Below are 41877 nucleotides of genomic sequence, written 5' to 3'. Positions count from 1 at the left end.
GATCGCTATACACCGTCACGCCGGTCACCAGAATGATGATGAAGGCGTCATTGCGCGGGATACGGCGCAGCACGAGCAGGCTCTGCCAGGCAAAAGTGCCGATCACGACCATGAACATCACCCCGACCAGGGCGGCGAGCGGGATCTGCTCGATCAGGCCCGAACCGAACAGGATGAAGCCGAGCAGGAACAGCGCCGCGACAATGCCCGACAGGCGCAGGCGGCCACCGGATTTCACATTGATCATCGACTGGCCGATCATCGCACAACCGCCCATGCCACCAAAGAAGCCGGTGACGATATTGGCCGCGCCCTGGGCGACACATTCCTGGGACGCCCCGCCGCGCTTGCCGGTGATCTCGCCCACCAGGTTGAGCGTGAGCAGGCTTTCGATCAGGCCGATTGCCGCGAGAATGGCGGCATAGGGCAGAATGATTTCCAGCGTCTCGAAATTGAACGGGACAAGCGGCAGGTGGAAGGTCGGCAGGCCACCGGCGATCGAGGCCAGATCGCCGACGCGCGGCACGGGAATATTGAAGCCGACAACCAGGGCGGCCACGACGCCGATCGCCACCAGCGGCGCCGGTACGGATTTCGACACTTTCGGCCAGAAGTGGATGATCGCCATGGTCAGGGCCACCAGTGCGAGCGTTATCGCCAGCGGCAGGCCTGTCATCCAGACATGCTCGCCGCTCTCGTTGACGACCTTGAACTGGTCCAGCTGGGCGAGAAAGATCACGATCGCCAGACCGTTGACGAAGCCGAGCATCACCGGATGCGGCACCATACGAATGAATTTGCCCAGCCGCAGCACACCGGCAGTGACCTGGATAATCCCCATCAGCACCACGGTCGCGAACAGATATTCAATCCCGTGTGTCGCCACCAGATGGACCATCACGACGGCCAGGGCGCCCGTGGCACCGGAAATCATGCCCGGCCGGCCACCGAAGACTGCGGTGATCAGGCCGACGATGAAGGCGGCATAAAGGCCGGCCAGCGGCGGAACACCGGCGACGAAGGCGAAGGCCACCGCCTCGGGCACCAGCGCCAGCGCGACTGTCAGGCCGGCCAGAACCTCGATTCTGATTCGCGTCGGGCTCAGCTCCGGTCCGTCACCGCGATTGAGAACAGTTGCGGAGACGCGTTCCGCGAACACGGCGAGAGGGGATTTGTTCATCTGAAAGGTCCATTCAATTTCGGCGCACCAGCGGGCGCAGGCCAGACGCGGCTTCTATGCTGCAACGCAACAGAAGGCCAGCAGGAATTCCGCCTTACGTCGCGCGTCAAGGCTTTGCTAACCACGCTTCTCAACGGAATATTGTGTTCAATGGGCTAGCTTGGCCACTTCGAATAAGGGGTTCGGCCTTGGATTACTCAAGCTCACCACGTCAACCGCAGAGCGGCCCGGCCAACGACATGACCAATTTCATGCGTCCGGCCATGATCGACGCTGCGGCTCTCACGCGGGCCCAGATGCGCGCCCGGGCCCGGGCGCCGCAACACCGCGTCAATCGCAAGGCCCTCGGTCATCTGATGCAGACGATCGACATCCTCTGCATCGCCATTCTCAGCGCTGCAGGCGCCTTTGCCGTCTCCGGCGGTGCCGTCACCCAGGTCCCGACCGGCGAGCTATTGCCTCTGGCAGCCTATGCGACCCTGACGCCTGCCCTGTTGCTCCTGTTCAAACTCTACAAGATCGATCCGCGCGGGATCGTCGTCTATCGCGTGCTGACGGCCTTCATCGCCGTCGGCCTGAGCGGCGCCGCCGTGCTGGCCCTGGCCCATGTGACCGCGCCGCACACCACCGACCTGCTCGCCGGCTTCACGATCACAGCCACCGCGGCCATGACGCTGCTGCACATCATCTATGCCGGATTCATCGAGCATTGGGCCAAGGCCGGGCGGCTGGCGCGCAATGTCGTGCTCGTCGGTGCAACCGCAAATGCGCGCAAGCTGATCGCCGCCAACAAGGGCTCGGGCACCGTCAATGTCGTGGGCATTTTCGATGATCGCAAGGCACGCAGCCCCTCGCAACTGGCCGGCACCCCCTATCTTGGCGACACCGATGACCTGTTCAACTGGGGAACCCTGCCCGAGGTCGATCGCATCGTTCTGACCGTGACCCAGAAGGCCGAGGACCGGGTTCGCGTGCTGCTGACCAAGCTGCGCGCCCTGCCGCAGCCGGTCTGCCTGCTGCTCGATCTGGATCATTTCGATCCCGACACCACCAGTCTGGAAGACGTGGTCGGCGTCCAGGCCGCACGCATGAGCGGTGTCGAGGAACGCGTCGGTCATCTGATCGCCAAGCGGCTGCAGGACCTGGTGTTCGGCTCGATCATGTTCGTCGCCCTCTTGCCGGTCATGCTGGTCATCGGGCTCGCCGTCCGGCTGGGAAGCCCCGGCCCGGCCATCTTCCGCCAGCAGCGCGAAGGCTTCAACGGGCGCATGATCACCGTCTACAAATTCCGTTCGATGCGTCACGCGCCCGAGCGCGACACCCGGGCGGTGCGTCAGGTCGAGTTCGACGATCCGCGGGTCACGCGTCTGGGCGGCTTCCTGCGCCGCACCAGCCTCGATGAATTGCCGCAATTGTGGAATGTGCTCAGTGGCGAGATGTCGCTGGTCGGTCCGCGCCCGCACGCACCGGGCATGCGCACCGGTGGCACGGAAACCTCTAAACTGGTGGCCGAATACGCCCACCGTCACCGCGTCAAACCCGGCATTACCGGCTGGGCCCAGATCAATGGTTCGCGCGGGCCACTGCACTCACCGGAAGCCGCCCGCGAGCGCATCCGCTGGGATGTCGATTATATCGCGCGCGCCAACTTCTGGTTTGATTTCATGATTATGCTGCGCACCTTGCCAGCCCTGCTCGGCGACAAGATCAATATCCGCTAGCAAGCAGGGGCGTCAAAAGCCGGTACCGGATATGCGGCAGGACAATCACCGCCGCGCATCCTCGCCACCTCTTTTCGGGCAGCCGTCGCTCTAGCGACGCAGCAGCGATTGCGGCCGGACGCGGCTACGCCGCCACAAATCCTGCAGCGTCACGACAAGCGGGGCATCGCTGACGGGGGTGACAGCGTCGGGATCGGCGCCATAAACCGGGTTGAAGGTGTTTTCCCGGTCCTCATAGCCGCGCCAGCCACTATCCCAGCGGAACATCGCCCAGCCGGCACCGGCACGTTCAAGCGACTCGACCCGGCGGCGCATATAGCGCGCCGCATTGGGTGCCCAGCGGGCAACGCCAAACTCACCCATCATCCAGCGCTCGGCATCGGGCGGCATGAATTCCGCCTCGCCGCGCCCAAGCCCCACATTCGCGCCGCGCCCCTGATGCGTATAGGCGCGCGGACTATAGTCGTGCAGCGCCAGCACAAGGCCGGGGGCACTATTGAGGTCGAGCAGGCCGGCAAAACTGTGGTGCCCGTAACCATCCGGATTCACCAGGATCGGCGTTTCGGTGTCATGCTCGCGAATAACGGCAGCGAGGCGGCGCGCCAGGGCGGGCCAGTCAGCGGGCGTGCCCGCGACATGGTCAACCAGCAGAGCCGGATCCCACTGATCGAGATCACCGCCATCGGGACCGGGGGCGGCCTGGTTGGCGTTCGGTTCGACCATCAGCAGATAGCCGGCGATATTGGCGCGATCGCGAAAGCGGGTCGCCGTGCGGCGCCACATCATGTCCCAGCCGTCCTGGGCCTCGGTCGAGCGCCAGACGTCATCATTGATCATCGAGGCAGGAAACCAGGAACCGGCGCCGCCGCGATGGAAGGTGAATTCACTGCGCCCGGGCCCGGTGCGAAAACCGATCACGACATACAGACCGGCCAGCTCGCAACGCCGCACCATGTCGTTGAGATGATCCTCGACGCGTGGGTCAGGTTCGTAGGGCGCCCATTCGGCCACAGTGCCAGGATGGGACAGGACCACCAGATTGGCACCGCTCGCCGCCAGTGCGCGCAGGGACTCGTCGGTTACGGGCACCCCCACCGGACCGGGGCCGAGAAACTCCGGGCCATCGAGCTCGAGAAAGACACGCCGCTGCGCCAGCACGGCGCCGCGCAGATGCGGGCCGGTGGCATTGTTCCACAGCTCCAGCCGGCTGGTTTCGGCCCGCGCGCAGCCGGGCAGGCCCAGCGAGGCGAGGCCGGCGGCAGCGAGTACGGAACGGCGGTCGGGCCCGGTCATAGCGCGTAAAATCCGCTGAGACGGTCGATCTTGCGCATCAGCTTGCCCGGCCAGTGCCGCGCCGGTCCGATCGGCGCCGTTTCGGCAGCCCGTGTCAGCGCCTGGCCGGCATTGCGCGTCGTGCTCAGCAAGGAGGGATTGGCGATGCAGCCGCGCGCGAGGCCGACCTGATAGCTCGACAGATCGCGCTTGAACTGGAAATCGCCCGGTCCAAGCTCGAGCGCCAGATGCCCCTTGCTCGCTGCCATGCGGGCCGCCTCGGTGAGCAGCAGCACGCCCGCGCTCAAGCGGGCATAGTCGGCGTGATAGGCGGGGAACCAGTAGTGTGACAGCCGGTCACTCTCCATACCGATATGGACCGAGACAAGCCGGTCGCCGACATAGAGCGAGGACGAGCTGCCGGAGAAGAATTCACCCTTGCGGCTCAGCACCGCCTTGAGGAGCTTGCGCGTCCACTCGACGGAAAACACGTTGAAGACTTCGGTGGCGGCATATTGCTGGCTCTTCCACTCGACCATGCGCTCGAACACTTCCGGGCTGGGGTCCTCCATCACATAGCGATGGCCCTCCTCCAGCTCGCCAAGCTTGCGCCGGCGGCCGCGCAATGTCCGCATCGCCTTGGAATCGACCTGGCCCCGCCGCGTCTCCCAGGCCTCGTATCCTTCAGACAGATCCAGCATCCAGGACGCGACAATCTCGTCTGCATTCTCCCGGAAAGGCTGCTGGCTCGACAGGCCGGCATGGAAGGCAAACAGTGGCAGGCCTGCCTGGCGCAGCACGGCCTGCAGGTCAAAGGGTGTCCCCGGTTCGGCGATCACGCCCTGGACATCACCCATCGGGCCCGCCAGCGGCCGCGCATAGCCGAGCTTGCCGGTGTGCAGCGGCAGAAATCCGGTGATCTGTCCGCGCTGGCGTACAACCAGCACACGCGTGTCATCACGGGCCTCTTCGCAACATTCGGCGAATTCGCGTGCAAAGTACGGACTGGCCAGCGCCGCATCGGCGGCGACAAAGGCCCGCCAGGCCTCTTTTTCGGCCGCGTTCAGTTCACTGGGTCGTTTTGATCCAACATCCATAGGCTTGATTCCAGTTACATTTCCGGCCCGGATGGGCCGCCCCCGCCCTTTGCATAACGCACCAGCCCTTATCGCAGGGTGAACGTCTGCGCGCCTAACGACAATCCCCTTACACGCGGCACTCATCTTGCAGGCTTCCCCCTACAGGCGAGCGGAGCGTTTCATGCTTGGACGGCATCTTCTGGGATATCTTCCCGTACAACTGACACAAGCCATTGTCGGCTTCGGCGGCGTCGCGATTTTCACGCGCCTGCTCTCGGCCGATGATTACGGCCAGTACGCGCTGGCGCTGGCTGCATTGTCCTTGTTCCATATGGCAACCTTCACCTGGCTTGAAGCCGCCATTGCCCGTTTCCATGCACGGGCCGAAGCGCGCCGCCGGCTCGGCGACCACCTCGCGACGGCCTATGGCCTCTATCTTCTGATGGCACTCGCCGGCGCCGTTCTGATCGTCGCCGCGCTGACTTTCCTGCCCTTCGATGCGCGGCTGAAAACCGCCCTGGTCTTCGCAGCCATCTCGCTGCTGTTGCGTGCCCTGCTGCAGATCGGTCTCGTCACCCATCGCGCCGCCGGTGAAATCGGCCGCTATTCAGCCCTTGAGGCCGGATCGCTGATGCTCGGCTTCATCATCGGCGTCGGCATCATCTTTACCACCGATCTCGGCGCCGCCGGCATTTTCATGGGCATGGCGATCGCCGCCGCCGTCGCCCTGGTCGTTGACCTGCCACTGATGCTGCGCCGCGCCGCCAAGGGCCGCCGCCAGCTGGTGCGCGCCCAGGCCTATGCCAAATTCGGTGCGCCGGTCTCCGCCTCGCTGGTATTCGAGCAATTGCTCTCCGTCGGCGACCGCTTCCTGATCGCGGCCTTTCTCGGCCAGGGTGCCGTGGGCATGTATGCGGCCGGCTATGGCCTCGCCGACCGGCTGCTCGACATCATCTTCATCTGGTTCGGCGCCGCCGTCTGGCCGCTGACCATCAAGGCGCTCGAAAGCGAGGGTGCCGAAGCAGCCCGCGACGTCGCCGGCCGCGCCGCCGGCCTGATGGCGCTGATCGCCTTCCCGGCCGCAGCCGGCCTCGCGCTGGTCGCGGTGCCGCTGACAACCATCATCATCGGCGAAAATCTGCGCGAGCAGGCCGCCATCATCCTGCCCTGGATCGCCCTGTCGGGCCTGATGAAGGGGATGATGACCTATTATTTCCATGAAGCCTTCACGCTCAAGCGCCGGACCGCCAGCATGGCGGCAATCATGGCCGCGGCGGCCCTGCTCAATCTCGGCCTCAACCTGGTGTTCATCCCGATCTTCGGCATTGCCGGCGCCGCAGCCGCGACGGTGATCGCCTATTTCCTTTCCCTCCTCGTCTGCGCCTGGCTGGGCCGCAAATACTTCCCGCTTCCCCTGCCCTGGACCGACTGGCTGAAAGCCGCGGCGGCGACTGCTGTCATGGCCGTGGCGGTGATGCTCCTGCCAGCCATCGAGTCGGCATGGTTGATGCTTCTCGCCCAGGGGATGACAGGCGCCATTGTCTATATCGCCTGCGCCCTCGCCCTGAATGTGGCCGATTGCCGGAGCTGGCTGGCCGAGGCACGCGCAATGATGAAACCGGTGGAGGCCTGAACATGCGAAATCCCGCGACCCCGCAATTTGCCGAACTGGCCAATACAGCCTCGCAGCGCGCCGAGCGCATCACGCTGTCCATCCTCGTGCCCTTCTATCGCGACGATCCGACCGCCCTCGCCGCCGCCCTCAATCCGCTGATCGGCGTGCGCCGCGACATCGAGATCGTGCTGCTCGATGATGGTTGTCCCGATTTGACCCTTAACGACGCCGTCGCGCGCGCCGTTCGTGCCCTGAGCGCGCCGGCGCGACTGCTCAGTGCAGCAGAAAACATCGGCCGCTCGGCCGGGCGCAACCTGCTCGCCAGCCAGGCGCGTGGCCGCTGGCTGCTCTATCTCGACGCCGATATGGACCCGGGCCATGACGCCTTCCTCGCCAATTATCTCGACCGTCTGGAACTGGATGATTTCGATGCGGCCTTCGGCGGCTATGAGACCGATGAACCGGATGACCGCCGCTATCAGCTGCACGCGGTGCTCGCCCGGACCAGTGATCAGAAGGACGCCGCAGCGCGCAGCCTGATCGGGGCGACGGCGTTTTGCTCCAGCAATCTACTTGTCCGCGCCAGCGTCATGCGCGGCGTGCCCTTCGATACCGGTTTTACCGGCTGGGGCTTCGAGGATGTCGACTGGGCCGTTCGCGCCGCGCGCACGCATGAGCTGATCCATTTCGACAATCCCGCGCGCCATGCCGGACTGCAGACCACCGAATCCCTGTTGCAGAAATTCCGCGACGGCGCGGTCAATTACGCGCGCTTGCTCAAGAAACACCCGCATCTGGCCGGCCTGCCCGGAGCCCGGGCTGCGCGCACGCTCGGCGCCATCCCTGGCCAGGGTCTGCTACGCGGACTGTGGGCGACGCTGGCCAACAGCCAGGCGGCTCCCGTGCGGCTGCGTGCTGCCGCACTGAAACTCTGGCGCGCCAGCTGGGCTGCGGAGGCGATCTGATGAATGCTCCCTATAATCCCGGAGGCGGCCTGATCTCCAAGCTCGGACGGCGCTGGGCGCGCATCGCGGCGCGCGCTCCGCTCAGTGTCGATCTCGATCACGCCATCGTCAGCTTCACCTTCGATGATTTCCCGCAATCGGCAGCGACCACCGGCGCGGAGATCCTCGAGGCCCGCGACTGGCGCGGCACCTACTACGCCTCGGCCGGTTTTGCCGGCACCCGCAATCATCACGGCACCATGTTCGTCGCGGAAGATCTGCACCGGCTTGACGTCGCCGGGCATGAGATTGGCTGCCATACCCACACGCATCAGGACGGCTCGCAAATCAGTGCCGGTGAAATGCTGGCCGATATTGATCGCAATCTGAAGGCACTTCGCGACCTGGGTTTTGCAGGCGAGCTCGAGAGCTTTGCCTATCCCTATGGCGAAGTGACCCCCGCAGCGAAACGCCTGCTGGCGACCCGTTTCAGCTCGATGCGCGGTGTGCACGCCGCGATCAATCGCGGCAGCTGTGACCGCTCCCTGCTCAAGTCGGTGCCGATTGATGGCGGCGAGACCGGCATTGCCCGCGCCGTCGATGCCGCCCGGTCGCTAATCCAGCACCCAGGCTGGCTGATCTTCTACATGCATGACGTCCAGGACGAGCCAACCGAATGGGGCTGTACGCCGGCCCAGCTGGAGCGGGTTTGCGCCGCGGTCGAGCAAAGCGGTGCCCGCGTGATGACGGTGAGTGCCGCCATGAAGAAAATCGGAGAAAGCCAATGAATGTCTCGGTCATGATCCCGACCTTCCGCCGGCCCGAAGGCCTGCGTGTGGCGCTCCAGAGCGTGCTGGCCCAGTCGCTGCGTCCAGATGAAATCATCATTGTCGACAATTCGCCTGAAGCGTCCGCGCGCTGCATCGCCGCCAATGCCAGCGCAGTCGCGCGCTGTCCGGTCGTCTATGTGCATGAACCACGGCCCGGGGTCGCCAATGCCCGCAATGCGGGTTTTGCTGCCGCCAAGGGGCGCTATATCGCCTTCCTCGACGATGATGAGGTCGCCTGCGTCGACTGGCTGTCCGCCCTGATGGAAACCGCGCAGACGCTGGATGCCCAGTTGGTATTCGGCCCCCTGCGCGCCGAGGTCGATCAGGCCGACAGCCTGCGCGGCCAGCTGGCGACACGCCTGTATTCGCGGCCGGGCCCCGCCAGCGACACCATGCTGGACGAACCCTATGGCACCGGCAACTCCCTGCTCGACCGCGACAGCTTCGAGCTGCCGGACCAGCCCTTCGATACCGCGCTCAACCAGACCGGCGGCGAAGACGATGCCTTCTTCGACCTGCTGGCGCAGCAAGGGGTCCGCTATGGCTGGTCAGCCCGGGCCCGGGCTGTCGAAGTGGTCGGCGATGCCCGCAATGACTGGGCGCACCTGCTCTCGCGCAGCTTTGCCTTCGGCCAGGGCGCGACACAGAATTGCGCCCGCGGTGAGACCACCAACCATGCCGGTATCGCCTTCTGGATGGCCGTGGGCCTGGCCCAGATGCTGATCTTCGCCCCCCTGGCGGTGCTGGCCCTCCCCCTGCGGCGCGCGCTGGCGGTCAAGGCGCTCGACAAGGCCGTTCAGGGCGGCGGCAAACTGTTCTGGTTTGAGGGGATGGAGCCGAAACTCTACGGTGAGAGCAGCGAAGCCGCCTTGCCGGATCCCGACAGCGTCGCGGCCGGCTAGGCCTGGCTGCGCTTGTCGCGGCGCTCGGCCAGCTTGGCCGAAGTGGCCACGAACAGGACCCATCCAAGCGAATTCTGGTGCACGAGATTGCTCTCGCTGATGCTGACCAGCAGCACCATGGAAACAAAGGCCAGCGCCCAATAGGTCTCCGGTCCGCGGAAGATCCGGCCGACCGCTCGCAGGAAGGCGTGGAGATAGACCATCGCCGTCAGCACCACGCCGGGGAAACCGATCGCCAGTGCGATCTCGATCCAGCCATTGTGCGCCGTCGGCACATCCCAGTGGGTCGCCTGACGGACCCAGAAGACCGGCCCGTTTTCCGCTGTCCAGAACGCCATATAGCCATAGCCCGTCCAGGGCACGGTACGGATTTCCTCGATCAGCACGCCCCAGATATCGGTCCGCCCGGTCAGTGTCGCGTCGCGACCGAGCGCCTGCAGCGCCTCGACCGGGGCGATCAGCATGATCGTCGCAATGGTGATGCCGCCCGTCAGTCCGAGAAAGAACATCAGCGAAGCGAAACCGAAGCCGCGGCGGCACAATGCGATCCCGATCACGATCCCGGTTCCGAGCAGGCAGGACAGCAGGGCTGTCTTCGAGGTCGAGAGCAGGACGAGCGCGATACACATTGCCGCGCAGCCCATCCAGAACAACCAGTGCTTCGGGTCGACCCGGCTGGCGGCATAGCCGCTGACCGCGCCCCAGGCCATCACGGCGCCAAGCGTATTCTTCTCCCAGAACACACCCTTCCACGCCCCGACATGGACGGCGTGGTCAATCCCCATGGACGGCACGGCAATCGCCATCGCGGCACTGGCCAGACCCAGCAGGACGAAGGTGGAAGCAATGAGCAGGATCATCTCGCGCCAGCTCCAGCGAGAGGCCATCCACAGCCCGAAACAGGAACACATCGCCAGCGCGAAGGCCCGCCGGATCGTCGTGTCCGGTGCGACCGACCACGTGACCGAGACAGCCATCAGGCCGATCAGCATGAGCAGGGGCAGATTGCTGCCGAGCGTGCGCAGCGCCGCGCCGGGCCTTGCCAGCATCAGCAACACGGCCACGGCATAGACCGGCAGCCACATCAGGCGCAGCACGACCGAGGTCTCGTCGCTGCCCGAGGGCGCGAAGATCGGCCCGATCAGGGCCTGGGAAAACAGGAAGAGTGCCAGCACGGTGAAGCCGGCTTCGACAAAGCGCACAGAGCGCAGACCTGGCGCCTGCCGCAACACGCTCAGAAAGAGCGGCTCGCGGGCGGCGATCGGACTCATGCCGCGCTCTGGATTCGGTCCGTCCGGTTGAGGATCAGACCGGCCACCACTCCGCCGCGGGCCTCGATCGCCGCACGGCGGGCCTGCAGGCCGGCACCGTTGGGATCGCGGGCATCTGCGACCAGTATCACCCCGTCGAGATCGGCGGCCAGGCTGAGTGGGGCAACGGAATTGCTGGGCGCATCGATGATCGCCAGGTCGATCGCCTCGCGAACGGCCGACCAATATTCCGGGGCAGCACGCAGTCCGACGCTCTCGACGGCGCCAGGCTCGCTTTGCAACTCGCTGACGAAGAGATTGGGCACCACGGACTGGCGCGCCACGATCCGTGCGCGGCCACGACCGGTCTTGAGAGCCCAGAAGGGTTCGCGCCCCAGGGCCGCATCAAAGGCCGGACCCTGCACGCGCGCGGCACGCGATTGAGCATTGCCGGAAAAGTCGAGATCATAGAGCCAGACACCGCGCTGCGAGCGCAGCGCCGCCAGCCGGGCCAGTTCGCGGGCCACGGTCGAGGCGCCGGCGCCGGGACGCGATCCCATCACCATCAGGGCCCGCCCCTGCCCGCCGGGCCGGGCGATCGGTTCAAGCTGATCGATCAGCTGGGACAATTCGGCTGTCAAATTCATCATCGGGTTCGCACGCAGCGTGAGACGACTCACAGTGCGTGGAGAGTGCGGCCAACAGAGTTAACGCCGCGCTTACGCTGTGCGGTCGGCAACACGTGCGAGGATCGGAATGTCGGGCGGCAGATCATTGGCGGGCTGCCATGCGGCCGCTGCCGCGGCAGGCGCCGGTGCGGCCACAGGTGCACGCGGAGTTTCAGGTGCCGTTCTCGTGGCCGGAACGCCGCCGGCAGCAATGTAGACACGCCAGTAGCCGCGCATCAGCCCGGTGAAGAGTGCGATGCCGCCAGCCATCACGAAGGACGCGATCAGGCCCAGTTTCTTCATGGACCTGGCCTGGAGGGGCGGCATGGCCCGGTCGATCAGGCGCACAGCATCGGCACCACCAAGCGTCGAGGAGCGGCGCGCTGACGCGGTCGCTTCCTGTCCGGCGACGACAGCCGCCGCAGCCTCGGCCGCGATCACGTTCTGCTGCAGGCGGGTGAATTCCGGCTCCAGCTGACGCAGGCGCGCCGCCTCGTCACGATTGACGCGCAATTGTTGTTCCAGCGCTGCCAGCATCGAGGTTTCGGCGCGGGCATTGGCCTCACGGGTCGCCAGATCGGTCTCCAGCGCCTGCCGGACCGGGTTGGGGCCGGTGCGGCTCTGACCGCGGCCATCGGACGTGCCGCTGGCCAGGAAGGTTTCGATCGCCTCGATCTCACGGTCAAGCGCGACCACGGCCGGCGCTCCGGGCTGATACCGTGACAGGAGGCGCGCCCGTTCCGACTGGCGGTCGAGCAGAACGGCATCAATACCGTTCTCGACATAGAGTTCGATACTTTCGGGCACGCTGCGCAGGCGCTCGCGGATCGCGGCAGCACCGGCCAGCGCGGAATCGAGATTGGCGCTCGATGTGTTGACCCGGTCCGTCAGATTGCCAACGAGGGCGTCGGTGGTCTGTTGTTCGATTTCGAAATTCGACAGGTCATGGCGCAGCAGGAAGGCATCCCTTGCCGCCTGCGCAGCCTCGACGGCGGAATTGGCCTGGGCACGCCGCACGGAGAGGCCCTGCACCCCGGTCTCGATCAGGATTTCCTCACGATAGGCGAGATAGGAATCGATGATCGCGTTCAGCACCAGGGCGGCGCGCTCGGCCGACCCCGTGGTGTAGCTGGCGTTGATCGCAGTCGAATTCGGTTCACGCGACAGGGAGAAGGAATTTCCCATGGTCTTCAGCGCTGCGGTCTCGGCGTCGCCCGCGACAGCTTCGCCAAGCACCGCTTCCGGGCCGATATCGGCCAGGGCGCGGCGCAATACCGTGGCGGAGCTGAGCAACTGGCTTTCCGACTGCATGACCTGGGCGAGCGTGAAGGCATCGCCCGATCCGGCTGTCGCCGGGGTCGGGTTGTCGTCCTGCAGGATCATCAGGCTGGAGTGCGCTTCATAACTCGGCTTGAGCATGGTCAGCGACAGGGACACGCCGATCGCGAAAATCACGGCGAAGACCAGGGCGATGAAACCCTTCTCCGACCATGCCAGGGCTATGACATCGAACAGGTCGAGATCGCCCCTTGTACCGGAGCCAAGCCCGGTTACCCGGCCCTCCGGCGAGCCGGCGTTATCATGATCGCGAGTCATGACTCCATAAGGGGCTCGCTGCGCTTAATTTTTTCTTATCCAAACGGGTCTGAAATCAGCGGATCAACGAATCCGAGGGATTATTATGCGTGCAACCAGTCTGGGCCTGTGCCTTGCGGCTTCCATCGGGCTCGCTGCCTGCGCCAGTTCCGGCCCGGCGCCCGGCCCCGTGGCGGAAGAATGGGGCGGCCAGCATTTTCTTGCCTGGCAGGATACTGATCCGGAATACCGGTTCTTTCCCGGCGACAGCGTCGATGTGACGGTGCATTCGGCACCGGAATTGTCGACCACGGCGGAGATCGGGCCCGATGGGCGGATCAACCTGCCCCTGCTGGCCAATGTGATGGTCGCCAACAAGACCGATTACGAGATCGCCAACGCCATCGCCGACGCCTATGCGCGCAATGTGCTGGTCTCGCCCATCGTCGAGGTGCGCCGTGCGACGCTCGGGCCACAGAATATCATCGTCGGAGGTGAGGTGAACTCGCCGGGCCTGATCGCCCTGCCCAGCCCGATCGGGGCTCTCGAAGCGGTGATGCTGGCCGGTGGTTTCCGCGACACGGCCTCGCGCCAGGTCGCCATTCTGCGCCGGGCACCCGGTGGCGGACTGATGATCCGCACCGTCAATCTTCGTGACGCGCTGCGCGGCCGCGACGGGGCGGATGCGCTGCAGCTGCGCCGCAATGACATCGTCTTCGTGCCGCGCACTACCGTGGCCGAGATCAATGTCTTCATCGAGCAGTATGTGAATTCGATCCTGCCGCTCGACCAGGCCATGTCCTACGCCATCGCGAACGCGATCAATAACAACTGATCAGCCGGGACACGAAGCCGGAACTCAATCATCAAGGCATGCCGTCAATCTGTCGGGATGGTCAGCGGATGGTCTCATCCGCTGACCTTCAGACAGAATGGTGGCCTGCCTAGTGACGCGTCGAGAGCCATTCGCGAGCGGCACGTTGCGCGCTGGCAACTTCCATCGTCGACATCTGATCGGAGATTTCCTGGCGGTAGTACTTCGCCGGCTCGGAACCCATCAGGGCCGCGAGATTGAACCATTTGTGGGCTTCGACATAGTCGATTTCGCCACCCTGGCCGGTCGAGTACAGAATGCCCAGCTTGCACAGGTCTTCGCCTGTTGGATCGCTGGTAACGGCTTCATGCACTTGCGCAGTTTCAACGTCGGTAAACGCCATGATCATTCCCCTGTAACACCGGCGGATGCGGTCCTTATGAACCTGTCATCCGCGCCACCATCCTGTCCGAATGCCTTTCGAACGAGACCGATCCTGCGCAAAGAGAATTGCTTTAAGGTTAAGGGATTTCAGGAAAAATAGGCCATAAGCCTTTAAATCGGTTAGGTTTTCCTACCAAGGAATAAACGCGAGAGCCAAGCGTCCAGTGCTGCCATGCGACTCGCCCGCCTCACATCAGGGGCACTGGCCACCCTAAGCAGGGTCAAAAACACGACAATCGCCGCCGAAAGCAGGCCGGCCCAGGCCAGATTGACCGATCGGGCCGTTGGTTGCGGCGCGGATTCCCCGGAATCGAGCAGGTGATACACCCCCTCGCCCAGTGCCAGATGCAGGGCCAGGAGACGGTCACCGGCCGTGTTCGAGATGCGCACCAGATAGTCGGCTTGGTTAAGCTGACCGATCGAGGAGACGACGCGGATCGCGGTCATGACCGAGGATGCGCGCCGGATGCGGGCGAGATCATCAAGCAGACGCGACAGCGCCGCGGCCTCGGCTCCCGTCCGGCGTTCCAGCTGTCCCGCCAGCGCGCCCGCCGCCTGGGTCGGAGCCGAGAAGGCAAAGTCGGGCCGAAGGCCGGAGCGCTCAAGGGCCGACGAGACCTCAGCCGGCGTCAGTATGGCTGTCACCCAGTCCTGCAATTGCGCCTCAAGCTCCGGCTGCAGCCGGCCCGCCTCGCGTGCGGCCTGCAGCACCTGGGCACCATCATGGACCGCGCTCTCCGGCAGGTTGAGGTCGACGACACCGGCTTCAAGCGCGGCGAGTGCATAGCGCACCGGATCGAAGGCCTGCGGCGGGATGATGCCCGTCTCACACCCCTCGATCAGCGCATCAAGGGCGCAGGCTTGCATATAGAGCTGCCGGACGCCGCCATAGAGGCGCGTATCGCCGCCAGGCGCCGCCACAAGGCCTGGCACCATGGTCAGCTCGAACTGGCCGCTCTGACGGCCGCTGAAAAAGGCGTTGGCACTGTGTTCGGCGATCGACCAGTGAAATTGTGCCGCGGCCTGCCGCGTCATCACCGCCTCCGGGGCCAGCACCAGCTGCGGCGGATCGAGACGCCGGGCCGGCGCGCTCTCGATCAGTTCGCGATAGCCGCGCGCCAGCCGGTCCCGGCGCACCCAGGGCGGGCCGGCTGTCAGGCGGGCATCAAGCGCTGCGGCACCGTCCGGGCCGGCGAGATATTCCAGGGCAAGGCGCTCCCGTCCGATCAGCTCCGGGCCGATCGTGGCCCAGGCACGAAAGCGGTCGAGATCGGCCCGCCGCCGCGCATCGCCATCGAGCGCCTCATTCATGCGCGCAACCCAATAGGCGCGCGGGTCTTCCCCGGCTGGTACGGAGGCAGCCAGGCTGGACTGTATGCGCGCCTCCAGTCCGGGCTCGGTCCGGGTGATGGCGCGGATGCCGCCGCTCTCGATCACCACGTGGGCACCGAACCAGAGGGAGACCGCCAGCGAGGCGATCAGCCAGACCGGCCGGAAGCCCTTGAACAGGGCGCGCCAGATCAGCCAGGGCACGAGGCCGGCCGGCGAGGCTTCCCAGGGCGAGCAGGTTTCGGCCCGGCAGGCCTCGGTCGCAGCCAGACGCGCGGCTTCGGCCCGGGTCAGGCCCGAGCGTCGCGGTGTGTCGATATCCGGTGCGCCCGAATGCGCTGCGCCACTGGCGTCAGCCATGGACCTGCCCCCTTGCTGTCCCGCCCCAGAATTGGATTTCCGGCGCTCAGACGCAAGCCCTTACGCGTGCAAGGCGAGCTGGCGCAGCGCGCAAGCCTCAGACGCGGGCTTTCTGACCGAACAAGAGGTCGCGGGCCTTCTTGCCCTCCTCGCTGTCCTCATCGAGACCGCGGCGCATATCGGTCGCCAGCGCCCGGCCTGTCTTCACGGCCGGGCGGGCGCCTACGCGCTCGTGCCAGGCGGAGAGTTTCGGGAAGTCGGCGAGATTCTGTCCCTGCCCTTCCGGCAGGATCCAGGGCCAGATCGCCATATCGGCGATGGAGTATTCGCCGGCGATATAGTCGCGCCCGTCCGAGAGAGCGCGCTCGAGCACGCCGTAGAGACGGTTGACCTCATTGGTATAGCGCGTCTTGCCGTATTCCAGCTTGCTCTCATCGGGCTCGATCGCCTTGGCATAGGTGCGGAAATGATGCGCCTGTCCGGCCATCGGGCCAAGACCACCCATCTGCCAGAACAGCCATTGCTCGACCTCGACGCGGGCGCGTTCGTCGGTGGGGTAGAACTGACCCGACTTGCGACCGAGATATTGCAGGATGGCAGCGCTCTCGAAAACGGAGATCGGCTCGCCGCCCGGGCCATCGGGATCGATGATGGCGGGCATGCGGTTATTCGGGCTGATCTTGAGGAAGGCCGGTTCGAACTGTTCACCGGCCCCGATATTCACCGGCTTGAGCACATAGGGCAGGCCCATTTCCTCAAGCGCGATTGAGACTTTCCAGCCATTCGGGGTTGGCCAGTAATAGAGTTCGATCGGGGCGGACATGGAGCGTCTCCGGTTTGTGTGTCGCAGGCAATTCCTGTCCAGCGAAGATGGGGCGCCGCCTGCGGCATTCAAGCGCGGCTGTGATCACGGAGATGTCATCTACCTTGGGTGACTTGGCAGGCAGGCGCCAAAGCCTTATCCCCGTGCCACATCCAGATGAGGTCCAAGCCCCATGTCAGCCAGCGATACCCTTTCCCGCTTCACGCCCGTCTCCATGGCCCGCCAGGCCAGCGATCCGCAAGGCTTCGCCGCCGAGCTGGGGCGGAGCTTCCGCGAATTCGGCTTCGCCGCGATCTCCGATCACGGTCTCGACCCGACGCGGATTGATCGCGCCTACGCCAAGGCGGCGGAATTCTTCGCCCTGCCCGAGGCGGTGAAGCAGACCTATTTCGTCCCCGGTGGCGGCGGTGCGCGCGGCTATACGCCCTTCGGCAAGGAAATCGCCAAGGACGCCAAGCATGTCGACCTGAAGGAATTCTGGCATGTCGGCCGCGATCTGCCGCCGGGGCATAAATACCAGGCCGATATGGCACCCAATCTGGTTCCGGCGGAAATCGAGGGCTGGAAGGAGACCGTGCACGGTCTCTACGAGGATTTTGACGCGCTCGGCCGGCGCGTGCTGAGCGCCATCGCGCTTGATCTCGGGCTTGCGGCCGATTTCTTCGACGACACGGTCAAGGACGGCAATTCGGTGATGCGGCTGCTGCATTACCCACCCGTGGCCGGCGATCCGGGCGGCTCGATCCGGGCCGAGGCCCATGGCGATATCAATACCATCACCCTGCTGCTCGGTGCCGAGGAGCCCGGACTGCAGGTCAAAACTCGGTCCGGCGAATGGATCGATATGAACCCGCCCGCCGGCTGTCTTGTGGTGAATATGGGCGACATGCTGGCGCGCTCGACCAATGATCTTTTGCCCTCGACCCAGCACCGCGTCATCAATCCGGTCGGCGCGCGCACCGGGCATTCACGCTATTCCATGCCCTTCTTCCTGCACTACCGGCCCGACTACATGATCGAGACCCTGGCCGGCTGCGCCACGGCGGAGCATCCCGACAAATATCCCGAGCCGATCCGGGCGAATGATTTCCTCAATCAGCGCCTGCGCGAAATCGGCCTGCTCTAGCGATACCAAACACGGGTCCATCCGCGTCATGCCGCCTTCAGACCATTCGATTGTCAGCGAGATCAAGCATGTAGCGAGCGAGCTGCTGCATCCGGTCGTCGCACACCAGGACGAAAATCCGTGGCCGCGCCGGATGATTCACGCCTGCAATGCCGCCTATCTGATCTCGGACCGCAAGCTGGCCTCCGGTCAGCCCATGCTGCGGAAGGCCGGGCTGAAAAAGGGGACACGCCCCCTGGTCTTCGTCAGCGGCGTGCACGATGTGCATGCCGGCTTTGTCTGCCGCACCGATGATGGCGGGCTGCTGGTGACCTTTCGCGGCACGCTGCCGCCGGAGGACATGATCTTCTGGCGCTGGGCCGCCGACTGGCTGCACGATGCCCAGACGGTGCCGATGCCGTGGAGAGTGGGCGATCGCGACTATGGCCAGGTCGCGAGCGCCTTTGGCACAGCCGTCTCCAGCCTGGCGCAGGATCTGCTTGAAACCCTGGAGACCCTCGAAGCCGGCTCGGCGAGCGCGATCCGCATCACCGGCCATTCCAAGGGCGGTGCCATGGCGGCACTCGGCGCGACGCTGATCAAGGCGCACTACCCCGATCGCCGGATCGAGGTCTGCAGTTTCGCCGCGCCGATGACGGCCGACCAGGACTTCATTGATCACTATGAGCAGGACGGACTTCTCGCCCACACCTCACGCTTCCAGAACGCTCTCGATCCCGTACCCTACCTGCCCGGCGGACCGCAGATCCGCGAATGGCTGGAGGGCGACAAGCGGCTTGAGGAAGTGAAGAAGCTGATGCTGGTCGAGGATGCCCTCAAGGCCCTGCCCGCCTGGCCCTATCGCCAGTTCGGGCGCCTGCATTTCCTGCACGAGGAAGATGGCCGCATCCAGGATGATGACGATGCCGAACGCACCGCCTGGGACGTGATCATCGATGCCATCGTCAAGATGCGCTTTCGCGAGATGATCGACGCCCATAGCGGCGTCCAGCGCTATCTCACCGCGCTGAGCCCGGATGAGGACAAGGGCGCCGCCGGGTGAGCGGGCGCGTGTGCGCTCAGGCCAGCCCGCCCACACTCTCCTGCGCCAACCAGAGCGGCAGATTGTCGAGCACGGCGTTCCAGCCTTCGCGATAGCCAGTTTCCATGCCCGAACCATTGAGCGCGGCCATCTGCACGGTCACGACCAGCTTGCAGCCGGCCCCGTCACCGAGGAACTCCGCCGTCACCAGCGCCGCCGAGACCGGTTCGCCCTCGCAGGACAGGGTTTCGGAGTAGAGAATGCGCTGGTCAGCGACAATGTCGTGATAGGTCAGGTGCGCGCTGAACACCGCACCGTCCGGCTCGATATAACGCACCTGGTCGACGCCGCAGACGCGGAAATCATCGGCGTCATACGCCACCTCGACACCCGGCACCGGCGCGTTCCAGGCGGCGCGGGCCTTGGGGTCGGCCCAGGCGCGATAGACGGCCGCAACCGGGGCAGCGAGCGTGCGGGTCAGGGTGAATGTCTCGTGCAGTGCTGTGCTGTCGTTCATGGCGGTTCTCCCTTCAGCCGGCGAAGCGCCGGGCGGGTCTGTTGAAAAATGATCAGGCGTCAGAGCGGCCACCAGTCCGTATGTGGGCCGGACGCTGCCACCCTCAGGGCGTATCCCCGTCCTTGCGGGTCGTTTCGAGATAATCCTCCAGCCGGTCGAGCCGTCCTTCCCACTGCGCCCGCTGGCGGGCGATCCAGTCCTGGGCGCGCTGCAGCTGCAAGGGCTCGATCTGGCAGGTCCGTACCCGCCCCTGCTTGGTGGAGCGGATCAGCCCGCCATCCTCAAGCACACGCAAATGCTGCATCAGGGACGGCATTGCCATTTCAAAGGGTTTGGCCAGTTCGGAGACCGAGGCCGGCCCCTGGATCAGGCGGGCGATGACAGCCCGGCGGGTCGGGTCGGCCAGGGCGCGGAATGTGTTGTCGAGATCGTTTGAATAGTTAGGCATGTGGCTATGTAATTTGCCGCAAGCCCCGGCGTCAAGCAAAACTTATAGAAAAGCCTAAGTATTAGGAAGCACGCCGCCGACCGGATATGCCGGCAGGCCGCGCCTCGCTAGTCGGGCGAAGCGATGCGGGCCCCGGTCCGGCTGCGCGGCAATTCCTTCACATGGACATCGAGCTGCGGGAACGGGAATTCGATGCCGTGGGTGTGGAAGGCCTTCCACAGCGCGACATTGACGGCGCTGCGGACATTGGAGAGCCCGTTCTCCGGATCGGTGATCCAGAAGCGCAGATCGAAATCGACAGAGCTGGCGCCATAGGCCATCAGATTGCAGACCGGCGTCTTGTCAGCCACCACACGCTCGACGCTCTGGGCCGCCTCGATGGCGACACGCTGCACCCGTTCGATATCCTCGGTGGCATAGCTGACGCCGAACGGGGCGTGCACGCGAACGGCGCGGTCAGATTTCGACCAGTTGATGACGCCCTCGACGATGAAGCGCTCATTGGGGATCAGCATTTCCGTGCCGTCACGGGTGCGGATCGAGACATAGCGCGACTGCATCTCCGTAACCCAGCCGAAGGTGCCGTCGATCTCGAGGGCATCACCCGGCTTGATCGACTTGTCGGCCAGCAGGGTGAAACCGGCTGCGAAGTTGGCGACAGTCTTTTGCAGGCCGAGGCCGACACCGATACCGACCGCACCGGAGAAGATGGCCAGGGTGGCGATATTGAAGCCGGTCAGCTGCAGCGCGATCAGCAGGGCCGCCACCGGCAGCACGAAGCCAAGCACCTTGGCGATCAGGGCCCGAAAGGCCGGTGATATCTCCTCGGCCTTTTCCAGCTGCGCATTGACGGCGCGCCCGGCCAGCGAGGCGAGCCAGAACAGGGCGGCGAAATAGATCACCGTGCGCAGGATATCGAACAGGCTGAGATCAACCGGCGCGCCATCGGCCGTTTCGCCCAGCGGGATCGCCAGCGCCTGCAATTGAACGACGACATCATCGAGCAGGCCGAACACGTCGAGCGCGGCAATCGGCCAGATCACGTAGAACGCCACATTCGACCAGAATTTCGAACGGATAATCAGCGTCACGGCGCGGATCACCAGCCAGGCCGACATCAGGCTCATCGCCGCATCGATCAGGCCGTAGGGCCGCTCCAGACTGCCCAGAACGATACGGATGATCGCCAGCACCATCAGCAGGGCCAACGGCGTCGCCAGCGCCAGCGCCGCCGAGAGCAGGCGCCGCGCCAGACCGGTGCGGATACGCGACGCGGTATGATGTTCCACCAGCCGCCGCAAACGCGGCCCGAACATCAGCGCCGGAATAATTGCCGCCGCGATCAGTCCGATCTGCAGCGCGATATCCAGATTGAGCATGGCCTGGAGAAACCAGTGCCAGACGGCCAGCAGATGTTCCTGCAAGACCTCGACCGGCACCAGATCGTCCAAGGCCGAGTCATCCTGTGTCTGAATCATATGCTGTCCCCGAGGCTCACACCCACAGCGATAGCATTATTGCGGGGGCCGGTGCCAGCGCGTTGACGCGCACATCGCGCACCTTCTCCTCATGGGGAGAGGGAATTAACCCAACAGCTTCTTCGCCAGGATCTCGTTGACCGCTTGCGGATTGGCCTTGCCCTGCATCGCCTTCATCACCTGGCCGACGAACCAGCCCATCGTCTTGGGCTTTTCCTTGACCTGGGCGGCCTGGTCGGGATTGTCGGCGATGAGCTGGTCGATCACGGCTTCGATGGCGCCGGTATCGGTGACCTGTTTCATGCCACGCGCCTCGACGATCTCGGCCGGATCGCCGCCCTCATCCCACAGGATCTCGAACACATCCTTGGCGATCTTGCCGGAAATGGTGTCATCGCTGATCAGCGCGATCAGCTTGCCGAGCTGGTCCGCGGAGACCGGGCTCTCGGTGATGGAGAGACCTTCCTTGTTGAGGCGGCCGAACAGCTCGTTATTGACCCAGCTGGAGGCCAGCTTGGCATCGCGGCCCTCGGCGACGGCCTCGAAATAATCGGCGCGGTCCTTGTCGGCGACGAGCACCGAGGCGTCATAATCGGACAGGCCGAGATCGGTCACCAGGCGCTGGCGCTTCTCGTCCGGCAGTTCGGGCAGATTGGCGCGGATCTCGTCGACCCAGGCCTGCTGCAGTTCGAGCGGCAGCAGGTCGGGATCGGGGAAGTAGCGGTAATCATGCGCCTCTTCCTTGGAGCGCATCGAGCGCGTCTCGCCGGTAACGCTGTCGAACAGACGCGTCTGCTGCTGCACCGTGCCGCCATCCTCGATCAGATCGACCTGGCGCTGGGCCTCGAAATCGATCGCCTGGCGGATGAAGCGCAGGGAGTTGACGTTCTTGATCTCGCAGCGCGTGCCGAGATGGCTGAAATCGCCGGTCTCGCGGAATTTCTCATAGCCACCGGGGCGGCAGACCGAGACATTGACGTCGGCGCGCAGCTGGCCCTTTTCCATGTCGCCGCCACAGGTGCCCAGATAGCGCAGGATGGAGCGCAGTTTGGAAACATAGGCCGAGGCCTCTTCGGGCGAGCGGATATGCGGCTTGGAGACGATCTCCATCAGCGCGACGCCGGAACGGTTGAGATCGACATAGGTCGAGTTCGGGTCGAGATCATGGATCGACTTGCCGGCATCCTGTTCCAGGTGCAGGCGTTCAATACCGACCGTGAAGCGCGAGCCATCATCGCGTTCGCATTCCAGCTCGCCCTCACCGACGATGGGGAATTGAAATTGCGAGATCTGATAGCCCTGCGGCAGATCGGGGTAGAAGTAATTCTTGCGGTCGAAGCGCGAGAAGAGATGGATCTCGGCATTGAGGCCCAGCCCGGTCTTCACGGCCTGTTCGACGATGGCGTGATTGATCACCGGCAGCATGCCCGGCATCGCCGCATCAACCAGCGAGACCTGGGTGTTCGGCTCGGCACCGAAGGCGGTCGAGGCGCCGGAAAACAGCTTCGAGTTGGAAACGACCTGGGCATGGACTTCAAGCCCCATCACGACTTCCCACTCGCCGGTGGAACCGGTGATGCGATAGGTGTGTTCACTCATGTCGGTCTCACTCTTCCAAGCCTTCTCGGATGCGTATCAACGCCATCCGGATTATCGCCCACATTCACAGGTCGAGACGAACTAGTCATCCTCATCGTCTTCATCATCATAGGGCAGCGGTGCAATCCCCGCGGCCTCGTTCGCCATGGCTGCCTGGACGCTGCGCCAGGACAGCGATGCGAGCAGGCCGAACGCCAATATCGCCACACCCGTCGCCAGCAGAATGACCTCCGCCACCAGCGGCAGGCCAAGCTCCAGCTTGCCCGAAACCAGCGCCGCGCCGATCAGGCAGACCAGCACGCCGGCATAGATCGCCGGGCGGATCAGCTTGACCGCTGCAGGAGCCGGCACCTCGCTCATGACGCGCGCTTGTTCGGCATGACCGCGGCAATGCCCAACCGGACCCCGGCATAGAGCAGCCCCAGCGCGATCGGCATCAGCGCCAGCGCCCACAGACTCGGCATCGCCCCGGCAAACATCGCGCCGATCACCGTGCCCGACGAATAGATCATCGGCAGGCCGAACAGCAGGCACATCAGGGCGATCACGCCGAGCATGACCCGGTCCATCACGCTCTTGGACTTCGGTGCCGGTGTCTCGTCAGGCGTCTCGCCGCTCATCGCCCTACCACCACTTCGCCGGCTTGGCCGTGAAGCCCGCCGCATCCTCGAGCGCGGCGCCGACGGTGAACATCGTCTCCTCGTCGAGCGCCTTGGTAATGATCTGCAGCCCCAGCGGCAGGCCATCCTTGTCGAGCCCGGCGGGCACCGACATGGCGGGCACACCGGCCAGATTGGCGGTCACGGTGAAGACGTCATTGAGATACATCGCGATCGGATCATTCGACTTCGACCCCAGCGGGAAGGCCGCAGACGGTGCCGACGGCGTCAGGATGGCGTCGACCTTCTCGAAGGCCTGGTCGAAATCCTGCAGGATGCGCGTGCGCACCTTCTGGGCGCGCAGATAATACGCATCATAATACCCGGCCGAGAGCACATAGGTGCCGATCATGATGCGGCGCTGTACCTCATTGCCGAAGCCGGCCGCGCGGGTCTTCTCATAGGTCTCGGTCAGGTCCTTGCCCTCGACGCGATTGCCGTAGCGCATGCCGTCATAGCGGGCGAGATTGGACGAGGCTTCCGCCGGCGCGACGATGTAATAGGCCGGCAGGGCGTATTTGGTGTGCGGCAGGGAGATATCCACGATCTCGCAGCCGGCAGCTTTAAGCCATTCAATGCCCTGCTGCCAGGCCTTCTCGATCTCGTCGGGCATGCCATCGACGCGGTATTCCTTCGGCACGCCAATGCGCAGGCCTTTGACCGAGCGGCCACAGGCGGCAACGAAATCGGGCACGTCGTTGGGCAGCGAGGTCGAATCCTTGGCATCATGGCCCGACATCGCCTGCAGCAGAATGGCGCCATCCTTGACCGTCTTGGCGAAGGGACCGGGATGATCGAGCGAGGAGGCAAAGGCGATCGCGCCCCAGCGCGAAGTGCGGCCATAGGTGCCCTTCACGCCGACGGTGCCGGTGAAGGCAGCGGGCTGGCGAATCGAGCCGCCGGTATCGGTGCCCGTAGCGCCAAAGCACAGATCAGCGGCAACCGCCGTTGCAGAGCCACCCGAAGAACCGCCCGGCGTCAGGGTCTCGCCCTTGGCGCCCTTCCAGGGATTATTGACCGGGCCGGTATTGGAGGTCTCGTTGGAGGAGCCCATCGCGAACTCGTCCATCGAGGTCTTGCACAGGAAGACACCGCCATGATCCCACCAGGACTGGGTCACGGTAGATTCGTAGGGCGGCTTGAAGCCCTTGAGGATGTTCGAGGAGGCCGTCGTCGAGACGCCCTCGACCGCGAACAGATCCTTGATCGCCAGCGGGGCGCCTTCGAGCAGGCCGCCCTCGCCGCGCGCCAGACGCTCGTCGGAGGCTTTCGCCATCGCCATGGTCTTGGCTTCGTCAAAGGCCGTGAAGGCATTCAGCTTGGGCTGAGCCGACTGGGCGGCCGCGAGCGCCTCTTTCGCCAGCTCGGTGGCCGAGACTTCGCGTGCCCGCAGCTTGGCGGTGACCGCTTCGAGGGAGAGTTTGAGGAGTTCGCTCATGATCTCTATTCCACGCTCTTGGGCACAACGAAAAACCCGTCTTCACTGCTGGGCGCATTGGCCAGCACCTTGTCGCGAATCCCGCCATCATTGACGACATCCTCGCGCTGCGGCAGCGGGAACTTGACCGGTGTGGTCATCGGCTCGACGCCTTCGATATCGACCTCGTCGAGCTGTTTGATCCAGTCGAGAATGCCATTCAACTCGCCTACCAGCGTGTCGATACGGTCTTTCGGTTCAGCAAGGCGTGCAAGCCGGGCAATGCGGCGCACATCATCAGCGGTGACGGACATGGAAATCAGCTCCGGGCAATCGATGCCGACTGAGTAGCAATACGTCTTCGCAGGTGCAAGAAAGCTTGACGGCAAACCGCACTCGGAGCATTTCGACCTTATGGCCCTGATTGACCTTGAAGACTTAGCCCAAGGCCCGATCCTTGCGCTCGATCCGGGCTCCAAGACGATTGGCGTGGCCTCATGCGGTGCCAGCCGCGGCCTCGCCACGCCGGTGGAAACCATCCAGCGCACCAAGTTCACGCACGACGCCAAGCGCATTTTCCAGCTCTATGACGAGCGCAAGGCCGTCGGCCTCGTGATCGGCCTGCCTTACAATATGGATGGCACCGAGGGCGCACGCGCCCAGTCCTCCCGCGCCCTGGCGCGCAATCTGCTCGGCCTGCGCGATATCCCCATCATCTTCCAGGACGAGCGCCTCTCCACCTTCGAGGCCACCGAGGCGCTGATTGCCGCCGGGATGCGCCGTGATCGCCGCAAACAGGTGATCGATGCCCATGCCGCCGCCAATATCCTGCGCAGCGTGCTCGACCGGCTGGAGCATTTGTAAGCCATGATCCTCGCCGCCCTCTTCCCGATTTTCGGTGTCATCGCGATCGGCTGGCTGCTGCGCCGCTCCGGCCTGCTGCCCGATAATAGCTGGGGGCCCGTCTCGCGCCTCGCCTATCTCGGCCTCTCCCCGGCCCTGCTGTTTACCGCCATTGCCCGCGCCGACCTCTCCTCCATCACGCTGGGGCCCTTCCTGATCGCCTCCGTCCTCGGCTTCATGGCCATGGCCGTGATCATGCTGGCACTCAAGCCGCTGCTGAAAATCCCCGACCCGACCTATACCAGCGTCTTCCAGGCGGTGTGCCGCTGGAACGGGATGCTGATCCTGGCGCTCGGCATCGCGCTGTTCGGCGACCAGGGCGAAATCCTCGTCGCGCTGGTGATGGTGGTCTCCATCCCGCTGGTGAATATCGAATGCGTTGCGGCCCTGGCGGTCTGGGGCGAAGGCGCGGCACCGAACTGGCGCTCCATCGTCTACCGCATCATCACCAACCCGCTGATCCTTGGCTCGGTCGCCGGTGGTGTGGTGAACCTGGCCCACATCCCCGTCCCGGCCGCCGTCATCGATACGCTGACCCTGCTCGGCCAGGCCGCCCTGCCGCTGATCCTGCTCTCGGTCGGGGCCGGCCTCAATTTCACCACCCTGCGCGCCCGGCCACGCCTGCTGGCCCTGTCCGTCTTCCTCAAACTGATGATCGGCCCGCTGGTCTTCTACGGGGTGGGCAAGGCGATGGGCCTGGAAGGCATTCCGCTCACCATCCTCCTGCTGACCGGATCCTCACCCGGCGCCGGCTCGGCCTATGTCCTGGCGCAGCAAATGGGCGGTGACGCGCCCTATTCCGCCGGCGACATCACGGCTTCAACGCTGTTCTGCTTCGTGACGATCCCGTTCTGGCTGTGGCTGCTGGGCTAGACAGCCATTGAGCCAGGCGTCCGGACAGACGCGGCTTGCCGGTCTCGCCGGATCGAATTACCAATAGGACTGGGCTTGCTCCGGCGAGCCGGATCTTGTCGTTGGGAGGGAATGTCATGGCTTACAAGGGCACACTCAGTCGCCGCTCATTTCTGACGCAGGTGACCGGCGGTGTATTGGGGGCGGGTGCCGGCGCACTGATCGGCGGTAGCGCTACAGCACAAACCTATACTGGCGTATCGGACTCGGATGGCGGGGCCTATGCGGATCAGGCCGGGTATGGACGCAGCGGCGGCGCGCGCGCAGGCGGCTCCGGCTTAACCGATAGTGACAGCGGCGCCGCCGCAGATCCGGCCGGGAATGGCCGTGGATCAGGCGGCACCGGCGCACAGGGCTTTTCCGATCAGGACAGTGGTGCAATGGCGGATCCGGCCGGTCGTGGCCGGGGGGCGAGCGCCGGCTCGGGCGCATCCGGCTATACCGACACCGACAGCGGAGCGGTCGCAGATCAAGCCGGTCGAGGGCGCGGACCGGCAGTCCAGCACCCGGCTCAGCCGGACGGCCCGGTCAAAGGCGAACTCCCGGATCCAACCCTGCACTGGAACAGGCGGCCGGGTTGGGGGGGCTGACGCGGTCGAGATTGCTGGTGGAGGGGGCTTTGAGGTTGGGGTGACGGCGCCAATCCTCACAAGCGCAACGCTCTCCTTCTCCGTGAGGAGAAGGTGCCGCGGACTTGAACCGGGGCGGATGAGGCGGGCAAAATCACCGTGGGCAATTGGCGGGAGCGGGCAAGTTCTGATGCGTATCCATTGCCCGCCTCACCCGCCCTGCCGGGCACCCTCTCCTCGCGGAGAGGGAAAGCTACCCACCCAGGCAAAACCGCTCGCCCTCATCAGCCAGCCCGAACCCGGCCGCCTCGACCACGCCGCGCTCCGGCGCATCGGGATAGCGCACCGCATTGGTGTGATTGAAATGGATGAAGCGCACCTTGGCGCGCTCTGAGGCCGGCAGGCTGGCAAAGCGGTCCATCGAATGCGTGATAAAGGGATGGGGAAAGCCCGACATGTCGCGGCCGGGGATTTCGCCATTGGCGTAGAAAGTGGCATCGAGATAGGCGACATCCACCGAGGCGATCATGTCCTCGATGCGGGTGCCGAGCGCCTCCCACTCCTCCCAGCTATCGATATCGGGGATGAAAAGCGCGGAACGCTCCGGCCCCTCGATGCGATAACCGACGACTTCGGAAAATTCCTGCCGGTGCGGCACCTCGAACGGCGTCACCCGCACCCGGTCCAGCACGACAGCTTCACCGGCCACCATCGGCTGCAGGGCGATATTCTCATAGCGCACCAGCTGGCTCCACGGCCCGTTGGCGGTGAGGAAATCCGCCATGCGTGGCATCGCATACACCGGCACGGCGTGTGCCCCCATGCTCTCATGACCGAGAAACATCAGGCCGGTGTAATGGCCGATATGGGCGTGGGTGAGAAACACGCCGTCCAGCCCGGGCCGCGCCTCGACCGGCATTGCCTGATCAAGCCGGTAGAGCTCTTCGCGCATGTCCGGTGTCGCCTCGAACATCAGACGCTGCCCTCTGGTGCGGTCCACCACCCCCAGCGATGTCGCCAGTCGTCGCAGCGACGGATCCGCCCAGGCCGGATCCTCGGCATGCCCCATTTGCGGCCCGCCACCATCCTGGGAAACACCCAGCACTATCAGTTCGACACCGCATTGCGGCGCCTCCTGTGCCTGCGCAGAAGCGGAAAACAGGGCGATGGCGGCCGCAAACAGCGCTACCACCGCGGCGACAAGGGCGATCATCACAGCCGGCATAGGTTTTTTCATCGCGCAACTGAGCCGCACCATGGCACAGGCGTCAAGGCCCACGGCCTTGCCCAGCCACCCTGCGCCACTCAATATACCGCTCCCCTTTGGCTACTCCGGATATCCCGCCATGCGCCTTACCCTGATCCAGCTCGGCGAAACCAATCCACGCCTGCGCGACCGGTTCGAGCGCTATCCGCCGCTGTTCGAGACTTTCTTCGCCAGCGCCGGGGCCGAGATCGACTGGCAAAGCGTCTATGTGCTCGATGGGCAAGCCCTGCCCGATCCGGCCGGACTGGAGGGCCTGGTCTTCTCCGGCTCGAAATACGGCGTCTATGACAGTCCCGTCTGGATCGAGCCGCTGCGTGATTTCATCCGCGCCGCCTATGCCGCCAAAATACCGATGCTCGGGATCTGTTTCGGGCACCAGATCATCGCCGATGCGCTCGGCGGCGATGTCCGTCTCGCCCCCAATGGCTGGCAATTGGGCCGCCAGACCTATCGCTTCACCGGCGATCGCCCGGCCTGTTTCGACGAACTGCCGCCTGAGATTTCCCTGCTCGCCAGCCATCAGGACCAGGTCATCACCCCGCCCGCGAGCGCCACAACCTTCCTGAGCTCGCCCGGCTGCCCCCATGCCGGCCTCGTCTATGAGAATGGCGCCACCATCAGCCTCCAGCCCCACCCCGAATTCACCCGCCCCATCGCCGGCGCCCTGATCGAGCTACGCAAAGGCAATCCGCTCAGCGCCGACGAGGCCGCGGCACTGGTGCAGCACATGGACGAACCGCTCGATGATCTGGCTGTCGCACGCGCCCTGGCGCGGTTTCTCGGCGCAGCCTGACGCCAACTTTCCTTCTATAAATCCAACCCTTGTCATCCCGGACGGATGCCCCGCGAATGCGGGGCGCAGATCCGGGACCCAGACGGCCGGGCTTTGGCGCGTCAGCAGCAAGGCGGCAGAAACCTGCCCCGCCGCGCACTGGATTTTCGATGCCGGGTCTGGGTCCCTGATCTGCGCCCGGATCGCTTCGCGTCCGGCCATCCGCCTGCCCCCGCGAAGGCGAGGGTCAGGGATGACAAGTTTTTGTGCGCGGTAATGGGCCACGCGATCACCCAGCTTCGCTGCGGGGAGAACCTCCCCCCTTGCCACGCCCCGCCTCGCCGCCTATACCGCGCCGACCCCTGCAACGGGTCGCTTTCAAGCGGGAGGCGGGATGAGCCGCGCGGAATTTTCCTACGATTTCCCTCACCGTCACCTTCTCTCGGTGGCCGACCTCAATCCTGTTGATATCGCGATCATTTTCGAGCGCGCGGAAGCCTTTCTCAAACGCAACCGGACACCGGACAAGTCCTCCGACGAGCTGCGCGGGCTGACCGTGCTCAACCTCTTCTTCGAGGCCTCGACGCGCACCCAGGGCAGTTTCGAGATGGCGGGCAAGCGGCTCGGTGCCGATGTGGTGAATTTCGCCATGGCCTCCTCCTCGGCCTCCAAGGGCGAGAGCCTGTCGGATACGGCGCGCACCCTGGCGGCGATGCGGCCCGATATTCTCGTCGTGCGCCATTCCGCGACCGGGGCGCCGAAATTCCTCGCCGATGCGACCGGGCTTTCCGTGATCAATGCCGGCGACGGCATGCATGAACACCCGACCCAGGCCCTGCTCGACAGTTTCACCCTGGCCCAGCGCTGGGGCTCTGTCGGCGGGCGGCGGATCCTGATCGTCGGCGATATCCTGCACAGCCGCGTCGCGCGCTCCAATATCGGCCTGCTGAACATTCTCGGCGCCGAGATCCGCCTGTGCGCGCCGCCCACCCTGCTGCCGAACGATGTCGACCAATGGGGCGTTGATGTCTTCCATGATCTCGACGAGGCGCTTGTGGGCTGCGACGCCGTCATGGCTCTGCGGCAGCAAAAGGAGCGCATGACCGGTGGTTTCGTGCCGTCGGAACGCGAATTCTTCCATCTGTTCGGCCTGACGCATGAGCGGCTGGAGGTCGCCTCGCCGGATGTGCTGGTGATGCACCCCGGCCCGATGAATCGCGGCGTGGAAATTCATACCCGCCTGGCCGATGATCCGGAGATCAGCGTCATCCTCGACCAGGTCGAGAGCGGGGTTGCCGTGCGCATGGCGATGCTGGAACTGATCGGCGCCAATATCCGAAAAGGGTATGGATCATGATGTTTGCCATCATCAATGCGCGCCTGGTTGACCCGGCCAGCGATTATGACGGCCCCGGCGGGGTCGTGGTCGAGGACGGTGTGATTGTCGAGGTCGGACCCGATATCGATATCGATGCCTGCGACGAGATCATCGATGCTTGCGGACGCATCCTCGCCCCGGCCCTGATCGATCTACGCGCCGCCAAGGAACCCGGCCTCACCCCCGATGGTGAAACGCTGACCTCGCTGGCGGCGGCCGCCGCGCGTGGCGGTGTCGGCACTGTGATGCTGGCCCCCAATTCGCGCACCCCCAATGACAGCCCCGACAGCCTCGCCGCGCTGGTGCGCAGTTTCGGCGATCACGGCGTGCGCTTCCTGGCGACCGGCGCCGCCACCACCGGTCTGGCCGGCGAGCAGATGGCCGAGATCGGGCTGCTGGCGCGATGCGGTGCGGTGATGATCGGCAATGGTGACCGGCCGATCCGCGACAGCCGCGTGATGCGGCGTGTGCTGGCCTATTCCAGCCAGTTCGATTTCTGGCTCGCTTCACGCCCGGCCGATGCCGAACTCTCCGCCGGCACGGTGGCGCTGGAGAGCGACTGGTCGGCGCGCATGGGCCTGCCCTCCGAGCCGGCCATCTCCGAGCGCATCGCCATCGAGCGCGATGCCAGCCTGGCGGAACTCTCCGGGGGCAAGCTGCTGATCGACCGCCTCTCGACCGAGGCCGGTCTGGATGCCCTGCGCCATGTCCGGGTCCGCGATACCGAAATCGCGGCGACCGTGGCCGTGGCACACCTCACCCTCAACGAAACCGATGCCGGCGATCTGGACTCGGCCTTCCGCATGGATCCGCCGCTGCGCTCGGAAATGGATCGCCGCGCCCTGGTCGAGGCCGTGGCCAATGGCGAGATCAATGCCGTCGTCTCCGATCACCGTCCCACCCCGTTTGACGACAAGGGCGAGCCCTTCGCCCTGGCGATTGCCGGCACGCTGAGCCTGGAAACCCTGCTCGGCGCCATGCTCGGCCTGGTTCATGACGGCCAGCTGGAGCTGATCGATGCCCTGCGTGTCCTGACCAGCGGTCCCGCCGATCTGCTCGGCCTGCCGCAGGGCCGCATCGCGGCGGGCGCACCGGCCGATCTCATTCTGGTCGATGGCGACATCCCCTGGGTTGTCGATGCCGACGCGCTGGCCTCGCCGCGCGCCAATTGCGCCTGGTCGGGGCGTCGCTTCCAGGGCCGGGTCTTGCAAAGCTTCGTCGGCGGCGTAAAGATACACAACCATGACGGGTAAATCTTGATGGATGCGCTTTACTATCTGATCGCGGCGCTGGGCGGCTATCTGCTCGGCTCCATCCCCTTCGGGCTGGTGATCACCAAGCTGGCCGGGCTCGGCGATATCCGCGCCATCGGCTCGGGCAATATCGGCGCCACCAATGTGCTGCGCACCGGCCGCAAGGACCTGGCCCTGGCCACCCTCCTGCTCGACGCCGGCAAGGCGGGCATCGCGGCGGCGATCTTCGGTTATTTTCTCGGCACCACCGCCGGCCTGATCGCCGGCGCTGCCGCCTTCACCGGGCATTGCTTTCCCGTCTGGCTCAAATTCAAGGGCGGCAAGGGTGTCGCGACGTTCGTCGGCACGGTGCTGGTCGTGTCCTGGCCGGTCGGGCTGACGGTGATTGCCAGCTGGCTGATCACGGCCGCGATTTTCCGCATCTCCTCGCTCGGCGCCCTGGTTGCGGCGCTGGCGGCACCGGTCGCAGCACTGGTGATCGGGCGGCCGGATGTGGCGATCATGACCGGCGTACTCGCGGCGCTGATCTACTGGCTGCACCGCGCCAATATCGCCCGCATCCTCAAGGGTGAGGAACCGCGGATCGGCGGCGGCAAGAAAACCGGCACAGACGGGGCGGCGGCAACAGAGAAGGACGGGGCAGAAACGGAGGACTAGTGGAGCCGGCCGAGCTGAGCTTTACCGAGCGTTGTGACTGGTTGCGCCTGGCAAGAACGCCGCGCATCGGTCCGGTCGGCTTTGCCCGATTGCTCGCCCGCTTCGGCACAGCCGAAGCCGCCCTCGACGCCCTGCCCGGACTCGCCCGCACCCGCGGCGCCCCACGCCCCGACATTCCGCCGCGCACAGCCGCAGAGGCCGAACTAGACGCCATCGACCGCGCCGGCGTGCGCCTGCTGGCCAGTTGCGAGCCCGGCTATCCCCACGCCCTCGCCTGCATCCCCGCCGCACCACCGGTCATCCTCGTCAAGGGACAGCTGGAGCTGGCCACCAGGCCCTGCTGCGCCATGGTTGGCGCCCGCAATGCCTCCGCCGCCGGCCTGCGCTTTGCGCGCGAACTCGCACACGGTCTCGGCAGCGCCGGTGTCACCCTCGTTTCCGGACTGGCGCGCGGCATTGATGGTGCGGCCCACACCGGATCGCTGGAGACAGGCACCATTGCCGTGCTCGCCGGCGGCCTCGACTACATCTATCCGCCCGAGCATTACGAGCTGCACCATGCGATTTCCGAACGCGGCCTGCTGCTCTCCGAAATGCCGCTCGGCAGCCTGCCGACAGCGCGGGACTTTCCACGCCGCAACCGCCTGATCTCCGGACTGTCGACCGGGGTGCTGGTGATTGAGGCAGCGGTGAAATCCGGCTCGCTGATCACTGCCCGCTTCGCCGCCGAACAGGGGCGCGAAGTGATGGCTGTGCCGGGCTCGCCGCTGGATCCGCGCGCCCGCGGCGCCAATCAATTGCTGCGCGACGGCGCGCATCTGATCGAAAGCGTGGAGGATGTGCTGGCGATCCTGGAAAACACCCCTGCCATCCGCGCCGAGAACCCGCCTGCCGCGAACGGGCTGGAGGACGACACACTCGACTTCATCGACTGGCCCGGCCTCGACAGTGCGGACGACGCACCGGCTCAGCCCGCCCCGGCCGAACAGGCAAGACCGCCCGAACAGGCAAGACCGGCCGAACGCATCAAGGCGCTGCTCTCGCCGGTGCCGATCTCGGCCGACGAACTGTCCCGCCAGGCGGACCTGCCGGTCGGTGAAGTCCGGGCGATTGTGCTGGAACTGGAAATCGCCGGGGAAATCGACCTTCTGCCGGGCGGGTTGGTTCAGATGTCGGGATCATCCTGAAGCATGACCGAGCCCTCAAGCTCAACCATCAGGGCCGCAACCTCGATCAAACTGCTGCAACGCCCCAGACCGGCCCGCAGGGCCCGTTCGCTCACTTCACGCAGATCGAGGGCGATCCGGTGCAAGGCGGGGTCTGCGGCCCCTTCAAGGCGTGGCCGTCGGCCGAACAGGTCACGCTGGATGGCCCGTCTCCGGCGGTGCGCCACTCTGGCTGGCATTTTCTCAGGCTTCATCGCCCCCGGCTCCAAAGTCCGGGAAACCTCATACAACCTTTTCGTGCTTTAATCAAATTCGCCCGCTCAATTCCGGGGCAGGTCTAGTCGTCGAGTGCCGCGAGCAGGAGATCGCGGGCCTCCTGGACCTGGCGCGCCAGGGCCGCTGACCCGCCGCCGGTATCGGGATGCAATTTCTTCATCAGGTTACGGTGCGCCTGCCGGATTTCCTCCCGCGTCGCGTCGGGACCGACCGAGAGGATTTCCCGTGCCTCCGACACACTCATTCCGCCGCCGGACTGGGGTGGACGGCCCGATTGCCCCGGGCCGTTCTGGCCGGGCGCATTGACGGCGATGCCCAGCATGCCGAGGCCGAACAGGCCGATGGGGATGCCCAGCGGCATGGCCCCGCGCAGGGTCAGCAGGGCTCCGGCCAGCAGGGCTCCGCCGCCGAGCAGCATGCGCACAAGGCGCGAGGCGCGGGCCGTCTTCTGCCGGGAAAACCACCAGGCAGCGCCGAGAAAGCCTGCGAGGGCGAGGAAACCGAGTAAAAATGCCGCCATATCAGAAGGGGATGGATTGTCCCTCGAGGCCGGAGAGCTTGAGAACGATCAGAAGATCGCGCAATTCCTGCCGCGCCGCGACATGGCTCATCGTGAATGGAAGGGTCGAACCGCTCTCGGTCAGGTCGAGCAGGGTCAGCCCCAGCGGGAAGAGTTCGCGATAGATCACGCGTTCGGCAAAGCCCGGCGCCAGCCGGAAACCGATCCGCTGCGATAGCATTTTGAGGCCTTCGCCGACGCGCCGCTTGTTGCGGGCATCGAGCATGGAAACGCGGTTGCGCATCACGACCCAGTCGATCGAGCGCCGTTCCAGCGCCGCCTTGCGCTTGCGGCATTCCCAGACCATTTCGCTGTAAACGCTGGGCCGCCCGACCTGGAACGTGTCCGGATCGATTTCGGCGAGCAGGTCAAAATCGACAAAACTGTCATTGACCGGCGTGACGATGGTGTCGGCGGAAGAATGCGCCAAGCGCGAATACAACGTGTCGGCACCGGGTGCATCGATGATGATGAAATCGGTACGGGCCTTGAGATCGCCCAGCGCAGTGGAGAAACGCTCGGTCTCCTCCGCCTCGACAATGTCCAGGTCCCGCTGCGCGCTCGGTGCGAGTGCGATTTCCGCCGCCCGCGGCAGCTGGACGCCGTGTTTCTCGCACCAGGCATTCCGGTTGCCGAGATAACGGGAAAAACTGCGTTGGCGCAGATCGAGGTCAAGCGCACCGACGCGCTTGCCCATCCGCATCAATGCCACAGCCAGATGCATGGCGACGGTGGATTTCCCGGCCCCGCCCTTCTCATTGCCGACGACGATGACATGCGCCTCGGCGGCGCCATCGCGTGGCCGGCCGATCGGGCGGGAGGGGAGTTTGAAGGCAGGATGTGTGGTCATGGTTCCGGCAACCTAGTCCGCGCGCCCGCGACGCGACACAAATTCAAGCAGGCCGAGCTGTCAGTGCGGGGCAGCGGGCACGAAATCCGCCAGAGGCAGTCCCGCAAACTCGACAGGCATGCAATAGGCACCGGCACGCTCGATCACGGCGCAGGCCTCGCGCGCCTGGGCCAGGCTATCATAGGGGCCCGCCTCAAGCCGCAGGAAATCGCCGCGGCCCGGCAACGTCACCGCGGCGAGACGCGCCTCGCGGTCGCCCAGCTGCTCCGGAAAGCGCGCCTGCAGCTCGGCCCAGCCGGACACGGCATTGGCATAAATCCGGTAGGAGGCGAGATGGACGCCATGCCACAGGCTCGGCGCATCCAGCATGTCGGCCGGCGCCGGCGGCAGGGAGCCGCCCCCGGCGACGGGCCCGGCGACCGCCGGTCGTGGTGCCGGCTCGGCCAGGGCCTGGGCGAGCGCGCGCAATTCCGGCGCCACGGCGGCCAGGCTTTCAGGGTCATAGCGGGCCCGGCGATCGAGCTCGCGGGCCGCCAGATCGGCAAGCCGCGCGTTCTGGGTCCCGGCGATCGGAGGCAGGGCCGCAACGGCCTCCGGCGCGGTGGCGGCCCCGGTGGTCGCGCAGCCGCCCAGGACGGCGGCAGCAGCCAGCAGGCTGACGAGAAGGTGCGAAGTTTTCATGCCATCACATCTAGACCGAGTCGGGCCGCTTGCCTCCCTCATCGCTTATGATTATGCCGTGGCCAACAGTTTTCCGGTACCACCATGCTCAACCTGCAAATCCCCTCCGCCACAACCGTTTCGTCGCTTCGCGCCCGCATTCGCAGCTGGCGCGATGAGGGGCTGACCGTCGGCTTTGTTCCGACCATGGGGGCCTTGCATGCCGGTCACCTCGCCCTCGTCCAGCTGGCCAAGGCCCAGTGCGACCGGGTCGTGGCCAGCATCTATGTCAATCCGGCCCAGTTCGCGCCCGGGGAGGATTTCGAGGCCTATCCGCGTTCGGTGATCGAGGATTCGCAGCAGCTCACCGAAGCGCATTGCGATCTGATCTATCTGCCGACCACCGAGGTGATCTATCCGGAAGGCTTTGCCACCAGCATTTCCGTCGCCGGGCCCGCCGAAGGGCTGGAGAGCGACGCCCGGCCACATTTTTTCAACGGCGTCGCAACCGTCGTGGCGAAACTGCTCAACCAGGTCCGTCCTGATGTCGCGGTATTCGGCGAGAAGGATTACCAGCAATTACTGGTCATCCGGCAGCTGGTGCGCGATCTCGATCTCGGAGTCGACATCATTGCCGGCGAAACCGTGCGCGAACGCGACGGGCTCGCCCTCTCCTCGCGCAATGCCTATCTGACGCCGCAGGACCGCCAGCGCGCCGCACAACTCAACCGCATTCTCAGGCAGTTTGCCGCCGACCTCGCCGCGGGGAAGACCGTGCCGCAGGCCCGCCAGACAGCGCTGGAGGCCTGCGAGGCCGGCTTTGATGCGGTCGATTATGTCGAGGCCCGCTGCGCCGACACGCTCGCACCGCTCGGCGATGCAGCACTCGAGGTGCCGGCCCGGGTGCTGGCCGCTGTTCGGCTTGGCTCGACGCGGCTGATCGACAATTGTGCAGCCCTGCCTTCCTGACGCCGGAATTGGCGTTAAGCTGGACATCTGGTTTGACGTCGGGACGCTGCGAAATGAAACCCACCCTTTCCCTGGCCGCACTGGCCTGGCTGACCCTGCCCCTGATCGCCTGTGGCCAGCCGGCGGCACCGGAGGCCGAACCGCCGGCGATCGTGCGGCCGCAAGTGGTGCGGCCCGAGATCGTCGCCACCTACCCGCATGACAGCGCCGCCTTCACCCAGGGCCTGTTCATCCATGACGGGGAAATGTTCGAGAGCACCGGCCAGGTCGGCGAATCCAATCTGCGCCGCGTCGAGCTGCAGACCGGGCATGTGCTGCAACAGGTCAATATCAACCCGCCGATCTTTGGCGAGGGCAGCACCCGTATCGGCGACGAGATTTTCATGCTCAGCTGGGTTTCCGGTGCCGGCATGGTGTTCGACGCCGGCTCGTTTGAACTGATCGACCAGTTCTCCTATCCCGGCGAAGGCTGGGGCCTGACCACGGACGGCAACCGGCTGATCCTCTCGGACGGTTCCCCGCAATTGCGCCTGCTCGACCCGGAAACGCGGGAATTGACCGGCACGATCGACGTCACCCTCAATGGCCGTCCGGTGCGGCGGATCAATGAGCTGGAATGGGTGGATGGCGAGATCTGGGCCAATATCTGGCAGACTAGCACCATCGTCCGCATCGATCCGGGGACCGGAAATGTCACCGGGCTGATCGATCTGACGGCGCTGTTGCCGGCAGAGGTGGAAGACCCGCGCGATGCGGTCGCCAATGGCATTGCCGTCAATCACGAGACCGGCCAGATCTATGTCACCGGCAAGCTGTGGCCTGTTCTCTACGAGATTCGCCTGCCTGCCGGCGGCGAATAGAGGCTACCAGGCGCCGATTTCCATCAAGCGGGCCCGGAGCTCGTCGGAGAGGCCTTCTCCGCCCTCACCGGGTGCTGAGAGGTCACGCGGGGCATCCTCGGGCTTGAGATAGCGCCAGCCCTGGAAGGGCCGCTTCGGTGATGGCGCGGTGCGGATCAGTTCCGGCGACATGATGATGGCGCAACGCTTGATCCCGTCCTCACCCTGTACCTGTTCCAGCGCGATGATCTCCGAACGGCATTGCACCGCGCCATTGATCACCCAGTAGAGCGATCCGCCGGCCTCGATCTCATCCTTGCGCGTCGGCATCATCCGCGTGACATGCGCAATGACCTCCGGCTCGCCGGCAGCGCGCCGGGCGAGGATTTCCTGCGTGCGCCAGGACTCGAGTTGCTCGATTTCCTTCACGCCGACACAGAGCTTGATGAGATGCATGACCATGCAGACGGGTTAGGGCGAATCCGCTCTCCGGTCAAAGCTGCAAGACGGGCAATGCCTCAGGCGGCCTGGCGATCCGTGAACCCCTGCGGCGCAGCCAGATCGATATCAAAGGTCTTGGCGCTCTTGGGCAAATCGGCTTGCGGCGCCCCGAAGAATTTGATCTTCAGCTTGACCGCAGCGGTCAGGGCCTGCTTGGCCATCGCTACCAGACCCTCCGTCGAGGTCGATTTTGGTGTCCAGCCGAACCGGCGGCGCAAAAGGCCATTGGCGTAGAGGACCGCATTCTGGCGGCGCGATTGCGGCGTCGAGATCTCGAACGGCACCGAGACATTGATTCCCGACTGGTTCTCGATCCGGTGCGGCCCGTGCAGCGGCCAGTTGATGGCCATGCCGGGATGCAGGTCGAGCATGAAGGCATCCTTGTCCCAGGCCGGGTCAAAATCGATGTCCTCGGTCTTGTCCTTGTGCAGCACGCCCTCGACATCATCCCGGTTGAGATAGGGCAGCCGTGGCGGATATGTGCGGAAACGCTTCACGCCGCGCATGTGCCAGAGCATGGTTTCCGACACGTCCGAGTGCAGGAAGACCTGGGCTGCAGGCGAGGAAATCAGGATGCCGGCCTCGGCCAGGAGCGGCCGGAAACCGGGATTGGCGCGCTTCATGTCAGCCAGCATGGCGTCGAAGATCGGGCGGTATTGCTCATCGAGATCCATCGCATGGCGCAAATTGAGCCAGAGCTTGCCCTTGCGCACCGCCTCGATCAGCTCCATCCCGGTCAAGGCGCCCGGATCCCCGGCCCGCCAGCTGTCATGATCGGTGGCGTCATCGCCCATGGTACAGAAATCGATCAGCTCGCGCGGATGCCGCTCGATCAGGGCCGCCAGCGCCATGTCGGAAAACAGGTGATGTTCGTGATAGTTGTGACGAACAACGGTCGGTTCCCGGCGAAACTTCTGCCGGGCCTCAACTGACCAAGTACTGCTGAAACGCTCCATGAAAGTGTCACGCATTGAACCGGCTCCCTGTGCTCTCCCCTCTGATGAGCAGGATTGGTGCCAGCTTCGCGTCAGGCGGGAATTCAGGCCGCCCCTTCGTCCAGCTCCTGCAGCAGGACGAGAACATCGCCCTCGGCGACCTGGGCGCCGGCCTCGACGCGCATCTCGGCTATGGTGCCATCACGCGGCGGGGCGAGCGCATGTTCCATTTTCATCGCTTCGAGCACGACCAGCGCCTGGCCGCGGACAACAGCGTCACCGGCCGCAACATTGACCGCGAGCACCTTGCCCGGCATCGGCGCCTTGATCGTATCGCCCGCTTCCAGGGCATCGACCGCTGCGTCAGGATGAGACAGGGCGAACAGACTGGTGCAGCCGCGTGACGAAACGAGACAGCCCTGATCGAGCCGTTCAAACTGTGCGATCACGGTCTCGCCATCGGCCCCGGCCTGGAACAGATAGCCATCTTCAAGGGCCTCGACCTCGAGTCCGTCCAGTTCCTGCCGCTCACCGCCGGCCAGGACCGTCAGACAGTCGCCCTCGATCTCCAGCGAGACGTCGATCCGGGTCCCGTCGACCTCGAAGCGGTGACGGATCTGCGGCGCCGCATTCATGCGCCAGCCATCGGCGACATCAAACGGATCGGACAGGTCGGCCAGCAGCGGCGTCAGATCGAGTGCACCGAGCACGGCAAAGCCGGCATCGGCAAGGCTGATCGCAGGCGGCACAAGCGTGTCGAGATGAGTCTCGATGAAACCGGTATTGAGTCGCGCGGCAAGGAAATCCGGATGCATAACGGCGCGGCGCAGGAAACCGGCATTGGTCTTGACCGGCCAGACAACCAGTTCGTCGAGCATCACCGCCAGCCGCAACGCCGCCTCGTGACGGGTCTCGCCATGGGCAATCAGCTTGGCGATCATCGGATCATAGTGGAGCGAGACCTCGCCGCCCTCCTCGACCCCCGTCTCGACCCGCGCCTCGACATCGTCTTCAGGCAGGTCGAGCCGGTGCAGCGCACCGATCGAGGGCAGGAAGCCGTTGACCGGGTCCTCGGCATAGAGCCGGGCCTCGATGGCATGGCCGTGCAGGCCGATCATGTCCTGTTCCGGCACCGAACCACCGGCGGCGACGGTGAGCTGCAACTCGACCAGATCAAGGCCGGTGACCATTTCGGTGACCGGGTGCTCGACCTGAAGCCGGGTATTCATCTCCATGAAGAAGAAACCGTCTTCGTTCAGCTCGCCCGAACCGTCGACGATGAATTCCACCGTACCGGCGCCGACATAATTGACGGCCTTGGCGGCATTGATGGCGGCGGAACACATGGCGGTGCGCACGGCCGGCGTCATGCCCGGCGCGGGGGCTTCCTCGATCACTTTCTGGTGGCGGCGCTGCAGCGAGCAATCGCGCTCATACATGTGCACGACACGGCCACGGCTGTCGCCGAAGACCTGGACCTCGATATGACGCGGATTGGTGATGAATTTCTCGATCAGCACCCGGTCATCGCCAAAGCTCTTGAGCGCCTCGCGCTTGCAGCTCTCCAGATCGGCGAGGAAGTCGCGCTCATGGGCGACCTTGCGCATGCCCTTGCCGCCGCCACCGGCGACGGCCTTGATCAGGACCGGATAGCCGATGGCGCCGGCCGCATCCTTGAGCAATTCGGGATCCTGGTTCTCGCCATGATAGCCGGGCGTGACGGGCACACCGGCGGCTTCCATCAGCGCCTTGGCGCGGTCCTTCAGACCCATCGCCCGAATCGACTCGGCCGAGGGGCCGACAAAGATGATGCCGTTCTCGCTGCACGCTTCGGCAAAGGCGGCGTTTTCCGACAGGAAGCCATAGCCGGGATGGATCGCATCGGCGCCGCACTGGACAGCCGCGGCAATAATCTTGTCGGCGCGCAGATAGCTTTCCGCCGCCGGGGCCGGTCCGATCGCAACGGCGTCATCGGCCATGCGAACATGCAGCGCCTCGCTGTCGGCTTCGGAATAGACCGCGACGCATCGAATCCCCATTCGCTGCGCCGTGCGCATGATGCGGCAGGCAATTTCACCGCGATTGGCAATCAGGAGTGTCTTGATCATGGCGTATCCGGCTCAGGTTTCGCTTCCGGTCGCCGGTATCGCACAGCCCGATCCAGGAGGAAACGAAAGATGCTGATTTGCCGCCCCGCGGGCCCGGCCAGCAGTGCTCGACGCTTGGAAAGGGGCCGCACCTGCCGCTAGGTTTGGTTTCGAGGCGATGGGGCCTGTCCGGTAGCCGCCTGGCGACCGGACACCACAGGGGAGCATAGACGATGAAACAAGGCCTGATCGC

At 65.1% G+C, this 41877-nt stretch carries 43 protein-coding genes (1 of these 43 cut by a window edge); 18 read left to right on the top strand and 25 right to left on the bottom strand.

Annotation, left to right across the window (positions count from 1 at the left end; genetic code table 11):
- The coding region (locus ACN0YF_RS05835; RefSeq protein WP_417493670.1) for a SulP family inorganic anion transporter at window positions 1-1180 on the bottom strand (1180 nt) is incomplete at its 3' end.
- A gap of 239 nt (window positions 1181-1419) precedes the next feature.
- On the opposite strand from ACN0YF_RS05835, the gene ACN0YF_RS05830 reads away from it, so the two are divergent.
- On the top strand, window positions 1420-2901 hold the full coding sequence (locus tag ACN0YF_RS05830; RefSeq protein ID WP_417482060.1) for an exopolysaccharide biosynthesis polyprenyl glycosylphosphotransferase: 1482 nt from the start codon (window positions 1420-1422) through the stop codon (window positions 2899-2901).
- Window positions 2902-2991: 90 nt separating this feature from the next.
- On the opposite strand, the gene ACN0YF_RS05825 is transcribed toward ACN0YF_RS05830, so the two are convergent.
- Window positions 2992-4194, bottom strand: coding sequence for a glycoside hydrolase family 5 protein (locus ACN0YF_RS05825; protein ID WP_417493669.1), 1203 nt, complete (start codon window positions 4192-4194; stop codon window positions 2992-2994).
- Window positions 4191-5270: a GNAT family N-acetyltransferase gene (locus tag ACN0YF_RS05820; RefSeq protein WP_417482058.1), complete on the bottom strand. Its 1080-nt coding sequence runs from the start codon at window positions 5268-5270 to the stop codon at window positions 4191-4193. Before ACN0YF_RS05820 ends, ACN0YF_RS05825 begins: the two co-directional genes overlap by 4 nt.
- Window positions 5271-5433: 163 nt before the next feature.
- Between ACN0YF_RS05820 and ACN0YF_RS05815 the strand changes: the two genes are divergently transcribed.
- From ACN0YF_RS05815 to ACN0YF_RS05800, 4 genes are read left to right on the top strand one after another with little or no spacing between them, the layout of a single operon-like run.
- Entirely contained in the window at window positions 5434-6885 is a 1452-nt protein-coding gene (locus tag ACN0YF_RS05815) for a lipopolysaccharide biosynthesis protein (protein WP_417482057.1), read from the top strand.
- 2 nt (window positions 6886-6887) lie between these two features.
- On the top strand, window positions 6888-7832 hold the full coding sequence (locus ACN0YF_RS05810) for a glycosyltransferase family 2 protein (RefSeq protein ID WP_417493668.1): 945 nt from the start codon (window positions 6888-6890) through the stop codon (window positions 7830-7832).
- Window positions 7832-8599, top strand: coding sequence for a polysaccharide deacetylase family protein (locus ACN0YF_RS05805; protein WP_417493667.1), 768 nt, complete (start codon window positions 7832-7834; stop codon window positions 8597-8599). The genes ACN0YF_RS05810 and ACN0YF_RS05805 overlap by 1 nt, the downstream gene beginning before the upstream one ends.
- Window positions 8596-9543, top strand: coding sequence for a glycosyltransferase family 2 protein (locus tag ACN0YF_RS05800; RefSeq protein WP_417493666.1), 948 nt, complete (start codon window positions 8596-8598; stop codon window positions 9541-9543). The genes ACN0YF_RS05805 and ACN0YF_RS05800 overlap by 4 nt, the downstream gene beginning before the upstream one ends.
- Here the strand turns inward: ACN0YF_RS05800 and ACN0YF_RS05795 are convergent.
- The 3 genes from ACN0YF_RS05795 to ACN0YF_RS05785 form a co-directional block, all read right to left on the bottom strand.
- Window positions 9540-10814: an O-antigen ligase family protein gene (locus ACN0YF_RS05795; RefSeq protein WP_417493665.1), complete on the bottom strand. Its 1275-nt coding sequence runs from the start codon at window positions 10812-10814 to the stop codon at window positions 9540-9542. The genes ACN0YF_RS05800 and ACN0YF_RS05795 overlap by 4 nt on opposite strands.
- Complete coding sequence (locus tag ACN0YF_RS05790) at window positions 10811-11443, bottom strand: hypothetical protein (RefSeq protein ID WP_417482052.1); 633 nt, start codon at window positions 11441-11443, stop codon at window positions 10811-10813. Before ACN0YF_RS05790 ends, ACN0YF_RS05795 begins: the two co-directional genes overlap by 4 nt.
- Window positions 11444-11512: 69 nt before the next feature.
- Window positions 11513-13057 (bottom strand): GumC family protein, encoded by a 1545-nt coding sequence (locus ACN0YF_RS05785; RefSeq protein ID WP_417482051.1) that lies wholly within the window; start codon window positions 13055-13057, stop codon window positions 11513-11515.
- Between the two features lie 85 nt (window positions 13058-13142).
- Between ACN0YF_RS05785 and ACN0YF_RS05780 the strand changes: the two genes are divergently transcribed.
- A complete protein-coding gene (locus tag ACN0YF_RS05780) occupies window positions 13143-13871 on the top strand; it encodes a polysaccharide biosynthesis/export family protein (RefSeq protein ID WP_417493664.1) in 729 nt (242 codons plus the stop codon).
- Window positions 13872-13980: 109 nt separating this feature from the next.
- Here the strand turns inward: ACN0YF_RS05780 and ACN0YF_RS05775 are convergent, their stop codons facing one another.
- The 3 genes from ACN0YF_RS05775 to ACN0YF_RS05765 all read right to left on the bottom strand — a co-directional run bounded on the left by ACN0YF_RS05775 (window position 13981) and on the right by ACN0YF_RS05765 (window position 16806).
- Window positions 13981-14253: a hypothetical protein gene (locus tag ACN0YF_RS05775; protein WP_417470411.1), complete on the bottom strand. Its 273-nt coding sequence runs from the start codon at window positions 14251-14253 to the stop codon at window positions 13981-13983.
- A gap of 161 nt (window positions 14254-14414) precedes the next feature.
- Window positions 14415-15983, bottom strand: coding sequence for a hypothetical protein (locus tag ACN0YF_RS05770; protein WP_417493663.1), 1569 nt, complete (start codon window positions 15981-15983; stop codon window positions 14415-14417).
- Window positions 15984-16080: 97 nt separating this feature from the next.
- Window positions 16081-16806: a glutathione S-transferase family protein gene (locus ACN0YF_RS05765; protein ID WP_417493662.1), complete on the bottom strand. Its 726-nt coding sequence runs from the start codon at window positions 16804-16806 to the stop codon at window positions 16081-16083.
- Between the two features lie 172 nt (window positions 16807-16978).
- Here ACN0YF_RS05765 and ACN0YF_RS05760 point away from each other — a divergent pair, with 172 nt between their 5' ends.
- Window positions 16979-17932 (top strand): isopenicillin N synthase family dioxygenase, encoded by a 954-nt coding sequence (locus tag ACN0YF_RS05760; protein ID WP_417493661.1) that lies wholly within the window; start codon window positions 16979-16981, stop codon window positions 17930-17932.
- Between the two features lie 28 nt (window positions 17933-17960).
- Complete coding sequence (locus ACN0YF_RS05755) at window positions 17961-18974, top strand: lipase family protein (RefSeq protein WP_417493660.1); 1014 nt, start codon at window positions 17961-17963, stop codon at window positions 18972-18974.
- Window positions 18975-18990: 16 nt separating this feature from the next.
- On the opposite strand, the gene ACN0YF_RS05750 is transcribed toward ACN0YF_RS05755, so the two are convergent.
- The 8 genes from ACN0YF_RS05750 to gatC form a co-directional block, all read right to left on the bottom strand.
- Window positions 18991-19470 (bottom strand): SRPBCC family protein, encoded by a 480-nt coding sequence (locus tag ACN0YF_RS05750; protein ID WP_417493659.1) that lies wholly within the window; start codon window positions 19468-19470, stop codon window positions 18991-18993.
- Between the two features lie 103 nt (window positions 19471-19573).
- Window positions 19574-19918 carry an ArsR/SmtB family transcription factor gene (locus tag ACN0YF_RS05745; protein ID WP_417493658.1) on the bottom strand — a complete coding sequence of 115 codons (345 nt, stop codon included), beginning with the start codon at window positions 19916-19918 and terminating at the stop codon, window positions 19574-19576.
- A 107-nt stretch (window positions 19919-20025) separates the two neighbouring features.
- Window positions 20026-21396, bottom strand: coding sequence for a mechanosensitive ion channel family protein (locus ACN0YF_RS05740; protein ID WP_417493657.1), 1371 nt, complete (start codon window positions 21394-21396; stop codon window positions 20026-20028).
- A gap of 105 nt (window positions 21397-21501) precedes the next feature.
- The gene (gene gatB / locus ACN0YF_RS05735) at window positions 21502-22995 is read right to left on the bottom strand and encodes an Asp-tRNA(Asn)/Glu-tRNA(Gln) amidotransferase subunit GatB (protein ID WP_417493656.1); all 1494 of its coding nucleotides are present in this window, start codon (window positions 22993-22995) and stop codon (window positions 21502-21504) included.
- Between the two features lie 81 nt (window positions 22996-23076).
- Window positions 23077-23355 (bottom strand): hypothetical protein, encoded by a 279-nt coding sequence (locus ACN0YF_RS05730; RefSeq protein ID WP_417493655.1) that lies wholly within the window; start codon window positions 23353-23355, stop codon window positions 23077-23079.
- A complete protein-coding gene (locus ACN0YF_RS05725; protein ID WP_417493654.1) occupies window positions 23352-23615 on the bottom strand; it encodes a hypothetical protein in 264 nt (87 codons plus the stop codon). The genes ACN0YF_RS05730 and ACN0YF_RS05725 overlap by 4 nt, the downstream gene beginning before the upstream one ends.
- Before the next feature lie 4 nt (window positions 23616-23619).
- Window positions 23620-25092 (bottom strand): Asp-tRNA(Asn)/Glu-tRNA(Gln) amidotransferase subunit GatA, encoded by a 1473-nt coding sequence (gene gatA, locus ACN0YF_RS05720; protein ID WP_417493653.1) that lies wholly within the window; start codon window positions 25090-25092, stop codon window positions 23620-23622.
- 5 nt (window positions 25093-25097) lie between these two features.
- Window positions 25098-25385: an Asp-tRNA(Asn)/Glu-tRNA(Gln) amidotransferase subunit GatC gene (gatC, locus tag ACN0YF_RS05715; protein ID WP_339741698.1), complete on the bottom strand. Its 288-nt coding sequence runs from the start codon at window positions 25383-25385 to the stop codon at window positions 25098-25100.
- A 100-nt stretch (window positions 25386-25485) separates the two neighbouring features.
- On the opposite strand from gatC, the gene ruvX reads away from it, so the two are divergent.
- Together ruvX and ACN0YF_RS05705 are read left to right on the top strand one after the other, a co-directional pair.
- Window positions 25486-25935 (top strand): Holliday junction resolvase RuvX, encoded by a 450-nt coding sequence (gene ruvX / locus ACN0YF_RS05710; protein ID WP_417482038.1) that lies wholly within the window; start codon window positions 25486-25488, stop codon window positions 25933-25935.
- Between the two features lie 3 nt (window positions 25936-25938).
- Window positions 25939-26847: an AEC family transporter gene (locus tag ACN0YF_RS05705; protein ID WP_417493652.1), complete on the top strand. Its 909-nt coding sequence runs from the start codon at window positions 25939-25941 to the stop codon at window positions 26845-26847.
- An 861-nt stretch (window positions 26848-27708) separates the two neighbouring features.
- Here ACN0YF_RS05705 and ACN0YF_RS05700 read toward each other — a convergent pair.
- Window positions 27709-28692: an MBL fold metallo-hydrolase gene (locus tag ACN0YF_RS05700; protein ID WP_417493651.1), complete on the bottom strand. Its 984-nt coding sequence runs from the start codon at window positions 28690-28692 to the stop codon at window positions 27709-27711.
- A gap of 109 nt (window positions 28693-28801) precedes the next feature.
- Here ACN0YF_RS05700 and ACN0YF_RS05695 point away from each other — a divergent pair, with 109 nt between their 5' ends.
- From ACN0YF_RS05695 to dprA, 5 genes are all read left to right on the top strand, one after another.
- On the top strand, window positions 28802-29515 hold the full coding sequence (locus ACN0YF_RS05695) for a type 1 glutamine amidotransferase (RefSeq protein ID WP_417493650.1): 714 nt from the start codon (window positions 28802-28804) through the stop codon (window positions 29513-29515).
- 373 nt (window positions 29516-29888) lie between these two features.
- The gene (locus tag ACN0YF_RS05690) at window positions 29889-30851 is read left to right on the top strand and encodes an aspartate carbamoyltransferase catalytic subunit (protein ID WP_417482035.1); all 963 of its coding nucleotides are present in this window, start codon (window positions 29889-29891) and stop codon (window positions 30849-30851) included.
- Window positions 30848-32125, top strand: a complete 1278-nt coding sequence (locus ACN0YF_RS05685) for a dihydroorotase (protein WP_417493649.1) — start codon at window positions 30848-30850, stop codon at window positions 32123-32125. Before ACN0YF_RS05690 ends, ACN0YF_RS05685 begins: the two co-directional genes overlap by 4 nt.
- A gap of 6 nt (window positions 32126-32131) precedes the next feature.
- Window positions 32132-32782, top strand: a complete 651-nt coding sequence (gene plsY / locus ACN0YF_RS05680) for a glycerol-3-phosphate 1-O-acyltransferase PlsY (RefSeq protein WP_417493648.1) — start codon at window positions 32132-32134, stop codon at window positions 32780-32782.
- The gene (gene dprA, locus ACN0YF_RS05675; protein WP_417493647.1) at window positions 32782-33969 is read left to right on the top strand and encodes a DNA-processing protein DprA; all 1188 of its coding nucleotides are present in this window, start codon (window positions 32782-32784) and stop codon (window positions 33967-33969) included. The genes plsY and dprA overlap by 1 nt, the downstream gene beginning before the upstream one ends.
- Here dprA and ACN0YF_RS05670 read toward each other — a convergent pair.
- The 4 genes from ACN0YF_RS05670 to ACN0YF_RS05655 form a co-directional block, all read right to left on the bottom strand.
- Window positions 33948-34187 carry a hypothetical protein gene (locus ACN0YF_RS05670; RefSeq protein ID WP_417493646.1) on the bottom strand — a complete coding sequence of 80 codons (240 nt, stop codon included), beginning with the start codon at window positions 34185-34187 and terminating at the stop codon, window positions 33948-33950. The two genes, dprA and ACN0YF_RS05670, sit on opposite strands and share 22 nt — an antisense overlap.
- 98 nt (window positions 34188-34285) lie before the next feature.
- The gene (locus tag ACN0YF_RS05665; RefSeq protein WP_417493645.1) at window positions 34286-34744 is read right to left on the bottom strand and encodes a DnaJ domain-containing protein; all 459 of its coding nucleotides are present in this window, start codon (window positions 34742-34744) and stop codon (window positions 34286-34288) included.
- A 1-nt stretch (window position 34745) separates the two neighbouring features.
- Window positions 34746-35633 carry a division plane positioning ATPase MipZ gene (locus ACN0YF_RS05660; protein WP_417482030.1) on the bottom strand — a complete coding sequence of 296 codons (888 nt, stop codon included), beginning with the start codon at window positions 35631-35633 and terminating at the stop codon, window positions 34746-34748.
- Between the two features lie 60 nt (window positions 35634-35693).
- The gene (locus ACN0YF_RS05655) at window positions 35694-36314 is read right to left on the bottom strand and encodes a hypothetical protein (protein WP_417493644.1); all 621 of its coding nucleotides are present in this window, start codon (window positions 36312-36314) and stop codon (window positions 35694-35696) included.
- An 84-nt stretch (window positions 36315-36398) separates the two neighbouring features.
- On the opposite strand from ACN0YF_RS05655, the gene panC reads away from it, so the two are divergent.
- Window positions 36399-37262 carry a pantoate--beta-alanine ligase gene (gene panC / locus ACN0YF_RS05650; RefSeq protein WP_417493643.1) on the top strand — a complete coding sequence of 288 codons (864 nt, stop codon included), beginning with the start codon at window positions 36399-36401 and terminating at the stop codon, window positions 37260-37262.
- Window positions 37263-37315: 53 nt separating this feature from the next.
- Window positions 37316-38122: a glutaminyl-peptide cyclotransferase gene (locus ACN0YF_RS05645; protein WP_417493642.1), complete on the top strand. Its 807-nt coding sequence runs from the start codon at window positions 37316-37318 to the stop codon at window positions 38120-38122.
- A gap of 3 nt (window positions 38123-38125) precedes the next feature.
- Here ACN0YF_RS05645 and ACN0YF_RS05640 read toward each other — a convergent pair whose 3' ends face one another.
- From ACN0YF_RS05640 to ACN0YF_RS05630, 3 genes are all read right to left on the bottom strand, one after another.
- Window positions 38126-38563, bottom strand: a complete 438-nt coding sequence (locus ACN0YF_RS05640) for a DUF1489 family protein (protein ID WP_417493641.1) — start codon at window positions 38561-38563, stop codon at window positions 38126-38128.
- 56 nt (window positions 38564-38619) lie between these two features.
- Window positions 38620-39573 carry a hypothetical protein gene (locus ACN0YF_RS05635; protein WP_417482025.1) on the bottom strand — a complete coding sequence of 318 codons (954 nt, stop codon included), beginning with the start codon at window positions 39571-39573 and terminating at the stop codon, window positions 38620-38622.
- 68 nt (window positions 39574-39641) lie between these two features.
- The gene (locus ACN0YF_RS05630; RefSeq protein WP_417493640.1) at window positions 39642-41645 is read right to left on the bottom strand and encodes an acetyl/propionyl/methylcrotonyl-CoA carboxylase subunit alpha; all 2004 of its coding nucleotides are present in this window, start codon (window positions 41643-41645) and stop codon (window positions 39642-39644) included.
- A 212-nt stretch (window positions 41646-41857) separates the two neighbouring features.
- Here ACN0YF_RS05630 and ACN0YF_RS05625 point away from each other — a divergent pair, with 212 nt between their 5' ends.
- A protein-coding gene (locus tag ACN0YF_RS05625) for a M20/M25/M40 family metallo-hydrolase (RefSeq protein ID WP_417493639.1) crosses the window boundary here: on the top strand, window positions 41858-41877 show its start. 1444 nt of this gene lie beyond the right edge of the window; the window shows 20 of its 1464 coding nt (coding positions 1-20); its start codon is at window positions 41858-41860; the stop codon falls past the right edge of the window.

Origin of the sequence: Maricaulis sp. (assembly GCF_048270265.1) — a bacterium.
In the GTDB taxonomy this organism is placed as follows: domain Bacteria; phylum Pseudomonadota; class Alphaproteobacteria; order Caulobacterales; family Maricaulaceae; genus Maricaulis.
The sequence above is the reverse complement of the archived record's forward strand: the minus strand, read 5'-3'. Positions and strand labels throughout refer to the sequence as shown.

Coding starts and splice junctions, on each gene's coding strand:
- ACN0YF_RS05770 (WP_417493663.1), bottom strand. CDS start 15,983: ATGGCTGACGCCAGTGGCGCAGCGCATTCGGGCGCACCGGATATCGAC.
- ACN0YF_RS05745 (WP_417493658.1), bottom strand. CDS start 19,918: ATGCCTAACTATTCAAACGATCTCGACAACACATTCCGCGCCCTGGCC.
- ACN0YF_RS05630 (WP_417493640.1), bottom strand. CDS start 41,645: ATGATCAAGACACTCCTGATTGCCAATCGCGGTGAAATTGCCTGCCGC.
- ACN0YF_RS05825 (WP_417493669.1), bottom strand. CDS start 4,194: ATGACCGGGCCCGACCGCCGTTCCGTACTCGCTGCCGCCGGCCTCGCC.
- ACN0YF_RS05820 (WP_417482058.1), bottom strand. CDS start 5,270: ATGGATGTTGGATCAAAACGACCCAGTGAACTGAACGCGGCCGAAAAA.
- ACN0YF_RS05765 (WP_417493662.1), bottom strand. CDS start 16,806: ATGTCCGCCCCGATCGAACTCTATTACTGGCCAACCCCGAATGGCTGG.
- ACN0YF_RS05800 (WP_417493666.1), top strand. CDS start 8,596: ATGAATGTCTCGGTCATGATCCCGACCTTCCGCCGGCCCGAAGGCCTG.
- panC (WP_417493643.1), top strand. CDS start 36,399: ATGCTCAACCTGCAAATCCCCTCCGCCACAACCGTTTCGTCGCTTCGC.
- ACN0YF_RS05805 (WP_417493667.1), top strand. CDS start 7,832: ATGAATGCTCCCTATAATCCCGGAGGCGGCCTGATCTCCAAGCTCGGA.
- gatB (WP_417493656.1), bottom strand. CDS start 22,995: ATGAGTGAACACACCTATCGCATCACCGGTTCCACCGGCGAGTGGGAA.
- ACN0YF_RS05790 (WP_417482052.1), bottom strand. CDS start 11,443: ATGATGAATTTGACAGCCGAATTGTCCCAGCTGATCGATCAGCTTGAA.
- ruvX (WP_417482038.1), top strand. CDS start 25,486: ATGGCCCTGATTGACCTTGAAGACTTAGCCCAAGGCCCGATCCTTGCG.
- ACN0YF_RS05725 (WP_417493654.1), bottom strand. CDS start 23,615: ATGAGCGGCGAGACGCCTGACGAGACACCGGCACCGAAGTCCAAGAGC.
- ACN0YF_RS05740 (WP_417493657.1), bottom strand. CDS start 21,396: ATGATTCAGACACAGGATGACTCGGCCTTGGACGATCTGGTGCCGGTC.
- ACN0YF_RS05700 (WP_417493651.1), bottom strand. CDS start 28,692: ATGAAAAAACCTATGCCGGCTGTGATGATCGCCCTTGTCGCCGCGGTG.
- ACN0YF_RS05755 (WP_417493660.1), top strand. CDS start 17,961: ATGCCGCCTTCAGACCATTCGATTGTCAGCGAGATCAAGCATGTAGCG.
- ACN0YF_RS05760 (WP_417493661.1), top strand. CDS start 16,979: ATGTCAGCCAGCGATACCCTTTCCCGCTTCACGCCCGTCTCCATGGCC.
- ACN0YF_RS05670 (WP_417493646.1), bottom strand. CDS start 34,187: ATGCCAGCCAGAGTGGCGCACCGCCGGAGACGGGCCATCCAGCGTGAC.
- ACN0YF_RS05690 (WP_417482035.1), top strand. CDS start 29,889: ATGAGCCGCGCGGAATTTTCCTACGATTTCCCTCACCGTCACCTTCTC.
- ACN0YF_RS05665 (WP_417493645.1), bottom strand. CDS start 34,744: ATGGCGGCATTTTTACTCGGTTTCCTCGCCCTCGCAGGCTTTCTCGGC.
- ACN0YF_RS05730 (WP_417493655.1), bottom strand. CDS start 23,355: ATGAGCGAGGTGCCGGCTCCTGCAGCGGTCAAGCTGATCCGCCCGGCG.
- ACN0YF_RS05750 (WP_417493659.1), bottom strand. CDS start 19,470: ATGAACGACAGCACAGCACTGCACGAGACATTCACCCTGACCCGCACG.
- ACN0YF_RS05795 (WP_417493665.1), bottom strand. CDS start 10,814: ATGAGTCCGATCGCCGCCCGCGAGCCGCTCTTTCTGAGCGTGTTGCGG.
- ACN0YF_RS05655 (WP_417493644.1), bottom strand. CDS start 36,314: ATGAAAACTTCGCACCTTCTCGTCAGCCTGCTGGCTGCTGCCGCCGTC.
- ACN0YF_RS05815 (WP_417482057.1), top strand. CDS start 5,434: ATGCTTGGACGGCATCTTCTGGGATATCTTCCCGTACAACTGACACAA.
- ACN0YF_RS05780 (WP_417493664.1), top strand. CDS start 13,143: ATGCGTGCAACCAGTCTGGGCCTGTGCCTTGCGGCTTCCATCGGGCTC.
- gatC (WP_339741698.1), bottom strand. CDS start 25,385: ATGTCCGTCACCGCTGATGATGTGCGCCGCATTGCCCGGCTTGCACGC.
- plsY (WP_417493648.1), top strand. CDS start 32,132: ATGGATGCGCTTTACTATCTGATCGCGGCGCTGGGCGGCTATCTGCTC.
- ACN0YF_RS05635 (WP_417482025.1), bottom strand. CDS start 39,573: ATGCGTGACACTTTCATGGAGCGTTTCAGCAGTACTTGGTCAGTTGAG.
- ACN0YF_RS05705 (WP_417493652.1), top strand. CDS start 25,939: ATGATCCTCGCCGCCCTCTTCCCGATTTTCGGTGTCATCGCGATCGGC.
- ACN0YF_RS05695 (WP_417493650.1), top strand. CDS start 28,802: ATGCGCCTTACCCTGATCCAGCTCGGCGAAACCAATCCACGCCTGCGC.
- ACN0YF_RS05775 (WP_417470411.1), bottom strand. CDS start 14,253: ATGGCGTTTACCGACGTTGAAACTGCGCAAGTGCATGAAGCCGTTACC.
- ACN0YF_RS05645 (WP_417493642.1), top strand. CDS start 37,316: ATGAAACCCACCCTTTCCCTGGCCGCACTGGCCTGGCTGACCCTGCCC.
- ACN0YF_RS05685 (WP_417493649.1), top strand. CDS start 30,848: ATGATGTTTGCCATCATCAATGCGCGCCTGGTTGACCCGGCCAGCGAT.
- ACN0YF_RS05660 (WP_417482030.1), bottom strand. CDS start 35,633: ATGACCACACATCCTGCCTTCAAACTCCCCTCCCGCCCGATCGGCCGG.
- gatA (WP_417493653.1), bottom strand. CDS start 25,092: ATGAGCGAACTCCTCAAACTCTCCCTCGAAGCGGTCACCGCCAAGCTG.
- ACN0YF_RS05830 (WP_417482060.1), top strand. CDS start 1,420: ATGACCAATTTCATGCGTCCGGCCATGATCGACGCTGCGGCTCTCACG.
- ACN0YF_RS05810 (WP_417493668.1), top strand. CDS start 6,888: ATGCGAAATCCCGCGACCCCGCAATTTGCCGAACTGGCCAATACAGCC.
- ACN0YF_RS05785 (WP_417482051.1), bottom strand. CDS start 13,057: ATGACTCGCGATCATGATAACGCCGGCTCGCCGGAGGGCCGGGTAACC.
- ACN0YF_RS05640 (WP_417493641.1), bottom strand. CDS start 38,563: ATGGTCATGCATCTCATCAAGCTCTGTGTCGGCGTGAAGGAAATCGAG.